The following is a 55887-nucleotide window of genomic DNA, read 5'->3' as shown; positions in this document are numbered from 1 at the left end:
CCAGCCGCAAGCCGAACCCCGACTTCGTGCTGAACCAGCCGCGCTACGCAGGCGCCTCGGTGCTGCTGGCGCGCAAGAACTTCGGCTGCGGCTCGTCGCGCGAACATGCGCCGTGGGCACTCGACCAGTACGGCTTTCGCGCGATCATCGCGCCGAGCTACGCCGACATCTTCTTCAACAACAGCTTCAAGAACGGCCTGCTGCCGATCGTGCTGCCCGAAGCCCAGGTGGCGCAGCTGTTCGACGAGGCGCTGGCCTTTCCGGGCTACACGCTGACCATCGACCTGGAACGCCAGGTGGTGGTGAAGCCGGACGGCGGCGAGCTGGCGTTCGACGTGCAGGCGTTCCGCAAGTACTGCCTGATCAACGGGCTGGACGACATCGGCCTCACGCTGCGCCACAAGGACAAGATCAAGGCGTTCGAAGCCGAGCGCCTGGCGCAGAAGCCGTGGCTCGCGCATACGATGCTCGCCAACGCCTGAGCGCGCGCTTTTTACTCTCTTCAACACACGACAAAAATGAAAATCGCAGTTCTCCCGGGTGACGGCATCGGCACCGAAATCGTGGCGGAAGCCGTCAAGGTGCTCAAGGTGCTCGACCTGAAGTTCGAGATGGAATCTGCGCTGGTCGGCGGCGCGGCCTACGAGGCACACGGCCATCCGCTGCCCGAAGCGACGCTCCAGCTCGCCAAAGACTCGGACGCGGTGCTGTTCGGCGCCGTCGGCGACTGGAAGTACGACAAGCTCGACCGGCCGCTGCGGCCCGAGCAGGCCATCCTGGGGCTGCGCAAGAACCTGGGCCTGTTCGCGAACTTCCGCCCGGCCATCTGCTACGAAGAACTCGTGGATGCGTCGAGCCTGAAGCCCGAGCTGATCGCGGGCCTGGACATCCTGATCATTCGCGAGCTGACCGGTGACATCTACTTCGGCCAGCCGCGCGGCCGCCGCACCGCTGTCGACGGCCACTTCCCGGGCGCCGAAGAGGCCTTCGACACGATGCGCTACTCGCGCCCCGAGGTCGAGCGCATCGCCCGCGTCGCCTTCGAGGCGGCTCGCAAGCGCAGCAAGCGCGTGACCAGCGTGGACAAGAACAACGTGCTGGAAACCTCGCAGCTGTGGAAAGACGTGATGGTCGACATCGCGAAGGAATATCCGGACGTCGAACTCGACCACATGCTGGTCGACAACGCGGCCATGCAACTCGTGAAGGCGCCCAAGAAGTTCGACGTGGTGGTCACCGGCAACATGTTCGGCGACATCCTCTCGGACGAGGCCGCGATGCTCACCGGCTCGATCGGCATGCTGCCCTCGGCGTCGCTCAATGCGAGCAACCAGGGCCTGTACGAGCCCAGCCACGGCAGCGCGCCCGACATTGCCGGCAAAGGGGTTGCCAATCCTTTGGCTACAATCCTGTCCGCTGCCATGATGCTCCGCTTCTCACTCAACCAACCCGAGGCTGCCGACCGAATCGAGTCGGCGGTGAAGCACGTGCTTGCCTCCGGGCTGCGCACGGGCGACATCTGGTCGGAAGGCACGAAGCGCGTCGGCACCCGCGAAATGGGCGACGCGGTCGTAGCAGCAATCACCAAAAAGACGATTACCGGCTAACCGCAGCCCGCTTCGTCACGCCCCTCCCCGGCTCGACGAGTCGGGGGCAAAAAAGACAACTTCTTTCTTTTTTCACAAGGGCAAACTGAAATGGCGAACGCATCCCAACAACCTCTGGTCGGCCTCGTAGGCTGGCGCGGCATGGTCGGCTCGGTCCTGATGGACCGCATGCAGGCCGAAGGCGACTTCGGCCTCATCGAACCGGTCTTCTTCTCGACCTCCAACGCCGGCGGCAAGGCCCCGGCGATGGCCAAGAACGAAACCGCGCTGAAGGATGCGAACGACATCGACGCACTGAAGAAGTGCGACATCGTCATTACCTGCCAGGGCGGCGACTACACCAGCGAGGTGTTCCCCAAGCTGCGCGCCGCCGGCTGGAACGGCCACTGGATCGACGCCGCCTCCACCCTGCGCATGCAGGACGACGCGGTCATCGTGCTGGACCCCGTCAACCTGCCCGTGATCCAGAACGCGCTCACCAACGGCGGCAAGAACTGGATCGGCGGCAACTGCACCGTGAGCTGCATGCTCATGGGCGTGGGCGCCCTCTACAAGGCCGGCCTGGTCGAATGGATGACCAGCATGACCTACCAGGCAGCCTCGGGCGGCGGCGCGCAGCACATGCGTGAGCTGCTGACCCAGTTCGGCACCCTGAACACCGAAGTGCGCGCCCTGCTGGACGACCCGAAGTCGGCCATCCTCGAAATCGACCGCAAGGTGCTGCACAAGCAGCAGAACCTGAGCGCCGCTGAAACGGCAAACTTCGGCGCACCGCTGGGCGGCTCGCTGATCCCCTGGATCGACAAGGACTTGGGCGACGGAATGTCCAAGGAAGAGTGGAAGGCCGGCGCCGAAACCAACAAGATCCTGGGCCAGGGCGCGGGCTTCGGCACCGCCGCCGTGCCGGTCGACGGCTTCTGCGTGCGCATCGGCGCGATGCGCTGCCACAGCCAGGCGCTGACCTTCAAGCTCAAGAAGGATGTGCCGGTCGCCGACATCGAAGCGCTGATCGCCGCCGACAACCCGTGGGCGAAGGTCGTGCCGAACACCCGCGAAGCGACCGTGAAGGACCTGACGCCGGTGGCGGTGACGGGCACCATGAACATTCCGGTCGGCCGCATCCGCAAGCTGGCAATGGGCCCGGAGTATGTCGGCGCCTTCACCATCGGCGACCAGCTGCTGTGGGGTGCCGCAGAACCGCTGCGCCGCATGCTGCGCATCCTGCTCGAAGCCTGATATGGGGTGCTCAGCGCCTTTTGAAACATGAATTGTTGCTAAATGGCAACGCTCCATGTGATCGTAAGTATGCGCGCACTGGGTAGAAAGGGCGCAGTGCCTTGTCAGTGTCCGGTGATGATGCTAACGTCCTCTTACAAATTCTGGGCCTGAGCCGCCCCCTATCAGCATGACAAGACATCTGTTGCCCGCGGCCAGCCCTTCGGCCGTTCACCTGCACCTGCCATCGAGCGGCTGGCGCCTTTCCATCTTGGGCGCGGCGGCCGCCGTGGCCCTGGGAATCGCCAGCGCCGACGCCAGCGCCTTCACGCTGGGTCAGCTGAAGGTGCAATCGGCGCTGGGCGAGCCGTTGCGCGCGGAGATCGACGTGACCGAAATGGCCGCCAACGAGGCGGAAGGTCTGAAGATCAATATCGCGACCGCCGAAGCCTTCAAGAGCGCCGGCGTTCCATACAACGCGGCACTCAGCGACGTCAAGGCGACGCTGCAACGTCGCGCCGGCGGCCAGTACGTGGTGCGCCTGAACGGCAACCGCCCGCTGAACGACCCGTTCATCGATCTGCTGCTGGAAGCCAACGGCTCGTCGGGCCGCATCGTGCGCGACTACACCGTGCTGCTCGATCCGCCGGCCACGCGCCAGGCGGCCACGAGCACGCCGGCCGCGCCCATCGCACCCCAGATTGCCACGCCCGTCGAGCGCGCAGCCCCCGCGCCGCGTGTTCGACGTGAGCGCGCCGCACCGCCGGTTGCGACGGCGCCCTCGGCGCCTGCCGCCGCCCCGGCGGCCGCGCCCGCACCCGTCACCGCAGCCGCACCGGCCCGTGCCGTCGGCGGTGGTGGTGGCGAGCAGGTCACCGTGCAGCGCGGCGACACCGCAAGCAAGATCGCTGGCGCCCACAAGCCGGCCGACGTGTCGCTCGACCAGATGCTGGTGGCACTCCTGCTCGCCAACCCCGACGCATTCGTCGGCGGCAACGTCAACCGCATGCGCGCAGGCGCCGTGCTCGACCTTCCGAGCGCCGCCGAAGCCTCGGCCGTGACGCCTGCCGAAGCGCGCCGCACGGTCACCGCGCAAAGCCGCGACTTCGGGTCGTACCGCCAACGCCTGGCAGAGAACGCACCGACCGCGAACGTTGCGGCTGCCAGCCGCAACGCCTCGGGCAAGCTGCAAGCCAACGTCGAAGACCGCAATGCCGCGGCCAGTGCACCCGACAAGCTCACCATCTCGCAAGGTAACGCCACCACCCGTGCAGCCGACGAAAAAGTCGCACAGGCACGCCAGGCGCAAGACAGCAGCAACCGCGTGGCGGAACTGTCGAAGAACATCGACGACCTGAACAAGCTCAAGGCCGCCACGGGCGCAGGCGCGGGCACGGGCTCGTCGGCGCCTGCCGCGGCGTCGACCCCGTCGGCCGCCCCGGGCATCCCGGTGCCAGCGCCTTCCACCAGCGCGACGACGGCGCCCGCACCCGCCAGCCCGGCACCCGTTGCGGCTGCACCGGCACCCGTTGCGGCCCCTACGGCCGCACCTGCCGCGCCCGCGCCTGAAGCGACAGCCGCTGCGCCTGTGGCCGCTGCTGCCGCGGTCGCCGCGACGCCATCGGTCGCCGACGCCGCTGCCGTGCCCGCAACGGCTGCAGCCAGCGCCGCAGCAGCCGCACCTGTGACACCTGCACCGGCCGCCAAGAAGGTCGTCGCAGCGCCGCCGCCCCCGCCGGAGCCCACTTTCCTCGAGGAACTGCTCGACAACCCGTTGATGCTCGCCGGTGGCGCGCTGATCGCGCTGCTGATCGGCTTCCTGCTGTACCGCGTGCTGGGTCGCCGGCGCGAGGAAATGAGCGAAAGCGTGTTCCTCGAGAGCCGCATCCCCAAGGACTCGTTCTTCGGCGCCAGCGGTGGCGAATCGGTCGACACCAAGAACCGCGGCGACTCCACCGTCTCGTCGCTGTCGTACTCGCCGAGCCAGCTCGATGCGGGCGATGTAGACCCCGTCGCCGAAGCCGACGTCTACTTGGCCTACGGCCGCGACCTGCAGGCCGAGGAAATCCTGCGCGAAGCATTGCGCCTGAACCCGGACCGCACCGCCATTCACCTGAAGCTGCTCGAAATCCACGCCAAGCGCCGCGACGTGCGCGCCTTCGAAAGCCTCGCCACGGAAGTGCACAAGCTGACCGGCGGCGCTGGCTCTGACTGGAACCGCGTGGTCGACATGGGCAAGGACCTCGATCCGGGCAACCCGCTGTACGAATCGGGCGCACCCCGCAGCGGTGGCGCCAGCGCCGCCGAAACGGCCGCCTTCGCAGGTGCGCTCGCCGCAGCGGCCAAGCCGGTCGCCGCACCGCCCGCCACGCCGCCGGCTGCTTCTGCACCGCCCGCGTTCGTGCCGTCGGTCGCCCCGCTGGACTTCGACCTCGACCTGATCGCGCCGCCGCCCCCCGCGCCGGCGCCGGCCCCGCTCCAGAACCACGCACCGGTCGGCGCCAGCCTGCCGAAGTCGGCCTACGCACCCGCGCCGACCACGGCACGTCCCGCCGCCCCGCTGTCGAACGGCCACCTTGAAACGCCTGTCGATCTCGAGAACGATTTCGACACCGCTCCCGGCGCGCTCACTGCCAACACCCTGCCCGGTTCGTTGAGCGACGTGGACAACACCCGCCCTGCCATGCTGCGCAATGCGCTGCCGGCCGACTCGGGCTTCATCGAGTTCGACATGAGCGCACTGGCCGGCCTGCCCGCGGCGCGCTCGGCCGAGACGACGCGGCCCTCGCCGATCGCCCACGACGACGACAACGGCGACGAGAGCCCGCATGCCGTCAAGCTCTCGCTCGCACGCGAACTGCAGGCCATCGGCGACGTCGAAGGCGCCCGTTCGCTGGTCGAGGAAGTCGAAGCCGAAAGCGCCGGCGAGCTCAAGACGCAGGCGCGTCAACTGCTCGCCGAGCTGCGCTGAGCGGTTGTTGCCGTCCCTGTTCCTGAATTCGTGAGGCTGGCGCTCGGCATCCGCTACAACGGCCAGGCGTACGAGGGCTGGCAGAGCCAGCGCTCGGGCCGCACGGTGCAGGACAAGCTCGAAGCGGCCCTCGCCAAATTCACCGCGCAGCCGCCGGGCACCATCAGCACGCTGTGCGCCGGCCGTACCGATGCCGGCGTGCACGGGCTGATGCAGGTGGTGCACTTCGACACCCTCATCGAGCGCGACCCTTTCTCCTGGATGCGCGGCACCAACCGCTTCCTGCCCGATGACATCGCGGTGCAGTGGGCCCAGCCGGTGCCCGACGAATTCCACTGCCGCGCCAGCGCCCTGGCGCGCCGCTACCTCTACGTGCTCTCCCAATCGCCCGTGCGGCCCAGCCTCGATACGGGCCGGGTCGGCTGGTCCATGCATGCGCTCGACGGCGACGCCATGCGCGCAGCCGCCGCGCTGCTTGTCGGCCGGCACGACTTCAGCTCGTTCCGCGCCTCGGCCTGCCAGGCGCGCTCGCCGGTCAAGGACCTGCGCCGCATAGCGATCACGCGCGTCGGCGACGGCGAACGTTGCCGCTGGCATTTCGAGTTCGAGGCCGACGCCTTTCTGCACCACATGATCCGCAACCTGATGGGCTGCCTCGTGCGCATCGGCAGGGGCGACGAAAGCGTCGAGTGGATCGCCGAAGTGCTCGCGGCGCGCAGCCGCAAGGTGGCGGCACCGACCTTTTCGGCGGATGGCCTGTACTTCGTAGGTCCGTTGTACGACGCCAAGTGGGGTCTGCCGGCGGAAGCCACGCTGCAGGCCGGCGGGGCTCCGTATGATGGCCCGCCATGAGCGCGCCCACCTTCCCCCGCACCCGCATCAAGATCTGTGGCCTGACGCGTGAGGCCGACGTCGATGCGGCGGTCGATGCCGGCGCGGATGCCATCGGCTTCGTGCTGTACCCGAAAAGCCCCCGCGCCGTGACGGCCGAACGCGCCGCCGAGCTTGCCGCGCGCCTACCGCCCTTCGTCACGCCCGTGTTGTTGTTCGTGAATGAAGATGCTCCCAAAGTCATAGCATCGCTTTCATGCGTGAAGGGCGCCATCGCCCAATTCCACGGCGACGAGACGCCCGCAGCTTGCGAAGAAGCGAGCGGCCCGGGTCGCTTTCGCTACATGCGCGCCGCCCGCATTCCGATGGGGGCTGCCGGTGTCGGCTTCGACCTCGTAAAATACGCGTCCGATTACTCCCACGCCCAGGCCATCCTGCTCGACGCCCATGTCGAAGGTTATGGCGGTGGCGGCAAGGCTTTCGATTGGTCACTTCTTCCACCCGCCGTCGACGCTCACCTCGTCTTGAGTGGTGGGCTCACACCTGCAAACGTGAGCGATGGCATTCGCATCCTGCGGACGCGCTGCAAGTCGCTGTCCGTTGATGTGAGCTCGGGCGTCGAAATCGACGGTCCCGGGAACAAGGGCCTCAAGGACGCCGGAAAGATCCGGCAGTTCGTCGCAGCAGTCAGAGCAGCCGACGCGTCCTTCTCCAGTTAGCCGCCGCACCCCGATCGTTGGTCGGGCTGCGGCCCACCGATCGAGAACCATGCAAAGCAACTACCAGCAACCCGATGCCACCGGCCACTTCGGCAACTACGGCGGCACCTTCGCGAGCGAAACGCTCACCCACGCCATCAACGAACTGCGCGACGCGTATGCGAAGTTCAAGGACGATCCAGCCTTTCTGGCCGAATTCCACTACGAACTGAAGCACTTCGTAGGGCGCCCCTCGCCGGTCTACCACGCTGCGCGCACCAGCCGCGAGATGGGCGGCGCGCAGATCTACCTGAAGCGCGAAGACCTGAACCACACCGGCGCGCACAAGATCAACAACGTGATCGGCCAGGCGATGCTCGCGCGCCGCATGGGCAAGCCCCGCGTCATTGCCGAGACCGGCGCCGGCCAGCATGGCGTGGCGACCGCCACCATCTGCGCGCGCTACGGCCTCGAATGCGTGGTCTACATGGGCAGCCAGGACGTGAAGCGCCAGAGCCCCAACGTCTACCGCATGAACCTGCTCGGCGCGACCGTGGTGCCGGTGGAATCCGGCAGCAAGACGCTGAAGGACGCGCTGAACGAAGCCATGCGCGACTGGGTCACCAATGTGGAGGACACCTTCTACATCATCGGCACCGTCGCCGGCCCGCACCCCTACCCGACCATGGTGCGCGACTTCCAGAGCGTGATCGGCACCGAGTGCATCGCGCAGATGCCGGCCATGCTCGCGGCCGACGGGATCACGGGCGAGGCGGAAGGAAAGCAGCCCGACGTGGTGGTCGCCTGCGTGGGCGGCGGCAGCAACGCGATGGGCATCTTCCACCCCTACATTCCGTTCGCGGGCACGCGCCTGATCGGCGTGGAGGCGGCGGGCGAGGGCCTGGACAGCGGCAAGCACTCGGCCTCGATCCTGCGGGGCAGCCCCGGCGTGCTCCACGGCAACCGCACCTACCTGCTGCAGAACGAGGACGGCCAGATCACCGAGACCCACAGCATCAGCGCCGGCCTCGACTACCCGGGCGTGGGCCCCGAGCATGCGTACCTGGCCGACATCGGCCGCGCCGAGTACGTCGGCGTCACCGACGTGGAGGCGCTCGAGGCCTTCCACTACCTGTGCCGAACCGAGGGCATCATCCCCGCGCTCGAATCGAGCCATGCCGTGGCCTATGCCATGAAGCTCGCCAAGACCATGCGTCCCGACCAATCGATATTGGTGAACCTCTCGGGGCGCGGCGACAAGGACATCGGCACCGTGGCCGACCTGTCGGGCGTCGATTTCTACGACCGCCCCTCGATGCGCGGCCTGAGCGTGAAGGGAGGCAAGTGATGAGCCGCATTGCCGCAACCTTCGCCGCGCTGAAAAACGACGGCCGCCGCGCCCTCATTCCGTACGTCACCGCCGGCTTCCCCTTCGCCGACATCACGCCCGAGCTGATGCACGGCATGGTCGAGGCCGGTGCCGACGTGATCGAACTGGGTGTGCCCTTCTCCGACCCCATGGCCGACGGCCCCGTGATCCAGAAGGCCGGCGAGGCCGCGCTGGCACTGGGCGTGGGCATGACGCAGGTGCTGGCCATGGTGGCCGCCTTCCGCCAGAAGGACACGGCCACGCCCGTGGTGCTGATGGGCTATGCCAACCCGGTCGAGCGCTACGACCTCGTGCACGGCAAGAAGGCCTTCATCCGCGATGCGGCCGCGGCCGGCGTCGACGGGCTGCTGGTGGTCGACTATCCGCCCGAGGAATGCGAGGCCTTCGCCGCCGAACTGAAGGAAGCCGGCATCGACCTGATCTTCCTGCTGGCCCCAACCAGCACCGACGAGCGCATGGCCCAGGTGGCGCGCATTGCCAGCGGCTACGTGTACTACGTGTCGCTCAAGGGCGTCACCGGCGCCGGCCACCTCGACACCGAGGCGGTCGGCCGCATGATTCCGCGCATTCGCCAGCACGTGAGCATTCCGGTGGGCGTGGGCTTCGGCATCCGCGACGCGCGCACGGCGCAGGCGGTCGGCTCGGCCGCCGATGCGGTCGTGATCGGCACGAAGATCATTCAACTCGTCGAAGACCAGCCGCGCGAACGCGTGGTGCCGGCGGTGCGCGAGTTCCTGGCGGGCATCCGCGAGGCGCTCGATGCGTTGCCCGCGGCTACCGCCAAGAACGCGGCTGGCCGATAATCGCTGTTGCCTCCGGCCCCTGTGCCGCGTCCCGCACGCGGCACAGGGGAGCTAATCGTCGCGAAGGTCCGCCTGTCGCGAGAACCAAGGATTGCCCATGAGCTGGCTTGAAAAACTGCTACCCGCCAAGATCGCACAAACCGACCCGTCCGAGCGCCGCCAGGTGCCCGAGGGCCTGTGGATCAAATGCCCCGCCTGCGAGACCGTTCTGTACAAGACCGACCTCGAGCACAACCAGAACGTCTGCCCCAGCTGCAGCCACCACCACCGCATCGGCGCGCGCGCGCGGCTCGACGCGTTCCTCGACCCCGAGGGCCGCTACGAACTCGGCCAGGAAGTGCTCCCGGTCGATGCGCTGAAGTTCAAGGACAGCCGCAAGTACCCCGAGCGGCTGAAGGAAGCCCTGGAAAACACCGGTGAGACCGACGCGCTGGTCGTGCTGGGCGGCTCGGTCCACAGCATCAACGTGGTCGTGGCCTGCTTCGAGTTCGAATTCATGGGCGGCAGCATGGGCAGCGTGGTCGGCGAGCGCTTCGTGCGCGGCGTGGAGACCGCCATCGAGCAGAAGGTGCCCTTCATCTGCTTCACCGCCACCGGCGGCGCGCGCATGCAGGAAGGCCTGCTCTCGCTGATGCAGATGGCCAAGACCAACGCCGCGCTCACGCGCCTGGCGAAGAAGGGCCTGCCCTACATCAGTGTGCTGACCGACCCGACCATGGGTGGCGTGTCGGCCGGCTTCGCGTTCGTGGGCGACGTGGTGATCGCCGAGCCCAAGGCGCTGATCGGCTTTGCCGGCCCGCGCGTGATCGAGTCGACCGTGCGCGTGACGCTGCCAGAGGGCTTCCAGCGCGCCGAGTTCCTGCAGACCAAGGGCGCCATCGACTTCATCAGCGATCGCCGCGAGCTGCGCAAGACCATCGCCAGCACGCTGGCCATGCTGCTGCGCCAGCCGGCCGACGCGGTCAGCTGAGCGAAACGGGCCACAAGCCAACGCAAAAGGGCCCGGGTGCATCGCACCCGGGCCCTTTTGCTTGTGCGTTCAGCCTCAGAACGTCAGTTGGTAGGCGAACACCAGCAGGTTGCTCAGCACGATCGCAACGATCTGCAGCACGACGATCGCCGCCAGTGGCGACAGGTCGACCCCGCCGATCAGTGGAATGAAGCGGCGAAACGGCCGTACCAGCGGCTCGGCCAGGCGCGATATCAGGTCGAGCAGCATCGGCGAGGCGTTCGGAATCCAGGAGAGCACCGCGTAGACCACCAGCAACGCGGTCAGGCCGGACACGGCCAGCTGCATCAGCCCGACCAGCGACACCAGCGGCAGCGTGGCGATGTGACCCAGGTTGCCGATCAGCAGCCACAGGAGCAGGAACTTCACCATCACCAGCAGCCAGGCAGCGATCAGGCTGGCCAGGTCCCAGCGCTTCACCGACGGCACGATGCGCCGCAGCGGCAGCACGATCCAGTCGCTGATGGCGAAGATGAAGCGCCCCAGCGGGTTGCCGAAAGGCACCCGGTGGTACTGCATGTAGAGGCGCAGCAGGCAGGCGCCGCCGAGCAGGCCGACGATCACGTCGAGGAGGAACGAGGGAATCTGATAGAGCATGAGGCGCAGCCGTGAACGGAATGCGATGATAGCGACGCAAGGCTCTCCGATGACGACTCAACCCCTTTTGCATTCACTGCCATTGTTCCCGCTCGGAACGGTCCTGTTCCCGGGTGGCCTTCTTCCATTGCGCATCTTCGAGGTCCGCTACCTCGACATGGTCGGCAAGTGCCGCAAGGCCGACGCGCCCTTCGGCGTGGTCACCCTCACCAGCGGAGCCGAAGTGCGCAAGGCCGGCGCTGAAGCCGAGCGTTTTGCCGCCGTCGGCACGCTGGCTCGGATTCGCGAGTTCGAGTCGCCGCAGAGCGGCTTGCTGCAGATCGAGTGCGTGGGCACGCAGCGCTTTCGCATCCGCACCACCGAGCTGCAGAAGCACGGCCTGTGGGTCGCCGAGGTCGAGGCCGTGCCCGACGACGTCGCGCTCGAAATCCCCGACGACCTGAAGCACACCGCCACCGCGCTGCGGCGCCTGATCGACACGCTGGAGGAGCGGCGCCACGCACAGGGCGAGTCGGTGCGGCTGCCCATCGAAGCGCCCTACCGGCTCGACGATTGCGGCTGGGTGGCCAACCGCTGGTGCGAGCTGGTGCCGATGCAGGCCGAACTGCGCCAGCGCATGATGGCGCTAGACAGCCCGCTGATGCGGCTGGAGCTGGTCAGCGATCTGCTGGCACGCACGGGCATCACTGAATAGCTTGCTACATTTTTTGTAGCATGTGGCGCAGGATGGACGGGCGCTAGGGGCCGCTTTTATTCAAATTCGATGGGCTAAAATGCCCAGCCCCGCGCACGCTCCCTGTTGCGCGCCATGCGCCACCCGCCTCCCATGTCCGATCACCTGACCCCCCACATCCCCACGCCCGCAGCGGCACCGGCAGCCACCGTGCCCGCCGTCGACGACAACAAGCTCATCGCCGAACGCCGCGAGAAGCTCAAGCTGCTGCGCACCGCGCAGGCCGAGGGCAAGGGCGTCGCGTTCCCCAACGACTTCAAGCCGGGCCACCGCGCCGCCGCGCTCGGCGAAGCACACGCCGCCACCGAGGCCGAAGCGCTCGAGGCGCAGGCCGTTGCCGTCAGCGTGGCGGGCCGCATGATGCTCAAGCGCGTGATGGGCAAGGCCAGCTTCGCGACGCTGCAGGACGCCACGGGCCGCATCCAGCTCTACGTCACGCGCGACGCGGTGGGCGAAGAGGCCTATGCCGAATTCAAGCGCTGGGACCTCGGCGACATCCTCGGTGCCGAAGGCACGCTGATGAAGACAAAGACGGGCGAACTGTCGGTCAAGGTCACGAAGCTGCGACTGCTCACCAAGAGCCTGCGCCCCCTGCCCGGCGACTTCTACGGCATGGCCGACCAGGAGCAGAAGTACCGCCAGCGCTATGTCGACCTGATCACCGACGAGTCGGCCCGCGTGCGCTTCACAGCCCGCAGCAAGGCCGTGAGCGCGCTGCGCGAGTTCATGGTGGCCAACGACTTCCTCGAAGTCGAAACGCCCATGCTGCACCCCATTCCTGGCGGCGCGAACGCCAAGCCCTTCAAGACGCACCACAACGCGCTCGACCAGGAAATGTTCCTGCGCATCGCGCCCGAGCTGTACTTGAAGCGCCTGATCGTCGGCGGCTTCGAGCGGGTGTTCGAAATCAACCGGAGCTACCGCAACGAAGGCATCTCGGTACGGCACAACCCCGAGTTCACGATGATGGAGTTCTACGCGGCCTACTGGAACTACCGCGACCTGATGGACTTCACCGAGACGCTGATCCGCACCATCGCCGACAAGGCCGTGGGCACGCAGCAGCTCACCTACGGCGGCAAGCCCGTCGACCTGACCCAGCCCTTCGAGCGCCTGACGATCCGCGAGGCCATCCTGAAGTACACCGACGCCGGCGAGGGTGTCGACGACAGCACGTGGCTCATCAACGCCCTGCGCAAGATCGGCCTGAGCGAAGAAAAGGACAAGCTCTCGCAGCGCAGCCTGGCCAGCCTGCAGGTGATGTACTTCGAGGAAACCGTGGAAGAGAAGCTCTGGCAGCCGACCTTCATCATGGAACACCCGACCGAGATCTCGCCGCTGGCGCGCGCCAACGACGAGCGCCCCGAGGTCACCGAGCGCTTCGAGCTCTACATCACCGGCCGCGAGTTCGGCAACGGCTTCAGCGAGCTGAACGACGCCGAAGACCAGGCCGCGCGCTTCAACGCGCAGGTGGCCGCCAAGGACAGCGGCGACGACGAAGCCATGTTCTACGACCACGACTTCGTGCGCGCGCTCGAATACGGCATGCCGCCCACTGGTGGCTGCGGCATCGGCATCGACCGTCTGATGATGCTGCTGACCGACTCGCCGAGCATTCGCGACGTGATCCTGTTCCCCGCGCTGCGCAGGGAATCTTGAGCATGCCGTCACCGTCGTCGCTGCCGACGATCGGCATCGACTTCGGCACCTCCAATTCCGCCGTGGCCTGCCGGGTCGACGGCGTGGCCCGCCTGCTGCCCATCGAAGGCGCGGCCACCACGCTGCCCACCGCGATCTTCTTCAACGCCGAAGACCGCACCACGCATTTCGGCCGCGATGCCGTCGCCCAGTACCTGTCGGGCACCGAAGGCCGGCTGATGCGTTCGCTCAAGAGCCTGCTGGGCAGCGCGCTGATGCAGGAGAAGACGGCCGTCTATGACGGCTTGGTGAGCTTCGAGGACATCATCGCGCGCTTCCTGCGCGAACTGGCCGTGCGCGCCGGCCGCGAGCTCGGCCAGTTGCCCGAGCGCGTGGTGATCGGGCGGCCCGTGCACTTCGTGGACGACGACTCGAAGCGCGACGAGCGGGCCGAAGAAAGCCTGCGCATCGCGGCGCGCGCGGCGGGCTTTCGCGAGATCGCCTTCCAGCTCGAACCGATTGCCGCGGCCTTCGACTACGAGCAGCGCATCGTCAAGGAATCGATCGTGCTCATCGTCGACATCGGCGGCGGCACCTCCGACTTCACCGTCGTGCGGGTGGGGCCCGAGCGTGCCGCGCGCGACGACCGCAGCGACGACGTGCTGGCCACCAGCGGCGTGCACATCGGCGGCACCGACTTCGACCAGCGCCTGAACCTCGAGCGCGTGATGCCGCACTTCGGCTTTCGCCACCACGGCCCGCAGGGGCGCGAGGTGCCGAGCAAGGTGTTTTTCGAGCTGTCGTCCTGGCACCTGATCAACTGGCTCTACGCCGCCAAGGCGTTGCGCCAGGCGAAGGACCTGCGCACGAGCTACAGCGACACGCGGCTGCACGACCGGCTGATGGCCGTGCTGGAGGAACGGCACGGGCATCGCATCGCAAGCGCGGTGGAGGCGGCCAAGATCGATGCTTCGGTGAGCGACGCGGAGACCGCCATCGACCTGTCCTGCGCGGAAGCCGGCCTCGTGGCGTCGCTCTCACCCGCCGACATGGCGCAGCAACTGGCCACCCCGCTGGAGCACGTGATCGCCTGCGCGCACGCCTGTGTCAAGCGCGCGGGTTTGCGCAGCGCCGACCTCGACGCCATCTACCTCACCGGTGGTTCGTCCGCGCTGCGGCCCTTCCAGCACGCGCTGCGCAAGAGCTTCGTCGGCGTGAACCTGGTCGAGGGCGACCTGTTCGGCGGCGTGGCCACCGGCCTGGCCTGCGCGGCGCGCACGCAGCGCCGGCCATGAAGTACCTGGCGGGCTATCCGGCGTCCCTGCTGGACCAGGTCCGCCAGCTGGTGGCCGAAGACAAGCTCGCGTCGCTGCTGACCCGGCGCTACCCCGACGGTCCGCACAGCATCCAGACGGACCGCGCGCTCTACGAGTACGTGAGCGAGCTCAAGAGCGAGTTCATGCGCAAGGCCGAGCCGCTGTCCAAGGTGATGTTCGACAACAAGCTGCACGTGATCCGCAACGCGCTGGGCACGCACACCACGGTGTCGCGCGTGCAGGGCGGCAAGCTCAAGGCCAAGCGGGAGATCCGCGTGGCCAGCCTGTTCAAGGGCGTGCCGTTGGCGTGGCTGCGGATGATCGTGGTGCACGAACTGGCGCACATGAAGGAGCGCGACCACGACAAGGCGTTCTATGCACTGTGCTCGCACATGGAGCCGGACTACTCGCAGTTCGAGTTCGATCTGCGGCTGTACCTGACCCACCTGGACACGGGCGGCGAGCGCCTCTGGACTGCAACAAGCTCAGGCATCGAGCCAACTGAACGCCCCCCCCGGCCATAGCCGGGTCGGCGCAGGCGCCTCAGATGTCCATCGTTCGCCTGGCATCGCGATAGGCGCGCGAAGCCACAAGCGACGACCAATCGGTTGCAACATCCCGCGGCAGCAGCGCCTGGCGACGCGCCTCGCTGATCGCGTCCGGCACCCACCGTCCGGCGTGCGCCGCCGCGTCGAAACCATCGAGGAACTCGTCGAGTGCAAGCCCCTCCCCGATGCTCTGGTTGCACAGCATGGTCAGGTCGCAGCCCGCTTCGAGCGCGGCCAGCGCCGCATCGGTATAGCTGAGCAGTTCACCGTCGATGTAGCGCCCGGCCTCCATGCTCAGGTCGTCGCTGAACACCGCGCCGTCGAACGCAAGACGCTGCCGCAGGATCGCCTGGAGCCACTTCGGCGAAAACCCCGCGGGCCGCTTGTCGACCTTCGGATAGATCACATGCGCCGGCATCACCGCGGTGAGCGTGCCGGCGAGCCAGTCGTACGGCCGGGCGTCGTCGGCCAGGATGTCCTTGAGCGCGCGCTTGTCGACCGGAATTTCGACATGCGAGTCGGCGGTGACGAAGCCGTGCCCCGGAAAATGCTTGCCGCAGTTGCGCATGCCCATCTGCAGCATGCCGTGCATGACGCTCTTGGCCAGCAGCGCCACCACGCGCGGGTCGCGGTGAAAGCTGCGGTTGCCGATGACGCTGCTGCCGCCGTAGTCGAGGTCGAGCACGGGCGCAAAGCTGAAGTCGACGCCGCAGGCACGCAACTCGCCGGCCAGCACCTGCCCGGCGGCGGTGGCCGCCTGGGTGGCACGCATGGCGTCGCGCATCCAGAGTTCGCCCAACGCGCGCATCGACGGCAAATGCGTGAAGCCGTCGGTGCGAAAGCGCTGCACGCGCCCGCCTTCATGGTCGACGCAGATCAGCAGGTCGGGCCGGATTGCCTTGATCTCGGCGTTGAGCGCGGTCATCTGCGCGCGGTCCCGCCAGTTGCGGGCGAAATGAATCACGCCGCCGACCCATGGGTTCGCGAGGCGCCGCCGGTCGGCAGCATCGAGTTCCGTGCCCGCCACGTCGATGATCAGCGGCGAATGCAGGGTCTGGGGGCGGTCGAGCCCGGGGGTCATAGCTTCTCCACCACCACGAAGCTCGCGGCGTATTCGGTTTCGTCGGTCACGGTGACGTGGGCGGTGAGCCCCTGCGCCTCGAACCACGCCTTCAGCTCGCCATGCAGCACGATGACGGGCTTGCCGCTGCGCAGGTTGGCGATTTCGCACAGGCGCCAGCTCATCGGCATGCGCATGCCCATGCCGATGGCCTTGCTGAAGGCCTCCTTGGCGGAAAAGCGGGTGGCGAGGTAGCTCAGGCCGCGCTTGGGCCAGCGCGCGCTGCGGGTCTGCCAGACGGCGAATTCGGCGTCGCTCAGCACCTTGCGGGCAAAGCGTTCGCCCTGGCGCTCGAAGGTGGCGGCGATGCGACGCAGATCGCAGATGTCGGTGCCAATGCCGTAGATCATGCGGCGCCGGCTTTCACTGCGCCTCGCTGATGCAACGCAGGTAGTCGCGCGTGGCGGCCGTATAGCCGAGCTCGAGCGCATCGGCCACGAAGGCATGGCCGATCGAGACCTCCTGCACACCGGGCACAGCGCGCAGGAACGCGGTGAGGTTGTCGCGGCTCAGGTCGTGCCCGGCGTTGACGCCCAGGCCCGCGGCCAGCGCCGCGCGCGCCGTTTCGGCATAGCGGGCCAGCACGGCCTGCTCGTTCGGCGTGCCGCGCGAGGCGGCGTAGCCTTCGGTGTAGAGCTCGACGCGGTCGGCGCCCACGGCCTTGGCCGCGGCCATCATCTCGGGAATTGGGTCCATGAACAGGCTCACGCGCACGCCCAGCGCCTTGGCCTCGGCGATCAGCGGGCGCAGGCGCTCGGCGTCCTCGGGGAAGGTCCAGCCGTGGTCGCTGGTCGACTGGGTTTCGCTGTCGGGCACGAAGGTGGCCTGGTGCGGCTTCAGCGCGCGCACGAAGTCCATCAGGTTCTGGAAGGGGTTGCCCTCGATGTTGAACTCGACGGCCGGCCAGTCGGTGGCGAGCAGCGCCGAGAGGTCGCTCACGTCGTGCGCGCGGATGTGGCGCGCGTCGGGGCGCGGGTGCACGGTGATGCCCTGCGCGCCGGCCGCCAGGCAGGCCCGGGCGGCCTTCACCACGCTCGGAATGCCCAGGTGGCGCGTGTTGCGCACCAGGGCGACCTTGTTGAGGTTGACGGACAGTGCGGTGGTGCCAGCATGGCCGGCGTGGCCTGGAGTGCTCATAGTGCTTGCAGATCTCTCATCATTTGCCGCGTGCGCAGCGTGGACACGCCGCAATGGTAGTTGAGCAAGGCGCGCAGCTGGTTGCGCAGGGCGCTGTTGCTGCCGGCGTTCATGACGGCAATTTCACGCAGCGTGGCGGTGAAGGGGGCGCGGTCGTCAAGCACGTCCTGCAGCGCCTGCCAGTCGGCGCCGGCCAGCGCGGGTTCGCCGTCGACCGCCTGGCGCAAGCCGGCCTCGGGCACGAGGCTGTAGCGCGTGGCGGCGTCGAGCGGCTCCAGCGTCAGGGTCTGCACGTCGAGCGACGGCAGCAGGCCCACGCCGCGAAGCAGCAGCAGCTCGAAAGCCCGCAGCGCGGCCGCCTGCGTGGCCGCCTGGGCGCCTGCATGGTCGCCCGCCAGCACCTGCACGACGCCCGCATAGGCGTCGAACAGCGCCTCGTGCGCATCGTCGCGCGCCAGCAGGCGCAGCAGCAATTCGTTGACGTAGTAGCCCGACAGCAGCGCCTCGCCGGTCGGCATGACATGCCCGCCCATCCATTCGGCGCCCTTGAGCGTGCGGATCTCGGCGTCGCCGCCGTAGTTGAGCTGCAAGGGCTGCAGCGGCAGCAGCACCGGGCGGAAGTTGGAACTCGGCCGCTTCGCCCCCTTGGCCACCAGCGCGATGCGCCCGTGGTGGCGGGTGAAGACCTCCAGGATCAGGCTCGACTCGCTCCAGTCGTAGCGATGGAGCACATAGGCCGGTTCGTGCGAAACGCGGTGGGCGGCGGCCACTTCATTCGTAGCCGAAGGAGCGCACGCGGGCTTCGTCGTCCGCCCAGCCGGAGCGCACCTTCACCCACAGCTCGAGGAACACCTTGGCGTCGGCCAGCTTCTCGAGCTCGACACGGGTTTCCATGCCGATGCGCTTGATGCGCTCGCCCTTGTCGCCGATCACCATGGCCTTGTGGCTGTCGCGCTCCACCACGATGGTGGCGGCAATGCGCAGCAGGCGCTTGTGGCCCTTCTTCTGGGGCGGCTCTTCCTCGAACTTGTCGATGATGACAGTCGAGGTGTAGGGAAGTTCGTCGCCGGTCAGGCGGAACAGCTTCTCGCGCACCAGTTCGCCGGCGAGGAACTTCTCGCTGCGGTCGGTGAGTTCGTCCTCGGCATAGAACCAGGGCTGCTCGGGCAGGTACTTCTCGCAGATGCCGAACACGCGCTCGACGTCCTTGGCGTTCTTGGCGGACATCGGCACGAACTCGGCGAAGGCGTGCTTCTCCTGCATGGTCTGCAGCCAGGGCGCGATGTCGCCGCGGCGGTGCACGTTGTCCAGCTTGTTGGCCAACAGCACCGTCGGAATGCCCTTGCCGAGCAGCTTGAGCACGCGTTCGTCGGCCGGCGTGAAGCTGCCCGCCTCGACCACGAAAAGAATCAGGTCCACGTCGCCGACCGCGCCCTGCACGGTCTTGTTGAGCGACTTGTTCAGGGCATTGGCATGCAGGGTCTGAAAGCCCGGCGTGTCGACGAACACGAACTGCGTGGCGCCGCGCGTGCGCATGCCGGTGATGCGGTGACGCGTGGTCTGCGCCTTGCGCGAGGTGATGCTGATCTTCTGGCCGACCAGCGCATTGAGCAGCGTCGACTTGCCCACATTGGGCTTGCCGACGATGGCGATGAGGCCGCAATGTTGAGGGCCGTTTGCGGCTGCATCGCCTGCGGTGTCTTCGGGTCCCGCTACGGGATTAATAGCATCGTTCATTCTGATTTCACGCGGCGCCGCGTGCCTTGATGCGGATCAACATGGCGGCGGCTGCCGCCTGCTCGCCAGCGCGGCGTGACCCGCCGATGCCGCGTTCGCGAAGGCCCAACTCGGACACTTCGCACTCGACATCGAAAGTCTGCTTGTGCGCGGCGCCCAGTGTGGCGGCCACGCGGTACAACGGCAGCTTCATTTTGTGACCCTGCAGCCATTCCTGCAATTCGGTCTTGGGGTCCTTGGCCGCCGCGTCCATGCGCGGGTTGATCTCGACCGCCTCGTAGAGCCGGCGAACCAGCGCCTCGGCGGCTGAGAAGCCGGCGTCGAGGTAGACCGCGCCGATCAGCGCCTCGAGCGCATCGGCGAGGATCGACGGGCGGCTGGGCCCGCCTGAGCGTGCCTCGCCTTCGCCGAGTTTCAGCAGCGGCGACAGCGCCAGCCCGACCGCCAGGCGGTGCAGGGTGTCCTGCTTCACCAGGTTGGCCCGCACGCGCGACAGGTCGCCCTCGGGCAAGGCCGAGAGCCGGATGTAGAGCAGGTGCGACACCGCCAGGTTCAGCACCGAGTCGCCGAGAAACTCGAGGCGCTCGTTGTGGTCGGACGAAAAGCTGCGGTGCGTGAGCGCGAGCTGGAGCAGCCGCGGGTCGGAGAAGGTGTGCTGGAGACGCGCCTGCAGCGCGACGAGGCTGCCGTCCACCTTTTTAAGCGCCGCGTTCAGCGGGACGCGCCCTTGTACTTGAGGGTCAGGTAGGCCGGGCCGAACAGGGGAATCTCGCGCTCGTACGCATACGAAACGACGACCTTGTCGCCGACCTTCTTGATGTCGAGGTCCTTGCCGCTGACCGACTTGAAGTCGTCGATGGCCTGGGCCCGGTCGAAGATGGCGCGCACTTCGGGCACCGTCGTGCCCTCCTTGGCCTTGTTGGCGGCCTTGTCGATCGCCTGCCATTCGATCAGCGTCGGAATGACCTGCGCGACGACAACGCCCACGCACGCGAGCACCACCGCGACGAACACCAACCCGATGAACGAAATGCCGCGCTGCTGCGCAGCCCTGCTGCGAACTGACCGATGTGTTCTCATGCCCTCTTACCCCTCGAACAATGCTGGTGATTGTTTATTGAAACGGACCGATGCGACCCAGATCGCCGAAGTTCATCCAGACAAAGAACGCCCTGCCGACGATGTTGCCGTCCGGCACGAAACCCCAGAAACGCGAGTCGGCCGAATTATCGCGGTTGTCGCCCATCATGAAGTAGCTTCCGGCGGGCACCTTGCAGACCACGCCCTCCACCGAGTAGCGGCAGTTTTCGCGGCCCGGGAAATCACTGGCGCCGGGCACGAAGGATGGTGCGGCGTCATCGTTCAGGATCTTGTGCTGCTTCTCGCCCAGCTTCTCGTCGAACTGCTTGAGCAGGCGCATCGATTCGCTGTCGAGGTAGTCGGCATCGGGCTGCTTGGACACCGGCTGGCCGTTGATGGTGAGCTTCTTGTTCAGGTAGGCCACCTCGTCTCCGGGAAGGCCGACCACGCGCTTGATGTAGTCCATGCTCGGCTTGGGCGGGTAGCGGAACACCACCACGTCGCCGTGCGCCAGCGGCGTGCCGTCGGTGATCTTGGTGTTGATGACCGGCAGGCGCAGGCCGTAGGTGAACTTGTTGACCAGGATCAGGTCGCCGGTCAGCAGCGTGGGCATCATCGAGCCCGACGGGATCTTGAAGGGCTCGTACAGGAACGAGCGCAGCAGGAACACCACCAGGATCACGGGGAACAGCCCGGCTGTCCAGTCGAGCCACCAGGGCTGCATCAGCAGCCGTTCGCTGGCCTTCGCGTCGGCGGTGTCGACCTGCTTGATGCCCTGCTCGGCCAGGCGAGCGTTGCGCTCGGCCAGGGAGGCTTCCAGCCTGGCGGCCGCGTGCAGCCGCTTCGGCAGGAAATAGAAGCGCTCGGCCACCCAGTAGAGGCCGGTGATCACGGTGGCCAGGAACAGCAGCAATGCGAAGTTGCCTTCGATCGCGCCGAAATACCACGAACCGACATAGGCAGCGAAAGCCGCAAGGACCAGGGAGGTGATGAATGCCATTTTTTGATCAGTCTTCGACTTGCAGAATCGCGAGGAAGGCCTCTTGCGGGACCTCGACAGAGCCGATCTGCTTCATTCTTTTCTTGCCCGCCTTCTGCTTCTCGAGCAGCTTCTTCTTGCGGGAGATGTCGCCGCCGTAGCACTTGGCCAGCACGTTCTTGCGAAGCGCCTTGATTGTCTCACGCGCAATGATGGTGACCCCGATGGCCGCCTGGATCGCGACGTCGTACATCTGGCGTGAAATGATCTCGCGCATCTTCGCCACCACGGCCCGGCCGCGGTACTGCGACTGGCTGCGGTGCACGATGATCGACAGCGCATCGACCTTCTCGCCATTCAGCAGGATGTCGACCTTGACCACATCGGACGCGCGGTACTCCTTGAACTCGTAGTCCATCGAGGCGTAGCCGCGGCTCACCGACTTCAGCTTGTCGAAGAAGTCGAGCACGATCTCGCCCAGCGGCATCTCGTAGGTCAGCATGACCTGGCGGCCGTGGTAGGCCATGTTCAGCTGCACGCCGCGCTTCTGGTTGGCCAGCGTCATCACCGAGCCCACGTACTCCTGCGGCATGTAGAGATGCACCGTGACGATGGGCTCGCGGATTTCCGACATCCGGCCGACGTCGGGCATCTTGGACGGGTTCTCGACCATGATCACTTCGCCGTCGTTGCGGACCACCTGGTAGACCACGCTCGGGGCGGTCGTGATGAGGTCCTGGTCGAACTCGCGCTCCAGGCGCTCCTGCACGATTTCCATGTGCAGCAGGCCGAGGAAGCCGCAGCGGAAGCCGAAGCCCAGCGCCTGGCTCACCTCGGGCTCGTAGCGCAGCGAGGAATCGTTGAGCTTGAGCTTTTCGAGCGCGTCGCGCAGCGAGTCGTACTCGCTCGCTTCGGTCGGGTACAGGCCCGCGAACACCTGCGGCTGGATTTCCTTGAAGCCGGGCAGCGCCTCGGTGGCCGTGGCCGCTGCGCCACCGGTGCCGGGCCTGATCAGCGTGACGGTGTCCCCGACCTTGGCCGCCTGCAACTCCTTGATGCCCGCGATGATGTAGCCCACCTCGCCGGCTTCGAGCGAAGGGCGCGGTTCGTTGCCGGGGGTGAACACGCCGATGCTGTCAGCGTTGTACATCGCGCCGGAGGCCATCATCTTGATGCGCTCGCCCTTGACGAGCCGTCCGTCGACCACGCGCACCAGCATGACGACGCCGACGTATGCGTCGAACCAGCTGTCGACGATCATCGCGCGCAGCGGCCCGTCGGGGTTGCCGCGCGGCGCGGGCATGCGGGCAATGATGGCTTCGAGAATCTCGTCGATGCCGACGCCGGTCTTCGCCGAGCAAGGAATCGCGTCGGTCGCGTCGATGCCGATCACGTCTTCGATTTCGGTGCGCGCGTTGTCGAGATCCGCATTCGGCAGATCGATCTTGTTGAGCACCGGCACCACCTCGACGCCGAGGTCGAGCGCGGTGTAGCAGTTGGCGACCGTCTGCGCTTCGACGCCTTGCGATGCGTCGACGACGAGCAGCGCGCCCTCGCATGCAGACAGCGAACGACTCACTTCATACGAGAAGTCGACATGACCCGGCGTATCGATCAGATTGAGGTTGTAGACCTGCCCATCGAGTGCTTTGTAGTGCAGTGCGGCGGTCTGTGCCTTGATGGTTATCCCACGCTCTTTTTCGATGTCCATCGAATCGAGCACCTGCGCTTCCATGTCGCGTTCCGCGAGGCCGCCGCAACGCTGGATCAAACGGTCTGCGAGCGTCGACTTGCCGTGGTCGATGTGCGCAATGATCGAAAAATTTCTGATGTGATTCATCAACGGGAACGTTTAAGTACTTGAATTGGCTCAGCCGCAGAGTGCGACGGGCAAGAAAAAAGGGCGCGTCTTCTGGAGACGCGCCCTGAACCAACAAGCAATGGCAACTGCAGTAGTTGGAACTTCATTGTAGGCAAAAAGGGAGACGCGTACATCCGGGAACAGGGTCCAAAGGGGTCGTTGCAGGTCCACAACATCAAAGATATAAACAGGTTATCAACAGGATCGGTGGAGCACTTGCTGAACAACTTGTGGGCGATCTGTGGAGCACCGGTGGACTGCTGTCTAACATCTCGCATCGTGAAGGTCCGTGCGCTCCTTATGCGCTGACCGACCATCGCGAGCGCCCTATTCTACCGAAATCCGTCCTTAGCCTATATATAAGTTAGTTTTCACTAACAATTACCAGTGCTTTCAGCCCCCAAGATTTTTTTCACGGACTGCCGCAGAACGTCGTAAACACCTCAAAAAAACGGCCCCAAACCCGACTGCGGGGTGGGGCCACTTGACGCGAGCGCCAGATCAGCGTGCGGGCCTGATCAGAGCGTACTGCGCCCAATCGCCTCGTCGGAACAGCACGCTGAGCGCCTTGCTCTTGTCCGCCTTGCCGACCACGGACTCGAAGTCCCGCGCGTTCGATACCTCGGCGTTGCCCACGGCCAGGATGATGTCGCCCTCGCGCAGACCGGCACGCGCTGCGGCTTCACTGGCGGCGTCGACCTTCACACCGCCCTTGATCTTGAGCTCCTTCTTCTGCGCATCGGTCAGGTCGCTCACAGCCAGGCCCAGCGACTTCGCTGCGGCAGACGCCGGCGGCTTGGGTGCAGGCTCGTCGCGATCGCTCGCGCGCTTGGCAGGCTTGTCGGCTTCTATCTCGGCGATGGTCACGCTCAGGTCGCGCGAGGCGCCGCGTCGGAACACCGTGAGCGTGCTCTTGGTGCCCGGCTTGGTGTTGCCCACCAGGCGCGGCAGGTCGCTCGGCTTCTCGATGGCCTTGCCGTCGAACTTGGTGATCACGTCGCCCGGCTCCACGCCGGCCTTCTCGCCCGGCGAACCCGCTTCGACACCGCGCACCAGCGCGCCCTGTGCCTTGCCCAGGCCGATGGCTTCGGCCACATCCTTGGTGACCTGGTCGATCTGCACGCCGATGCGCCCGCGCGAAACACGTCCCGAGGTGCGCAACTGGTCGCTCACGCGAATCGCCTCGTCGATCGGGATCGAAAACGAGATGCCCATGAAGCCACCCGAGCGCGAATAGATCTGGCTGTTGATGCCCACCACCTCGCCGCGCATGTTGATCAACGGCCCGCCAGAATTGCCGGGATTGATGGCCACGTCGGTCTGGATGAACGGCAGGTACTCGCCCGTGTCGCGCTGCTTGGCGCTCACGATACCGGCCGTGACGGTGTTCTCGAGGCCGAACGGCGAACCGATGGCCATCACCCACTCGCCGACGCGCAGCTTGGAGATGTCACCGACCTTCACGGCAGGCAGGCCCGTGGCCTCGATCTTCACCACCGCCACGTCGGTGCGCTTGTCGGCACCGACGATCTTGGCCTTGAACTCGCGCTTGTCCGGCAGCGTGACCATCACCTCGGAGGCGTCTTCCACGACGTGCGCATTGGTCATCACGTAACCATCCGCCGTCAGGATAAAACCGGAACCGACACCGCGCGGGCGCTCCTCTTCCTGCGGCTGGGCAGGCTTGTTCGGCCTCGGGCCCGAACGTGGCTGGCCCGGCTGCCCCGGCTGACTCGGAATAGGCTGTCCGAAGAAGCGGCGGAAGAACTCTTGCATTTCCTCGTCCATCTCGCCGTTGCCGCCGCGCTGCGCGACCTTCTCCACAGTGCGGATGTTGACTACGGACGGGCCGACCTGATCGACCAGGTCGGTGAAATCGGGCAGCGTGCGCGTCTGCGCCTGGGCCGACTCCACCGGCAGGAAACTCGCGCTCGCTGTCAGCGCGAGTGCGACAGCCAGCAGGCCGGAACGAAGCTTGTGTCCCTCGACTTTGAAGATCATCGGTTTTCTTTCAAAAGAACAGAGCGGCTGGAAACAATGTTTGTGAGTCTGCGCTGCGTGCTTGGTTCAGCGCAATCGGCGATGGATGCTCAATGGGCGATTGTCCGCAACCCTGCCGCCATCAACGCGTGCGCGCAAGACTCTGCGCGAATGCGTTGAGCGTCTGCTGCGGCACTTCGCCGACGGCCGTCAGCCACCAGTCGCTGGCCGGCTCGGGCAGGCGCCGACGGATGGCATTCGTCGCGCCGATCGTCAACACGCCGTCGCGCGGGGCGCGCGCCGCGTCGTACCGCTCGATGAAAAGCGACACCGAGGCCAGGCCATCGGAGAAGGTCCACTGGACGGTGGTCGCATCCTGCTTGGGCTTGTCGCTGCTGTCGCCGGCCGCCGTCGGTCGGCGGAAGAAGCTGCGGGGCTTGAAACCCGCCACGGGCGCCTTGAGCATCCAGCCCTCGTCCTGTGCATTGCTGCGCTCGAGCTCCAGCTTTTCGACGCGGTAGCCCGAGGTGTTGGCCATCATCTGCGAGAGCGCCTGCGCCTTGACGGGTGCGTCGAGCTGCAGCTCGGAGAATGCCGACTGCTCCACCACGCGTGAATCGCTGTCGAGGGTCTGCAGCTTCACCACGAGACCCGAACGGCGCTCGCTCCAGATGCGATAGCCGAAACGCAGCCCGTCGTGCGGTACGAGCTGCACAACGTCGGCGTCGAAGCCGGCCACGCGATCCTTGCCGACGGCACGCACGTCGTAGAAGTCGCCGATCGACAGATCGGGCTTGTCCGGCAGATTGGGGAACAGATCGAGGTTCTCGCGCTTCTCGACCTTGACGACCTTCGCTTCCGGCAGGAAGGTCATGACGCTGCGATTGCGCCGGAAGGTAGAGCGCTGCGGCCCCGACAGGGCCTCGATGCGCTCGATCTGGTGCTCGCCGTCACGCACATGCCAGATGCGCGCGCTCGAGAGGTCACCGCCCGGCGCCGACACCACGAAGGTGCCGATGTAGTTGCGCTGGCGAGCGCCCGCATGCATGCGCTGCAGCCATTCGGTGACGCTCATTGCCGGTGGTTCGTCGGTCTGGGTCGTTGCCGCAGGGCTCTTCGCATTAACGGCACCCGAGCGGGTTTGCGCGGTCGAGGTCTGCGCCAGGCACAAGGCAGCAAACACGAGCACGCAGGCACGTGCGGAGATCGGCATCTGAACGGTCATTGCGGGCGGCTGCGGGCGCGCGCGGTCAGCGCGTCGGCCCCTCGAAGGTCGCGTTGCGCAGGAAACCGGAAGGCATCTGCGATGCGCCGCCGGCTTGCTGATGCGCCTCGAGCAACTGGTCCAGCCGCGGATCGCGCAGCATGACCTGCGGGTTGCCGTTGCCGACGATCACGCGGGTCGGAGTGAGTGTGTTGGCAGCAGGCTGGTCGCTCCCGAAGGCCGCCGCAGCCAGCACCGAATTCACCGCCGGTTGCTGTTGTTGCTGCACCGACGCCACCTGGGCACCGGCTTGCGGCACGGCGGCACCGTTGCCGACCAGCGTCCAGCTGATGGCGGCCACAGCCATCAGCGACGCGGCGCCAGCCACCAGTTTCCAGCGGAACACCGGTTCGTTCGCCGCTTCCGCCCTGCGCTGAACCGGCAGCGCCAGCGGCGCGACAACCGGCACCGCCGCGGGCACGGACACCACAGGCTCCGCCGCCAGCCGCTGCTGGAAACGCGCGAGAAACGCCGAGCTGTCGCTGCACGGCGCGTGGGAACCCGAGCGCAGCACGTCGCCCGCCACGTGGTACGCCTGCCATGCCGCGCGCGCCTCGCCACCGGCACAGACCGATTCGATCGCCTGCGCGAACGCCTCGCCCTGCAAATGACCATCCGCAAGTGCGGACACCTGTTCACGAACCGTCATCGTCTGATTCATTTCATTCACCTGCTTGCTTACCAACGCTTGCCGGACTGGTTGTCCAACATCGGTTTGACCCTGGCCGAAATGGCCTCACGCGCGCGGAAAATACGCGAACGCACCGTGCCGATCGGACAATCCATGACCTCGGCGATCTCTTCGTAACTCATGCCCTCGATTTCACGCAGCGTCACCGCTTGCCGCAATTCGGCAGGCAGGGCGTCCATGGCAGCCTCGACGGCGCTGGCGATTTCATTCGCCGCCAGGATGGATTCAGGGGTTTCGTCGGTGGTTGGTTCGTTTCCAGGACGGTAAGTTTCATCGTCGTCATCAGAAGACGGCCTCAATGCCGCTTCGGAGACAGTCGGATCGCGCTTCATGTCCACGAGCGCCTTCTTGGCGGTGTTCACGGCGATCCGATAAAGCCAGGTGTAGAACTGCGCATCGCCGCGGAACTGGTGCAGCGCGCGGTAGGCCCGAATGAAGGTTTCCTGGGCGATGTCTTCGACCAGGTCGACATCGCGCACCATCCGCCCGATCAGGCGCTCGATGCGGCTCTGGTACTTGATCACCAGCAGTTCGAACGCCTTCTGATCACCTGCGACAGTGCGCTGAACCAGTTGAAAGTCGACCTCGCCCGGGCGAGGCGCCCCTTCGGGCGCCTCGGTCAGGCCGGAATCCGGCGGCACGGGCGGCGGAGAAGTGGTCATCGACAAAAGTTCAGGGCGCGTCGGCAGGGGCCGTCGCGCGCCAGGTGTCGCCCGCAGGCGCGGCGGACGGGGGGCGCGAATATACCGCACGGCGTACATCGCGCCAGCGCTCGGGCAAGGCGCGCTGTTCGGCCCAGACCCAACGGCGCGCACGCCCCGGCTCGCTGAGCCGAAGCAGCATCAAGGACTGGAAATCGAGCGCCACCAGCACCCGAGCGGCATGCACGCCCCTGGACGCATGAGCCCCCGTCAGCGACCAGTGCAGCCCGTCGAAATGCAGCACGCCCACGCCATCACGCCGCAAACCGAAGCCCGCCGCAACGCCGGAGAAAACGACACTGAAAACGAGCAGCAGCTGGCGCCATCCGCTGCTATCGATCAGATAGCAGGACGCGCCCGCGCAGCAAGCGCCCAGGGCCCAAAGGACAAGGAGAATCCGGGTGGCGCCCCGCGAGCGCCCCACCGGATAAGTCACCGACGGTGCGCTGTGCATGAAAAAGCAATGCTCAAGCGCGCTTGAACACCAGCGTGCCGTTGGTGCCGCCGAAGCCGAAGTTGTTCTTGACCGCGACATCGATCTTCAGATCGCGCGCCTCGTTGGCGCAGTAGTCGAGATCGCACTCCGGATCCTGGTTGAAGATGTTGATGGTCGGCGGGCTCTTCTGTTCGTGCAGCGCAAGCACCGTGAACACCGATTCAATGCCGCCCGCGCCGCCCAGCAGGTGGCCGGTCATGGACTTGGTCGAATTCACGACGAGCTTCTTCGCGTGATCGCCGAACGCCAGCTTGACCGCATTGGTCTCGTTGAGGTCGCCGATCTGCGTGGAAGTGCCATGCGCGTTGAGGTACTGAACCTCGTCGGCATTGACGCCGGCGTTGGACAGCGCCATGGCCATCGAACGGCGGGGACCGTCGACGTCAGGCGCAGTCATGTGATAAGCATCGCCGGTCAGGCCGAAGCCCGCGACTTCCGCGTAGATCTTGGCGCCGCGCGCCTTGGCGTGTTCGTACTCCTCGAGCACTAGCACGCCGGCGCCCTCGCCAAGCACGAAACCGTCGCGGTCCTTGTCCCAGGGACGCGAAGCCGTGGCGGGATCGTCGTTGCGGGTGCTCAACGCGCGAGGCGCGGTGAAGCCGCCGATGCCGAGCGGAGAGATGGTCGACTCGGCACCGCCAGCGATCATGACGTCGGCGTCGCCGTACTCGATCATGCGAGCCGACGTGCCGATGGCATGAAGGCCCGTGGTGCAGGCAGTGACGACCGCGATGTTCGGGCCCTTGAAGCCGTACTTGATCGAGACGTGGCCGGAGATCATGTTGATGATCGACGCCGGCACGAAGAACGGCGACACGCGGCGCGGGCCGCGAGCAACCAGTTCGCCGTGCGTCTGTTCGATCATCGGCAGACCGCCGATGCCCGAGCCGATGTTGCAACCGATGCGCACGGCTTTTTCATAGGGCAGCGCTTCGCCGGTAGGCAGTCCGCTGTCCTGCACCGCCTGGATGGCGGCGGCGAGACCCAGATGAATGAAGCGGTCCATGTGACGCGCTTCTTTCTCCGAGATGTATTGGGTAATGTCGAAACCCTTTACCTCACCTGCGAACTTGCAGGCGAAGGCGCTTGCATCGAACGCGGTGATGTTCGCAATGCCCGACTTCCCGGCCAACAGGTTGGCCCAGGATTCGGTTGCGGTGTTTCCGACAGGAGCGATGCAACCGAGCCCGGTCACGACGACGCGGCGTTTGGTCATGCCGGCAAACCTTTCTGGAAGCGCTGAACAGTTGCCTGTCGGCGCGAGCGGTTTAAAGAAAAGCCGCCGGCCGCAGTTGCAGTGTGGTCAGCTGGCCTGTCAGGCCTTTTGATTCTTGGTGGCGTAGTCGACGGCGTTTTGCACCGTGGTGATCTTCTCGGCATCTTCGTCGGGGATCTCGATGCCGAACTCGTCTTCGAGTGCCATCACGAGTTCGACCGTGTCGAGCGAGTCAGCGCCGAGGTCGGCCACGAAGGCCTTTTCATTCGTCACTTGAGACTCTTCCACGCCGAGTTGCTCGGCGATGATTTTCTTGACACGTGCTTCGATATCGCTCATTTGGTTCCCTCTGAGGGTTGTAGGTAATCTGTGGATTTTAGCCGGGCGCATTGTGGCATTTGCCGTGCACCCGGTGCGGGAAAAGATTGCGCCTTGCGGCTACATGTGCATGCCGCCGTTGACGTGCAGCTCCTGCCCCGTGACGTAGGACGCCTGGGGCGATGCGAGATAGGCCACTGCGTGCGCGATGTCCGCCGGCTTGCCGAGGTGCCCCAGCGGGATCTGCTGGAGCAGCGCCTGTTGCTGGGCTTCGGGAAGGCTGGCCGTCATGTCCGTCTCGATGAAGCCGGGTGCGACGCAGTTGACCGTGATGTTGCGGCTGCCGAGCTCGCGGGCCAGCGCACGGGTCATGCCCGCGACACCGGCCTTGGCGGCGGCGTAATTGGCCTGCCCGGCATTGCCGGATGCACCGACAACGCTGGTGATGCTGATGATGCGGCCATAGCGCTGCTTCATCATCGGACGGATCACGGCGCGCGAAAGGCAAAAGACCGCCTTGAGGTTGGTGTCGAGCACCGAATCCCAGTCGCTGTCCTTCATGCGCATGGCGAGGGTGTCGCGCGTGATGCCGGCGTTGTTGACCAGCACGTGGATTGCGCCGTAGGCCTTCACGATCTCGTCGATCAGGGCTTCGACGGCGGCGCCGTCATTCACGTCGAGCGCACGGCCGCGTCCGTCGAAGGCACTGAGCGCCGATGTGATCTTGGCGGCGCCATCGTCAGTGGTGCCGGTGCCCACGACCTTGAGGCCGCGTTGGGCCAGTTCCAGCGCAATGGCCGCACCGATCCCGCGCGTTGCGCCGGTGACCAGGGCGACTTGCCCTTCGAATTTGGGAATGCTCATAAAGAAAAAAGTGTCGAGGCCTTGGCGCCGTTCAGCCGGCGAGCGATTGTCGGGTGTCCGCGAGCGTGGCCGGGTCGTACACCGACGCGGACTCCAGATCGGGGGCGATGCGCTTCACCATGCCGGCCAGCACCTTGCCGGGGCCGCACTCGATGATGGAGGCTACACCGCGCAGTTTCAAGGCCTGCACGCTCTCGACCCAACGAACCGGGCCGGCCGCCTGGCGCACCAGGGCGTCGCGGATGCGATCCGCATCGGTCTCGACAGCGACGTCGATGTTGTTCAGCACGGGAATCCGAGGCGCGGCCAGCGCGATCGAGGCCAATTTTTCGTGCAGCGCTTGCGCCGCGGGCTTCATGAGGCTCGAATGGAAAGGCGCCGACACCGGCAACAACAGCGCTCGCTTGGCACCATTGGACTTGAGCAGTTCGCAGGCCTTGTCGACCGCAGCCTTGCTGCCGGCGATCACGGTTTGCATCGGGTCGTTGAAATTCACGGCCTCGACAATTTCGGCGCTGCCGGCACCAAAGCTTGCCGTGGCTTCGGCGCACCCCGCCACCACCTTGCCCGACTCCATGCCGAGCACCGCCGCCATCGCGCCGACACCCACAGGCACAGCCTGTTGCATCGCTTGCGCGCGGAAACGCACGAGCGGCGCCGCCTGCGAGAGCGTCAGCACGCCCGAAGCCACCAGCGCCGAGTACTCGCCGAGCGAATGACCGGCCACGACAGAAGGCGTCGCCCCGCCTTCGGCGAGCCAGGCGCGCCACGCGGCAATGCCTGCCACCAGCATCACGGGCTGGGTGTTGGTCGTGAGCGCCAGCTCTTCCTTGGGGCCGTTCTTGATCAGCGCGCCGATGTCTTCATCCAGCGCATCGGAGGCTTCACGCAGCGTTTCGGCCACGGCGGGGTGATCGCCCCAGGCGTCGAGCATGCCGACCGCTTGCGAGCCTTGACCCGGAAAGACAAAAGCAAAGGATTTCATTTTGGATGTGTCGTCTGGAATGCAGCAGCCCCTTTCGGGCCGCCGCAACACACTACAGATTCAGGAGCACTGCGCCCCAGGTGAAGCCGCCGCCCACGCCTTCGAGCATGAGGGTTTCGCCTTTCTTCACCTTGCCGGAACGCACGGCTTCGTCGAGCGCCAGCGGAATCGAGGCGGCCGAGGTGTTGCCATGCTCGTTGACCGTGACGATCAGCTTTTCGCGCGGCAGCTTGAGCTTCTTGGCCGTGCCTTCCATGATGCGGATGTTGGCCTGGTGAGGAATGAGCCAGTCGATGTCGGCCTCCGTCTTTCCAGCCTTCGCCAGCGTGGCACGCGCCGCTTCTTCGAGCACGCGAACCGCGAGCTTGAAGACGGCCTGGCCGTCCATGTGCAGCAGCGGCGTGCCCAGCACGTTGCCGCCGGACACATGGCCCGGCACACAAAGAATGCCGACGTGCTTGCCGTCCGCATGCAGGTCGCTGGCCAGGATGCCGGGCTGCTCGCTGGCTTCAAGCACCACCGCACCCGCGCCGTCACCGAACAGCACGCAGGTCGTGCGGTCGTTGAAGTCGAGGATGCGGGAGAACACTTCGGCGCCGACCACAAGCGCACAGCGCGCGGTGCCGGTGCGGATCATCGCGTCGGCGACGGTCAACGCATAGACAAAACCGCTGCAGACCGCCTGGACGTCGAACGCCGGGCACCCCGCGATACCGAGCTTGTGCTGAAGAATGGCGGCCGACGACGGAAACACCATGTCGGGCGTCGAGGTCGCGACGATGATCAGGTCGATGTCACTGGCCTTGCGGCCAGCGGACTCCAGGGCATGCCTGGCAGCCTCGAAGCCGAGATCGCTGCTGGTGACGTCCGGCGCGGCGAAATGCCGTGCGTGGATGCCAGTGCGCTCGATGATCCACTGATCGGAGGTCTCGATGCCGCGCGTTGCCAATTCCTTGGCGAGGTCGTCGTTGGTCACGCGGCGTGGGGGCAGATAGCTGCCGGTGCCGGTAATGCGTGAATAAGGAGTCATCAAACGTGAAGGGCCGTCGCGTCGACCGGCGCCGCCGGTTCCTGCCGCGCGAGCAAAGGCGCGGCGTGGGCGATGCGGGCCCGCACGCGATCGAGCAGGTTGTTGCGAGCGGCATCATAAGCGCGATCCAGCGCGTGCCCAAAAGCCACTTCATCCGCAGAACCATGGCTCTTGAACACCAGGCCGCGCAACCCCAACAGTGCCGCGCCGTTGTATCGACGATGATCCAAGCGGCTTTTAAAGGCTTTTAGCACCGGATAAGCCACGATCGCAGCCGCTTTGGTGAAGATATTTCGCGAAAACTCGACGCGAATGAATTCACCAATCATCGAAGCAACGCCTTCGCTGGCCTTCAGCGCCACATTTCCAACGAAGCCGTCGCAGACGACGATATCGGTCGTTCCCTTGAAGATGTCATTGCCTTCCACGTTGCCGAAGAAGTTGAGATCCTTGGAGTTGGCGGCCGTACGCAGCAGTTGACTTGCTTTTTTGATTGTTTCACTGCCCTTGATCGCCTCTTCACCAATATTGAGCAAACCGACCGAAGGCGACTCGTTGCCCGTCAAAGCCGAGACCAACGCCGAGCCGAGCACGGCAAACTGAAGCAGGTCTTCTGCGTCGCAATCGACGTTCGCACCCAGGTCGAGCACGGTCGTCGCCCCACCCTTGGCGTTGGGGAGCTGCGGGGCAATCGCGGGGCGATCGATGCCGTCGAGCGTCTTGAGCAGGTAGCGCGCGATCGCCATGAGCGCACCGGTGTTGCCGGCCGAGATGGCGGCTTGAGCAGCGCCATCCTTGACCTGCTGGATCGCGACGCGCATCGAAGAGTCTTTCTTCTTGCGCAGCGCAATCTCGATCGGGTCGTCCATGCCCACCACTTCGCTTGCAGCGACGATGCGGGCACGCGGATGCGCGGCAAAGCCCGCCAGTGCGGCCGGCGCACCGACCAGCAACAGCGAGGCCTCGCTATGCCGCTCGAGAAACGCGCGGCAGGCCGCGAGCGTGACGCGCGGCCCATGGTCGCCCCCCATGCAATCCACGGCGAGCGTGATTGCGGAAGGCGCAGCAGTGATTTCGGGGGAAGAAGGCGTAGCCATCAAAACAAAGGCCCGACGCTACGGCAGAAGTAGCTTCGGGCCTTGGCCTTGGGATGCGAGATCAGGCTTCGGACTTGTTCTTGAGCACCTGACGGCCACGGTAGAAACCGTTGGGGCTGATGTGGTGACGCAGGTGCGTTTCGCCGGTGGTCGGTTCCACGGCGATGCCGGGCACGACCAGCGCATTGTGGGAACGGTGCATGCCGCGCTTGGAAGGCGACTTCTTGTTTTGCTGGACGGCCATGATGGCTCCTGGACTGTGATGTGAGTGAAAGGATGCGGGCTCAAGCGGTGGCAATGCAGCGACATGTATGGAATGTCCTTGTCTGCATTGCTGCTCACGGCGGCGCGCGCGAAGCCCATGATTATAGCCCAGCCTGAGCGAAAGGGCTACTTGCCCTCTTTCGAACCATCTTCGGGCCTGCGCGCGCGCAATCCGTCGAGCACGGCAAAGGGGTTCGGCTTGGCTTCTTCGGCGGCCCTGAAGTCCTCGTCGCTGGACGACAGCTGGACCGGGACCGGGCAGACGTCATGAACAGGCATGACGGGTAGTTCCATCAGCAGCTCGTCCTCGATCAGCGTGTGGAGGTCGAAATCCCGGCTCAGCACGAGCAAATCTTCATCGGAATCATCGTCTTCCGCCTCCGCAGTGGCCTCGTCCGCCACGAAACGGAACCAGCGGTCCGCGAAGATCTCGGTGTCGACCGGTGACAGGCAACGCTGGCAGACCAGCGGCACCACAGCTTCGGCCTCCAGGTGCATCCAGGCCACGGGCTTGCCGTCCGCGCCGGGGCGCTCTTCCCCGCTGGCCGTCCAGTGGACCACGGCATCGGGCGCCGGAGCCGCCAGTTCAGCGACCAGGCGTGCATAGTTGGGAACCGGGTCGGCGGCTTCCAGGGTGGCTGCGGCGGCGGTGAAACCGGGCACATTGAGCCGTTCGGGGGCAAATTCTCTCTTCATCCGCGCCAGTCTATCGCGCCTGCCGCCTCACTGGTTCGGGACAAGCCAGAGGGGCCAGGCGGGCTCACGCACAATCGTGGCCATGCAACGCACTGTGATCCTCGCCTCGACCTCGCGCTATCGTCGCGAACTGCTGACCCGACTGCGACTGCCCTTCGACGTGCAGTCGCCGGAAGTCGACGAAACACCCCTGCCCGGCGAAACGCCGCACGACCTGGCCGTGCGTCTGGCGCTGGAAAAGGCCAACGCCGTGGCCGCCCGCTTTCCGCAAGCCGTGGTCATCGGCTCCGACCAGGTGGCCGACCTGGCCGGCGAGGCGCTCGGCAAACCCGGCGACCATGCCCGCGCCACCGCCCAACTGCGCCGGATGCGCGGCCAGACGCTGGTCTTCCAGACGGCCGTGGCCGTCGTGTGCCATGCCACAGGCTTTGTACAGCGCGACATCGCTCCCGTGCGCGTGGTGTTCCGCGACTTGACCGACGCCGCCATCGAACACTATTTGCAAGCCGAGCAACCCTACGACTGCGCCGGCAGCGCCAAGAGCGAAGGCCTCGGCATCGCGCTGTTGAGCGCCATCGACAGCGACGACCCGACCGCGCTGGTCGGCCTGCCGTTGATCCGCACCTGCCGGATGCTGCGCGCCGCGGGAGTCGACCTGCTGTGACACAAGCCAAAGGAAAGCTCTACCTCGTGCCCGCGCCGCTCGATTTCGGCTGCGACGTCCAAGCCCCGCTGCAGGACGCCCTGCCGCTGGGCACGCTGCAGACCGCCGCCGGCATCACGCATTGGATCTGCGAGAACGCGAAGTCCGCGCGCGCCTATCTGAAGCGCATCGACGCCGTCGCGCCGCTGGCCGCACCCCTGCAGGCGCAGACCATCCAGGAACTGCCGCGCGAAGTGCACAAGAAAGGCGACCACGCTGGCCAGTTCGACGCCCGCCCCTTGATGGCCGCCGCGCTCGAAGGCCACGACATCGGCCTGCTCAGCGAAGCCGGCATGCCGGCGGTGGCCGACCCCGGCTCTTCGGTGGCACGTGCCGCGCATGAACTGGGCATCGAGGTGGTGCCGCTGACCGGCCCGGTCTCGCTGCTGCTGGCGCTGGCCGCCAGCGGACTGAACGGCCAGAACTTCGCTTTCGTCGGCTACTTGCCGCAGGACGCGGTCGAGCGCCAGACGCGCATCCGCGAGCTCGAGGCGCTTGCGCTCAAGTCGGGCCAGACGCAGCTGTTCATCGAAACCCCCTATCGCAACGCGGCGCTGCTCCAAGCGCTCGTGCAGACCTTGCAGCACAACACCCGGCTCGCGGTGGCGCGCGGACTGACGCTCTCGAGCGCCCACGTGCGCAGCGAGACCGTGAAATCCTGGCGCGCCAAGCCGCAAGGCACCACGGACGAGCGCCTGCCCGCCGTGTTCGCGATCGGCCGCTGAACATGCTGGCCGTCACCGCAACCACGCGCTGGGCGTCGCGCGCGCAGTTCTTTTCCGCCGGCTTCATCTTCGCAACCTGGGGCGTGCACGTGCCCACGGTCAAGGCGCACTACGGCATCGACGAGGCGCAACTCGGCCTGGCGATGCTCGCGGCTGGCGCAGGCGCGATGATCGGCCTGACCAGCGCGGGCCGCTGGCTCGGCCGCTACGGGCCACGCCGCGTGGCCGGCCTGTGCGGCTGCATCTACGCACTGCTGCTGGCCGGCCTGATCGCGATGCCCGGCTACGCCGCCCTGCTCGGCCTGCTGGCCGCCTTCGGACTCGTGACCAGCGTGTTCGACGTGTCGATCAACACCGAGGCGGCGCAGCTCGAACTGCACGGTGGCACCCCGCTGATGAGCGGAATGCACGGCATGTTCAGCCTGGGCGGCATGGCCGGCGCGGCGAGCGGCAGCGCGGCGCTCGCCGCCGGGCTCGGCGCGCAGGCGCACCTGCTGATCGTCTCCGCGGTGATGGTGCTGGTGGTGGCCGTCGCCTCGACGCGCATGCTGCCCCGGCCCGCCACCAGCGGCGCCACCGAAGCCAACCATGGCTTCCTGGTACCGCACGGCGTGCTCGCCGTGCTGGGCGTGCTCGCCGCGCTGGGGCTCATCGCCGAAGGCGCCATCTACGACTGGAGCGTGCTCTACATGCAGCAGGAAGTCGGCAGCCCGCAGCAGCAGGCCGCGCTGGCCTACGCGAGCTTCTCGGCGGCGATGGCGGCGGCGCGCTTCGGCGGCGACGCCATGCGCGCGCGCTTCGCACCGACCTCGCTGCTGCTCGGCAGCGGCCTGCTGGCGGCTGCGGCCATGACGCTGGTGCTGAACACCGACCTGCCCTGGCTGGCGCTGGTCGGCTTCGCGGGCGTGGGCGTGGGTTTCGCGAACGTGGTGCCCATCCTGTTCTCCGCCTCGGCGAAAGTGCCGGGCGTGGCGCCGGCGCGTGGCATTGCTTCCGTGTCGGCCGTGGCCTATGTGGGCTTCATGGCAGGCCCGGCGGTGATCGGGCTGCTGGCGCGGGCGACCTCGTTGACCGCCGCGCTCTATGTGGTCGTGGTCTTCGCCGCGGCGCTGGCAGCCTCCGCGCGCTACACCGCCAGCGGCGAAGACAAGTAAGCGATCAGCGCAGCGCGGGCGCGGTGTGCATCAGGCGCACCGTGGTTTCGGCCATGGCGGCGCCGAACTTCTTGGCCAGCTTCTCGGCCACGTTGTCGCGCCGCGTGTAGTCGATCACCTCTTCGGCCTTGATCACTTCGCGGGCCACGTAGTCGACATTGCCCAGTTGGTCGGCCAGGCCGTATTCAACCGCTTGCTCGCCGCTCCAGAACAGGCCGCTGAACAGGCCGGGCGTGTCCAGCTTCAGGCGGTCGCCGCGGCCGGTCTTCACCACGTTGATGAACTGCGCGTGGATCTGGTTGAGCATCGTCTGCGCATGGGCACGCTGTGCGTCGCTCATGGGGCTGAACGGGTCGAGGAATCCCTTGTTCTCGCCGGCCGTCAGCAGGCGGCGCTCGACGCCGACCTTTTCCATCACGCCGGTGAAGCCGAAGCCATCCATCAGCACGCCGATGCTGCCGACGATGCTGGCCTTGTCGACGAAGATCTTGTCGGCGGAAGCGGCAATGTAATAGGCCGCCGAGGCGCAGGTTTCTTCGACCACCGCGTAGACCGGCTTCTTGTACTTGGCCTTCAGGCGCTTGATTTCATCGTTGATGATGCCGGCCTGCACCGGGCTGCCGCCGGGCGAGTTGATCAGCAGGATCACGCCCTTGGCGCCCTCGTCCTCGAAGGCCGTCTTCATGGCGGCCACCACGAACTCGGCGCTCGCGTCCCCGCCATTGGCGATTTCGCCCTTGATCTCGACGACAGCCGTGTGGGCCGTGGTCTTGGCCGTGCTCGGCGCGCTGCGCGACAGCGCGAGCCAGGCCAGGAAGATGAAGAAGGCGAGCCAGGACACCCGCACGAAGGTCTTCCAGCGGCGCGAGGCCTTCTGTTCGTTCAGTGCGGCGAAAGCCAGCTTTTCGAGCGTGGCGCGCTCCCAGCCGGGACGTTGCGTGGGATCTTTGGCCATGTTCTTGGGGGGCACCGGCTCAAATGGTTCGAACCCTTCGGGTTCTGTTCGGGTCGGGTCGGTCATGTCAGAAGCTCAGGGGGTGGAGGTTCCAGTCAGTATGCCAGTGCACCACGCCGTCATGCTCGCTCAAGGCGATCTTCACAAGCCCCCCGCGGCAAGGGCCGCCCGCGCATTCGCCGGTGTCGGGCCTGTAGACCGCGCCATGCGTGGCGCACAGCAGCCATTGCCCCGTGTCGTCGAAGAAGCGGTCGGGCTGGAAGTCCATCTCCATCGCGACATGGCTGCACCGGTTGAGAAACGCATGCGGCTGCCCCTCGAAACGCACCGCGAAGGCGCGGCAGGTTTCGCCGCCGCGGACCACATCGAAAGGCACGGCCCGGCCGCCTTCGACCAGGTCCGCGGCATTGCACAGCGGAATGCGTTCTTCGCTCATGACGCAATTCTCAGGCGTTGTCGAGGAGCCACGCCTGGAGGTCGGCAATCGAGTGCGCGACATGCAGCGGCTTGAATTCGTCGAAGCTGGCTGGCTCATGCGCACCGTAGCTCACGCCCACGCCGGCGGCGCCAGCGTTCTGTGCGAGCTGCAGGTCGTGCGTGGTGTCGCCGATCATCAGCGTGCGTTCCGCGGTCACGTCGAGTTCTTCCATCAGCTCCAGCAGCATGCGCGGATGCGGCTTGCCGAAGGTTTCGTCGGCGGTGCGCGAGGCCTCGAAGCGGTCGCGCAGCGCCACCGACTTGAGCGCTTCATTGAGCCCGCGGCGCGACTTGCCCGTGGCCACCGCCAGCTTGTGACCACGTGCGCGCAAGGCATCGAGCATCTGCAGCACGCCGTCGAACAGCACGAGGTCGTCCTGGTGCTGCAGGTAGTGGTAGCGGTAGCGCGCGCCGAGCTCAGGGTATTTTTCCTTCGGCACATCGGGCGCCGCGCGCGCGAGCGCCTCGGCCAGGCCCAGGCCGATGACCCAGGCGGCGTCGTTCTCGCTCGGTTTGGCGCCGCCGACGTCGACCACCGCGGCCTGGATGCAGCGCACGATCAGGCGCGTGGAGTCGTAGAGGGTGCCGTCCCAGTCGAAGGCGATCAGGTCGAAGCGAAGAGGTCTGGAAGATTCAGTCATGGGCCGTGGAAGTGGGGTGTTGGGCCAGCGCCTCGAGGGCGGCGGGCGGCATCAGCGCGAGGAGTTCGGGCGGCAGGTCGGCCTGCAGTGCCACGCGCTCGCCGCTGGCGGGATGGTTGAACTGCAGTCGCCAGGCGTGCAGGAACATGCGTTTGAGCCCGAGCTTTTGCAGCGCGCGCTGCCGCTCGAACTCACCGTACTTGTCGTCGCCGGCAATCGGATGGCCGGCCGACGCGAGGTGAACGCGGATCTGGTGCGTGCGGCCGGTCTTGATGGTGACCGCCAGCAGCGACAGCGGGCCGGCATCGCCCGGCAGCGTGAGCCGCGCCAGCACCCGCACCAGCGTGACGGCGCGCATGGCGTCCGGGTGGTCCTTGGCGACCACGCGCACGCGGCGCTCGCCGGCGCCCGCACCGGAACCGTCGGGCAGCAAATACTTGGCGAGCGGCGCGTCGAGCACCTTCTTGTTGGCGGGCCAGGCGCCCTCGACCAGCGCCAGGTAGGTCTTGCCGGTCTCGCGCTCGCGAAACTGCTCCTGCAACGCGACCAGCGCGCTGCGCTTCTTGGCGACCAGCAGGATGCCGGAGGTTTCACGGTCCAGCCGGTGCACCAGTTCCAGAAACCTGGCGCCAGGGCGTGCGGTGCGCAGTTGCTCGATCACGCCGAAGCTCACGCCGCTGCCGCCATGCACGGCCACGCCGGCCGGCTTGTCGAGGGCCAGCACGGCATCGTCTTCCAGCAAAACGGGGAACTCGCGCGCCGGCGCGGGCGGGGTGGCGCCCTCTTCCGCGCGCGCCGAAATCCGGATCGGCGGCAGCCGCAGCACGTCGCCGGCCTCGATGCGGGTGTCGGCCTGCACCCGGCCCTTGTTAATGCGCACCTCGCCCGACCGGATGATCCGGTAGACGTGTGTCTTCGGCACGCCTTTCAGATGGCGGAACAGGAAGTTGTCGAGCCGCTGCCCGGCGGATTCGGCGTCGACCGTGAGGAACTTGATGGCCGAAGCGGGCGCTGCGGCGTCATCCGGGGCTTTTCGGTCTGCGGGATTTGGAGCAGCCGTGGGGCCCTGCTTCGCACCTATAATGTTTTTCACCAGCGCGGTCATGTAAGTGCTTGATTAGACAGAAGTTTAGTCCACTGCCATCAAACACCCAGGACCACGCTGTGAGGTCGATGCCGCTTCGGCGCCCAGCTGCAAACCCCGCGCAATTGCGCAAAGTGGCAGAGCAGGCGCCCAAGTCAAGCCGACACCCACGAAACACCGATACGGAATACCCAGCCTGCAGCTGATCCAGCTGCAGGCGGATCGAAGCGAGTCCCTTGTTGTGTTGATGCTGCTGATTCAAATTTGCCTGCGCTGGCCCGCCTGGTTTCGACCAGCGGCCTCAGGCATTGAACTATCGGTAGCGCGCGCCACCCTTGCGCAACCGGCTATCAAAAAGATAGCTACTCAACACCGAACCTGGCTCGCGCCCATCCACGCGCCCCCACCCCGGCTGTCTTCTTGAGTTAACGCTCGAGAGGCCTGCTCGCGCCTGGCGCGGCAGTGACAGCATCCGGGGCCCAAGCGGCAATTCCCTGGTTTCGCGGGCGTCGTCCGTGCATCGTTGGCCCTTCACGGGCCGGTAGAACGATACATATAAGGACAACGCATCATGAAGCGGATGCTGATCAATGCCACGCAAGCTGAAGAGCGGCGCCTGGCCATCGTCGACGGGCAGAAACTGCTCGACTACGAAATCGAAATCGAAGGGCGCGAACAGCGCAAGGGCAACATCTACAAAGCGGTCGTGACCCGCGTCGAGCCTTCGCTCGAAGCCTGTTTCGTCGACTACGGCGAAGACCGCCACGGCTTCCTGCCGTTCAAGGAAATCTCCAAGCAGTACTTCGCCGAAGGCGTGTCGGCCAGCCAGGCCCGCATCCAGGACGCGATCCGCGAAGGCCAGGAGCTCACCGTCCAGGTCGAAAAGGAAGAACGCGGCAACAAGGGCGCGGCTCTCACCACGTTCATCTCGCTGGCCGGCCGCTATGTGGTGCTGATGCCCAACAACCCTCGCGGCGGCGGCGTTTCGCGCCGCATCGAGGGCGAAGACCGGGCCGACCTCAAGGAGGCGATGGACCAGCTCGAATACCCGAAGGGCATGAGCATCATCGCGCGCACCGCCGGCATCGGCCGCTCGGCGCCCGAACTCCAGTGGGACCTGAATTACCTGCTCAAGCTCTGGGGCGCCATCGACGGCGCGGGCAAGGGCGGCAAGGGCGCCTTCCTGATCTACCAGGAATCGTCGCTCGTCATCCGTGCCATTCGTGACTACTTCAATCACGACATCGGCGACATCCTGATCGACACCGACGACATCTACGAACAGGCGCAGCAGTTCATGGCGCACGTCATGCCCGAGCATGCCGCCCGCGTGAAGCGCTACCGCGACGACGCGGCGCTGTTCAGCCGCTTCCAGATCGAGCACCAGATCGAGTCGGCCTACGCCCGCACCGTGCAGCTGCCCTCGGGCGGCGCCATCGTGATCGACCACACCGAAGCACTGGTCTCGGTCGACGTGAACTCGGCCCGCGCCATCAAGGGCGGCGACATCGAGGAAACCGCGACCCGCACCAACCTCGAAGCCGCCGACGAAGTGGCCCGCCAGATGCGCCTGCGCGACCTGGGCGGCCTGATCGTCATCGACTTCATCGACATGGACGAGTCGAAGAACCGCCGCGAAGTCGAAAGCCGCCTGCGCGACGCGCTGCGCCAGGACCGCGCCCGCGTGCAGTTCGGCTCGATCAGCAAGTTCGGCCTGATGGAAATGAGCCGCCAGCGCCTGAAGCCGGCGCTGAGCGAAGGTTCGTCGATCCCCTGCCCCCGTTGCGGCGGCTCGGGCCACATCCGCGACACCGAATCGAGCGCGCTGCAGATCCTGCGCATCATTCAGGAAGAGTGCCTGAAGGACAACACGGCCGCCGTGCACGTCCAGGTGCCGGTCGAGGTGGCCTCGTTCCTGCTGAACGAAAAGCGCCCCGAAATCGCCAAGATCGAGCTCAAGCAGCGCGTCACCGTGCTGATGGTGCCCAACAAGACGCTCGAAACGCCGAACTACAAGCTCGAGCGCCTGAAGCACGACGATCCTCGCCTCGACCACATCGAAGCCAGCTACAAGATGGCCGACGAGATCGAAGACCCGACGGCCGTCACGCGCCGCTCGCAGGAGCCCACCAACAAGCAGACGCCGGTCATCAAGGGCGTGCTGCCCGACGCACCCGCGCCCGTGGTGCCGCCCAAGCCGGAAGCCGTGCGCGCGCCTGTCGCAGCCGCACCCGCACCGGTCGTCGCGCCGCCCGTGGTGAGCGCACCGGTGCCGGCACAGACCGGCTTCATGGGCTGGATCAAGAGCCTGTTCGGCGGCACGCCGGCACCTGCCCCGGCACCCGCGCCGGCGGTGATTCCGGTCGAGCCGCCCAAGCCCCGCCGCGACGGTCGCCCGGGCCGCGATGGCGAAGCACGCGGCGCACGTGACGGCGAACAGCGCCGTGGCGGACGCGGCGAAGGCCGCGGCGGCGAGAGCCGCGGCGGTGAAGGTCGTGGCGAGAACGGCGCACGTTCGGGCGGTCGTGACGGCGAACGCCGTGGCGGACGCGGCGGCGAGCGCCGTGAAGGACGCGAAGGCCGTGAGGGTCGCGAAGGCCGCACCGCCGAACTGCGCGCCGACGGCACCAGCGCGCCGCGTGAACAACGCGAGCCACGCGAGCCACGCGAGCAGCGCGAACCCCGCGAGCCGCGTGAGGCGCGCGCACCGCGTGAATCGCGCGAAGGCGAGCAACGCCGCGGTGGTCGCGGCGAGCGCCGCGAAGGCGAAGGCCGTGAAGGCCGCAACCTGCCGGCGGAAGCACTCGACGGCAACGTGAACCCCGAAGCCCAGCAACTGGCTCCCGGCGCAGGCGAAGAAGGCAACGTGACCGAGCGCGCACCCCGTGCCCGCCGTGAACGTGGCGAGCGCGGCGACCGCGCAGAACGTGGCGGCGAACGCAACGGCGACAGCAGTGCGCCGCGCGAACGCAGCGCCGAAGCCGGCGAAGGCGCCGCGCAGGGCGAACGTGCGCCGCGCAACGGCCGCGACGAGCCGCGCGCACCGCGTGGCGACCGCAACGACGGCCGCCGCGAACGCCGCGACGAGGCACCGCAAGCCGAAGCCGACGCCCGTGGCGCCGAAGCCGCGGCAGCCGATGTCGATCAAGGCAACGACGCCGCCAACGGCAACAACGACCAGGCACCGCGCCGCGACGGCGACGAGCGCCGCGGCCGTTCGCGTGACCGTTACGGCCGTGACCGCCGCGAGCGTGGTCCGCGCGACGAGAGCGAAGCCGCCGCGGCCAACGCACCGGTCGCGGAAGGCGTGCTCGGCGTCATCGCGGCGGAAGCCGTCGAAACGCAGCAAGCACCCGCCGCCCGCCAGGAGCCCGTGCAGCAGGTGTCGGAACGTTCCGAAGCGGCTGCCGTCGCAGCGCCGCAAGAGCGCGAACCCGCACCGCAGCAGCCTCGCGCCGAACGCCCTGCACCCGCACCGGTGCAAGCGCCTGTTGCAGCGCCGATCGCGGTCGAAAGCGCCAAGGCACCTGCCGCCGCGCCCGCAGCCGCTCCCTCGGTCGCCAATGGCCGTGCGCTGCCGAAGGTCCAGTCCTTCGAACTGCCGCTGGGCGAACTCGCACAGATCGCGGAGAGCTCGGGCCTGCAATGGGTCAACTCGGACGCCGAGCGCATCGCTCAGGCGCGCGCCGCGATTGCCGCCGAGCCCAAGCCGGTGCATGTGCCGCGCGAACGTCCGCCCGTGGTGACGCTCGACGAAGGCCCGCTGGTGCTGGTGGAAACCCGCCGCGACCTCGGCGCGATGTCGCTGCCGTTCGAGCAACCCGCCGCCGGCGCGGAGCAGCAACGCACGCTCTGAGCAGCACACGCTCGCCACTGAAAAACGGCGCCACTCGGCGCCGTTTTTTTATGCCTTGCCGTGGGCCGGCAGGTCCGGCATTTCCAGGATCAGCTGGCCGAAGCGGCAGGCGCATTCGGTCTTGCCGGCTTCGCTCCAGATCAGCGAGAAATCCACGCTCGGCAAGCTCGGCAGGCCATGGCGGCCGTCGACGATCTTCATCCAGGGCTCCACCTCCTCGCGCGTGAGCACCGTCACGGCCAGCCCCGCCAGCACGGCGGCGCGAATGCCGTGCTGGCTGGCCGAAGTGAAGACCACATGCCAGTCTGCTGCGGCGGCGTCCAGCGCCGCAGCCGCCACCTCCCGGTGGACGCAGGGCTTCGGAAAAAAGGCCAGCGGCAGCGATGCACCGGCAGGCACCTCGAAAGTCCCGGCCGCTGCCCACACCAGCTGCGTGCGCCGAATTCGCGTGCCTTCCGTGCAACCGGGCGGCGACATCACCACCGCCAGGTCGAGCTCGCCCGTGCGGATCATCGCGCGCAGGTCGAGGTGCATGCTCACGCTCACCTCCATGCGCGTGGCAGGGAATGCGCGGGCGAACTGCGAGAGCAGGGGCGCGAGCCGGTCGCCCATGAAGTTGTCAGGTACGCCGAAGCGCACCACGCCCGAGATCGGCGACGGCTGAAAGCGCAGCGTCATGGCGTCGAGCGTGTCGAGGATCTGCCGCGCATAGCGAAGAAAGTCTTCGCCGTCCTCGGTCACGGTCAGGCGGCGCGTCGTGCGATGCAGCAGCGGCCGGCCCACCTGCGCCTCGAGCTTGCGGATCTGGTGGCTGATGGCGGACTGCGTCAGGTGCAGCTTCTCCGCAGCGCGCGTGAAGCCACCGGTTTCCTTGACGGCCACGAAGGCGCGCAGAAGCGAGGGGTCGAAGTCCATGGCCATAGATAAATGATGTTTCCTAATGAATTCTAGGAAATCAAATCATTTCCATCATGAAGAGGGTTTCCACAGAATCGCCCGAAACCGATTCTGAAAGCCCTTCCCATGTCTTTGTCCCTCGCCGGCAAGAGCCGCATCGCGCTCGCCGCGATCTGCCTCATCGCCCTGATGTTCGGCCTGGAAATCTCCAGCGTGCCGGTCATTCTTCCCACGCTCGAAACCGCATTGCACGCCGACTTCAGCGACATGCAGTGGGTCATGAACGCCTACACCGTCGCCTGCACCACGGTGCTGATGGCCGCCGGCACGCTGGCCGACCGCTACGGCCGCAAGCGCGTGCTGGTCGCGTCCGTGGCGCTGTTCGGCCTGACCTCGCTGGCCTGCGGGCTGGCTCAGAGCACGCAGGTGCTGATCGCCAGCCGCTTCCTGCAGGGCCTGGCGGGCGGCACCATGCTGATCTGCCAGCTCGCCGTGCTTTCGCACCGGTTCCCCGGTGGCACGGCGCGCAGCCGGGCCTTCGCCATCTGGGGCGTTGTCTTCGGCATGGGGCTGGGGTTCGGGCCGATCGTCGGCGGCGCGATCGCGGCGCTGACCGATTGGCCCTGGGTGTTCCTGGTCCACCTGCCGCTGGCGGCGGTCGCACTGGCCCTGGTGCTGGGCAGCGTGAAGGAGTCCAGCGACCCCGACGCGCAGAAGCTCGACCTCGCCGGCATGGTCACGCTGTCGCTCGCGGTGCTGGGCCTCACGTACTTCATCACCCAGGGCCCGGCACTCGGCTTTGCCAGCCCGACGTCCATCGGCGTGCTGGTCGCGTCGGCTGCGAGCTTCGCCCTCTTCGTGTGGGTAGAGAAGACCCACCCGCACCCGATGTTCGATTTCTCGGTCTTTCGCATCCGCAACTTCTCGGGCTCGCTCGTCGGCTCCATCGGCATGAACTTCAGCTTCTGGCCGTTCATGATCTACCTGCCGATCTACTTCCAGGGCGCGCTCGGCTACGACGCGGTCACGACGGGCGCCGCGCTGCTGGCCTACACGCTGCCCACGCTCGTGCTGCCGCCGCTGGCGGAGCGGCTGTCGCTGCGCTATCGGCCCGGCGTGGTGATTCCCCTGGGCCTGTTCGTCATCGGGCTCGGCTTCATGGCCATGCGCCACGGCGCCGGCATGGCCAGCGCGAGTTGGATGACGCTGCTGCCCGGCTGCCTGCTGGCCGGCATCGGGCTGGGCCTGACCAACACGCCCGTGACCAACACCACCACCGGCTCGGTGCCGGGTGCGCGCGCGGGCATGGCCTCGGGCATGGACATGAGTGCGCGGCTGATCACGCTGGCCGTCAACATCGCGCTGATGGGCTTCGTCCTGCTCGAAGGCATTCATGCACATCTGCGCGGCGCGTTGTCCACGTCGTTCGATGCACAGCAACTGCAGTCGCTGGCGCAGAAGATTGCGGCGGGCAACTTCGCCGCGCTCGCCGAAGCTCTTCCGGCGCTGTCGCAGGCGGACCCGTCCGGCGCCATCGTGCATGCGGCGCTGGCGCACAGCTTCGGGTGGGTGATGCTCTACGGGGGTGTCGGCGTCTGGGTGCTGGCCGGCCTCAGCTGGTGGATCTTCGGCAGCGGCAAGCCGTCGGTGACGCAGCCATCGCAGCCATCGGGCGAAAAGACCCGAGGGCCCGCCGCGTGCCCCTGAAGCCGATCAGCTGTGCTCGACCTGCGCCGCGCGCTTCCAGGCCTCGGCGGCCTGCGCGGTGTCGTCGCGGTCTTCGGCCAACTGGGCCAGTGCCAGCCAGGCGCGGCGGTAGAGCTCGGTGTCCTGCAGGCCCAGGCCGGCTTGCGTCAGCAACTGCTGGGCCTTGCCCCACAGCTGGCGCTTCATGCACGCCATGCCCGCGAGGTACTGCAGGTTGGGGTCGCGCGGGTTGTTGCGTTGCGCGCTCTCGATGCGGGCGAGCCAGTCGGCGTCCACCGAATCGAGCCCCGCCTCGAGCGCGCGTGCCAGCTTCACGCGCAGGGCGTCGCCCAGGCCGCGCGGGTTGGCCACCATGCGCTCCCATGCCGGCAGCAGCCAGCCGCGCGCCAGCGCGAGGTCGCCACGCAGCGCGACCATGCGTTGCGCGGCATGGATCGCCACCTCAGGCATCCCGCGCTCGTTGGCGTCGAGCTCGGTCCAGGCACGCTGCAGCTGCGCCGGGTCGTGCGCGCCCGACAGCAGCTCGGTTGCGAGGCCGCGCACGATGCTTTGTGCGGCAGCTTCAGAGAACGCACGGTGCTTGGCCAGCAGGCGCGCGGTTTCGAGGGCTTCGAGCGTGCGCCGGTCCTGGCGCGCCGCCTTGAGCCGCAGCCGCAAGGCCAGCGTGCGGCGCTGCGCGCCCTGCGGCAGTTCTTCCAGCCTTGCCAGCGCCGCGGCGGCGTCGCGGTCTTCGAGCGCCCAGCGGGCGGCGCGCAACTGCACGCCCTCGCGCGTCTCGGGGCTGACGAGCACGGCGCGGTCGGCGCTTTCGTTCAGGGCCTGCTGCAGATGGGCGTCGCGCGCCGGCTTGTCCTGCAGGGCCTGCGCACTCTCGGCCGCCAGCAGGTGCGACAGCACCCGCACCTGCTGCGCCTGCGGCAGGCTGGCGCCGAGCGCGGCCAGGGTCTTTTCCTGCGTGAGCGCGGCTTGCGCCGCCTTGCGTGCGCGCGAGAAGCGGCCCGAAACGAGCTGCACCATCGCATCGAGCAATGCCGCGTGCAGCGTGCGCTCCTTCTGCTGCAGCCGCCATTGGCGGGCCTGCTTGGGCAGCGAGAACAACGCCGCCAGCGCGCGCAGCGCCGTGTGCAGCAGCACGAAGGCCACCAGCAGGATCACCAGCACCAGGTTCAGCGACAGATCGACGCGCCAGGGCGGCCAGAACACGGTGATCGTGCCCTGGTTGTTGCCTGCGAACAGGGCGACTGCCGCGGCGACGGCGAACAGGGCGAGGAGCCAGATTGCTGCGCGCATTCGTGGTCAGCGTCCTGCGGCGGCGGTGGTCAGCGCGGCGAGCGTATCTTCGATGCGCACCGCCTCGGTTGTCTTCACCTGCGCCTGCAGCTGCTGCAGCAGCGTGGCGGCGGCCTGGGTGCGGCGCGATGCGGGGTCGAAATAGCGGTTGAGCGATGCCGTCACCTGCGCAAGTTCGCTGCGCGTGGCGTCCATCTGCCGCGACAGCAGCGACAGCCGCGCATTGAGCAGCTTGAGCTTGAGGTTCTCGCGCAGGAAGTACGACTGCTCGGGCGCCAGCAGGATGGCCTCGGGGCTCTGGATGCGGCCCACGCGCACCAGCGAGCGAGCCTCGCCGCGGATGGTCAGCAACACGCGGCGCCACCAGGGCGCATCGGCGGGAATGGGCTCGGCCTGCCAGGCATTGGTGCCGGTGCCACGCACGGCCACCGCGTTGAGCGTGGGCAGGTCGTCCACGCCGCGCATGAGTTCGTCGAGCTTTTGCAGCGCCTCGGCGTTGTCGGTGCTGGCGCTGCTGCGCAGGCGGTCGGCGTCGCGCTGCATGGCGCGCTGCAGCGGCGCCAGCCGGGGCTGGGCGGCGCGCGAGATGCGCACATCGCCGGCTTTCAGCGCGGCCAGCAGCGGCTCGACGCTGCCCGTGACCTGCGCCTGCTGCAATGCCAGGCGCACGGCCGACTCGATGTCGACCACCAGGTTCTCGTCGCGCGAACGCGAGAGGCTTTGAATGAGTTCCTCGAGCTGCGAGCGCTGCAGCGCGACTTCGGCCACGCGCGTCTCGACCAGCGCCACGCGGGCCGAGGCGTCGCGCACCGTGTCGCTGGCCTGGCGTGCCAGCGTGCGGGCTTCCATCGACTGGGCCAGGGCATCGGCGCTCTGGCGCGCCAACTGCTCCTTCATGCCGCTGACCCGCTGCCACAGCGCGATGGCCATCAGCAGGGCCACCAAGGCCACGAGTGCGATCACGCCGAGCCCGAGGCGCGACAGCAGCAAGGCGGCGGCGGCCTTGGCGGCCGGGGTCTGGTGCGGTGCCACGGTGGCCGCTACCGGCGCGTTGGCGGCGGTGGCGGAAGAAGAAAGATCGTCTGACGGGGACGCGGCGCTCATGCGAGGGATTCTATCGACGCGACCAGTGCATCCTGCAGCGGTGTGCATACACGCAACGCCCCGAAACCCGCGGCCCGCGCGGCTTCGCCGATGCGTGCGTGGGTGGCGACGGCGCTGGCGGCATGCCAGTCGGTGCCGGGCATCGCGCGCTGCAGATTGCCGATGGCCTCGGAGCTGCTGAACAGCCAGATCGCACGGCCTTCGGCGCCGTCGACGGCGAGCCGGCGTTGCGCGTCGTCCAGCAACGGCGGCAGCCGGCGGTAGGCGACCACGGTGTCGCGCAGGCCGCCCGCGGCCTCGATTTCGTTCGCGAGCCAGTCTCGCCCGGTCGGGCGCCCGGCTTCGTCGCCGCCACGCACGATCAGCACGCGCACGCCCGCCGACACCTGGGCCTGCACACGCTCCCATAGCGCCTCGGAGTCGAAGCGCGTGGCCTCGGGCGGCGGTGCGTCGACGGATTCGGGTGGCACGCCGGCGCGAAGCAAGGCACGCGTGGTGCCCGGGCCCGTGGCCCAGAAGCGGCGGCCCGCCAATGAAACAGCAGCGTCCCTGTGCTGGAAGAAATGCTCGACGGCGGTGGCGCTCACGAACATCAGCGCCGCATGGCCGGCGAGATGGCGCCATGCACTGCGCAAGGGCTCGGCATCCGCAACGGGCGCGATCGCGATGAGCGGCAAGGCCACCGCATCCACCCCAGCCGCGCGCAGGTCGCTGACCCATTGCTGAGCCTCGCGTGCCGGCCGCGTGACGATGACGGGGCGGGCGGTCATGCGATGACCACGGCGGTTCAGCGCGCCCCGGCGTCGCGCAGCAGCACGGCGGCGCGCTCGCCGAGCGCATCGGCCTGGGCGAAGTCGCCGGCCGGTGACAGCGCGTGCACCCTCACCAGCGGTGCGACGCCTTCGGGGTCGCCCCAGGCCGCATCGATGCGCAGCGCGCCATCTGGCTGCCAGCGTGCGTGCGCCGCGAGCGGCATCGAGCAGCTGCCGCCCATCGCGCGGCTCACCGCGCGCTCGGCCGAGGTGGACAGCCAGTCGCCCTGGTGGGCCAGCGAGCGCAGCAGTTCGATGAGCTCGGTGCGGTCCGCGCGCACCTCGACGCCCAATGCACCCTGCCCCGCGGCCGGCAGCATGGTGTCGGGGTCGAAGGCCACGCGGATGCGGCTCTCCAGGCCCAGCCGCTTGAGCCCGGCCGCGGCCAGCACGATGGCGTCGTACTGCCCCTCGTCGAGTTTGCGCAGCCGGGTGTCGAGGTTGCCGCGCAGCGGTTCGATGCGCAGGTCGGGCCGCAGCGCGCGCAACAGCACCACGCGGCGCAGGCTGGAGGTGCCGACCACCGCGCCCTGCGGCAGTTCGTCGATGCCGGCATAGCGGTTGGAGACCAGCGCGTCGCGCGGGTCTTCGCGTTCCAGCACACAGGCCAGCGCGAAGCCTTCGGGCAGGTCCATCGGCACGTCCTTGAGCGAATGGACCGCGATGTCGGCGCGCCCTTCTTCGAGCGCGAGTTCCAGTTCTTTCACGAACAGCCCCTTGCCGCCCACCTTGCTGAGCGAGCGGTCGAGGATCTGGTCGCCGGTGGTCGTCAGGCCCAGCAGGCTGACCGTGTGGCCTCGTTCTTGCAAAAGCGCCTGCACGTGTTCGGCCTGCCAAAGGGCCAGCCGGCTTTCGCGCGTGGCAATCACGATATTGCTCAAGACCGTTCCCGAAAAGTACATGTTTCCAAACCGTTGGAATGCTAGCATGTTGCGCCGCAGCAACGCAGACGGCGCATCCATTCAAGAAGTCCAGGACAAACATCGAATGAAAGCCAGCAAGACCCCTGCCCCCCCCAAGCGCCGCCAGGCCGAAGACCAGCCACTGATCGACGACATCCGGCTGTTGGGCCGGATCCTCGGCGATGTGATCCGGGAGCAGGAGGGCGACGAGACCTATGCGCTGGTCGAAAAGATCCGCACGCTGTCGGTGGCGTTCCGACGCGATGCAGACCATGCCGCCGACCGTGCGCTGAAGAACCTGCTCAAGGGCCTGAGCGCTGCGGAAACGGTGCGCGTGATCCGCGCCTTCACCTACTTCAGCCACCTGGCCAACCTGGCGGAAGACCGCCACCTGATCCGCCGCCGCACCGAGGCCGAACGCGCCGGTGAAAACGCCGACGGCGACCTGCAGACCGCGCTGGCACGCATCCGCAAGGCGGGCGTGAAGCCCGACGACATCGTCGCCTCGCTGGCCCGCAGCTACGTGTCGCCCGTGCTCACCGCGCACCCGACCGAAGTGCAGCGCAAGAGCATCCTGGACGCCGAACGCGTCATCGCGCAACTGCTGACCGTGCGCGACGAGATCCGGCTGCGCCAGGGCGCCTATGCCGGCGGAAAGGACGCACTCACCCCGATCGAATTCGCCGACAACGAAACGCAGATGCGCACGCGCGTCACGCAGATCTGGCAGACGCGCCTTTTGCGCTTCTCCAAGCTCACCGTGGCCGACGAGATCGAGAACGCGCTGAGCTACTACGAAGCCACCTTCCTGCGCGAGATCCCGCGCGTGTACGCCGACCTCGAGAAGGCCCTTGCGCAAGGCGGCCACACGCCGTCGGTCGCGCCCTTCCTGCGCATGGGCCAGTGGATCGGCGGCGACCGCGACGGCAACCCCAACGTCACCGCCGAAACGCTCGAATACGCGCTGGGCCGCCAGTGCGAACTGGCGCTGCGCCACTACCTCACCGAAGTGCACTACCTGGGCGGCGAGCTGTCGCTCTCGGCCACGCTGGTCGACGTGTCGGTCGAGATGCAGGCGCTGGCCGAGCGCTCGCCCGACACCAGCGAGCACCGCAAGGACGAGCCCTACCGCCGCGCGCTCACCGGCGTGTATTCGCGCCTCGCCGCCACGCTGCGCGAGCTCACCGGCGGCGAGGCCGCGCGCCATGCCGTCGCGCCCCAGAACCCGTACGCCAGGGCCGAAGACTTCCTGGCCGACCTGCGCACCGTGGCCGAGTCGCTCGAGGAAAAGCACGGCAACGTGCTCGCCGCGCCGCGCCTGCTGCCGCTGATCCGCGCGGTCGAAGTGTTCGGCTTCCACCTGGCCACGGTCGACCTGCGCCAGAGCTCCGACAAGCACGAAGCCGTGATCGCCGAGCTGCTGGCCACCGCGCGCATCGAACCCTCGTACGCATCGCTGGCCGAAGACGCCAAGCAGACGCTGCTGCTGCGGCTGCTCGACGACGCCCGCCCGCTGCGCGTGCCCGACGCCGACTACTCCCCGCTCGCCAAGAGCGAGCTCGCCATCTTCGCCGCCGCGCGCGCCTCGCGTGCGCGCTACGGCGCCGCGGCCATCCGCCACTACATCATCAGCCACACCGAAACGGTGAGCGACCTGCTCGAGGCCCTGCTGCTGCAGAAGGAAGTGGGCCTGCTGCGCGGCGCGATGGACAGCAACGCGACCTGCGACCTCATCGTGGTGCCGCTGTTCGAGACCATCGAAGACCTGCGCAATGCCGCGCCCATCGTGCGCGCCTTCTATGCGCTGCCGAACATCCAGGCGCTCATCGAACGCTCGGGCGGCGAGCAGGACGTGATGCTCGGCTACAGCGACAGCAACAAGGACGGCGGCATCTTCACCAGCAACTGGGAGCTGTACCGCGCGGGCATCGCGCTGGTGGCGCTGTTCGACGAGCTCAACAAGAAAAAGGCCAATCCGATTCGCCTGCGCATGTTCCATGGCCGCGGCGGCACCGTGGGACGCGGCGGCGGCCCGAGCTACCAGGCCATCCTGGCGCAGCCGCCCGGCACGGTGCGCGGGCAGATCCGCCTGACCGAGCAGGGCGAGGTCATCGGCTCCAAGTACGCCAACCGCGAGATCGGCCGGCGCAACCTCGAGACGCTGGTGGCCGCCACGCTCGAAGCCACGCTGCTGCCGCAGGGCAAGTCGGCGCCGGCCGCGTTCCTGTCGGCCGCGGGCGAGCTGTCGACCGCGAGCATGGCCGCGTACCGCAAGCTGGTGTACGAGACACCGGGCTTCGGCGACTACTTCTTCGGCTCCACGCCGATCCGCGAGATCGCCGAGCTCAACATCGGCTCGCGCCCCGCGTCGCGCAACCCCAGCCACAAGATCGACGACCTGCGCGCCGTGCCGTGGAGCTTCAGCTGGGGCCAGTGCCGACTGACCATTCCGGGCTGGTTCGGCTTCGGCTCGGGCGTGGAGCAGTTCCTGGCCGCCGCAGGCACCGCCGCGGGCAAGAAGGAACGCGTGGCGCTGCTGCAGCGCATGTACGAGCAGTGGCCCTTCTTTCGCACGCTGCTGTCGAACATGGACATGGTGCTGGCCAAGAGCGACCTCGCGCTGGCCTCGCGCTATGCCGAGCTGGTGACCGACCGCAAGCTGCGCCAGAAGGTGTTCTCGATGATCGACGCCGAATGGCACCGCACGTCGGACGCGCTCACGCTCATCACCGGCGCCAAGCAGCGTCTGGAAGGCAATGCCGAGATGCAGCGCTCGGTGCGCCACCGCTTTCCGTACATCGACCCGCTGCACCACCTGCAGGTCGAACTGATGCGCCGCTACCGCGCGGGCGACGGCGGCGAGCGGCTGCAGCGCGGCATCCATATTTCCATCAACGGGGTGGCCGCGGGGCTTCGCAACACAGGTTGACCTGCGTCAACTCCAGCCGCTAAAGGACGCCTTGTGCGTCCTTTCCTACATGTTCTGTCCGCAATGAGGAACCCGTAAGGTCAATTAAAAGGGTACGGTCGGACACGTTCACCACAGTTCTCGCAATCGCGCGGCAGCTCGAAGTTGTTACAAGGAGCCCGTTGCCATGCCAGTCCCGCAGTCACTGACCCATTCGCAGATCGATTTCGTCGGTAACGACGTCGAGGCCCTCGCCTCGCACATGCGCCACTGCGCGCGCGCCCACGGGCGATGGTTCTCGCTGCGAAGCCACATGCAACGGGTGCGCGCACTTGCGGCGGGCCGCATCGTCACGATGGCCTGCGTGGCCATGGTGCTGGGCATCGGCCTGTTCGCCATCGCTTGAGCGCCGCAGCCGCCGTCGACCGCCTCCAGGGGCTGAGTTCTTACGCCCGGGCGCTGCTTCTGGGTCCCCATGACCCCGTAGCCCCTCCGGTTCGCGCCGAATTGTTCGGCATCCAACGCTTCGAGCAGCACGGGCACAGCCTCGCCCGTGCCCAGGTGGTCGAGAAAGACGACACGCACCACGCACGCGAAGGCGCGCCCTTCTTCCCGCGGGTGGACGAGAACCTCGAGTCGCTGCGCAACGCCTTCGACTACATCGCGCTGATCTCGCTCAGCGGGCGCTATGTGTCGCCCGCGGGCGAGTGGCTGCTCGACAACTTCCACCTGGTGGAGGCACAGCTCCAGCAGATTCACGACGGTGTGCCGCGCAGCTACTACGCGCGCCTGCCCAAGCTGGTGGCGCCGCCGCTGGCGGGCCTGCCGCGCGTGTACGGCATTGCCTGGGCCTACGTGGCCCACACCGACAGCGTGCTCAACAAGACGCTGTTCACCGCCTTCCTGAACGCCTACCAGGACGTCGACGAGCTCACGCTGGGCGAACTGTGGGCCCTGCCCACCACCCTGCGCGCGGTGCTGCTGGAAAACCTGCGCCGCGTGGCAGAGAGCATTGCCGAGAACAAGGTGGCGCGCGAAATCGCGCACGCCGCCTGGGACGCCGCGCCGCACCTGTCGTCGCAGGACCTCGACGTGCTCTACCGCGCGCTGCAGAGCCACGGCCTGCAGGGCAGCTACCTCACGCAGCTGTGGCAGCGCCTGCCCGTGGAGCACGGCGGCGACATGCCCGCGCTGGTGCGCTGGACCGAGCAGCACTGTCCCAACGGCCCGGCGCTGATCGGCGACGCGCAGAACGCGCAGGCCGCGGCCAACCTCACGGTCGGCAACATCATCACCACGCTGCGCATGATCGGCCAGGTCGAATGGAGCGACCTGATCGAGCCCGTGAGCCGCTCGCTGCGCGTGCTGCGCGAACTGCCCAGCTTCGCCAACGAGAGCGAACTCACGCGCCAGCAGATCACGCACGCCATGGAGCAGGTGGCGCGCACCAGCGAACGGCCCGAGCGCGAAGTGGCGCAGGCCGTGGTGCAACTGGCCTCCGGCGCGCCCGCCGACGAAGCCGGCGCCGAAACCGACCGCCCCGACGGCACCGCCGGCTACTACCTCTTCGGCCAGGGCCGCACCGCGCTCGTCGCGGCGCTGCAGGCCAGGCAGAGCGCGGTCCGTGCGGGCCGCACCGTGCGCGCGACGCCCGTGCGCCAGGTCCGCAGCCACCGCGGCTGGCGCCTGCCGGTCTACATCGGCTCCGTGGCGCTGGGCACCGCGCTGCTGCTGGCCGCCGTGGTGCACGGCCTGCCGCACCGCGGCGACTGGACCACCGTGCTGGCGATGGCCCTGCTG

General features: G+C 67.2%; 53 protein-coding genes (2 of these 53 running past the window's edge). 21 read left to right on the top strand and 32 right to left on the bottom strand.

Annotated elements, in window-relative coordinates; all coding sequences use genetic code 11:
* From leuD to accD, 9 genes are all read left to right on the top strand, one after another.
* Positions 1 to 482, top strand: partial view of a 3-isopropylmalate dehydratase small subunit gene (leuD, locus tag AC0IYU_RS11490; RefSeq protein ID WP_472116617.1) — the 3' portion only. It extends 175 nt beyond the left edge of the window; the window shows 482 of its 657 coding nt (coding positions 176-657); its start codon lies beyond the left edge, outside the window; the stop codon is at positions 480 to 482.
* A gap of 36 nt (positions 483 to 518) precedes the next feature.
* Complete coding sequence (gene leuB / locus AC0IYU_RS11485) at positions 519 to 1607, top strand: 3-isopropylmalate dehydrogenase (RefSeq protein WP_472116614.1); 1089 nt, start codon at positions 519 to 521, stop codon at positions 1605 to 1607.
* A 90-nt stretch (positions 1608 to 1697) separates the two neighbouring features.
* Positions 1698 to 2843, top strand: a complete 1146-nt coding sequence (asd, locus tag AC0IYU_RS11480; protein WP_435435281.1) for an aspartate-semialdehyde dehydrogenase — start codon at positions 1698 to 1700, stop codon at positions 2841 to 2843.
* A gap of 169 nt (positions 2844 to 3012) precedes the next feature.
* Entirely contained in the window at positions 3013 to 5793 is a 2781-nt protein-coding gene (locus tag AC0IYU_RS11475; protein ID WP_472116611.1) for a FimV/HubP family polar landmark protein, read from the top strand.
* A gap of 30 nt (positions 5794 to 5823) precedes the next feature.
* Positions 5824 to 6645, top strand: coding sequence for a tRNA pseudouridine(38-40) synthase TruA (gene truA / locus AC0IYU_RS11470; RefSeq protein WP_472116608.1), 822 nt, complete (start codon positions 5824 to 5826; stop codon positions 6643 to 6645).
* Entirely contained in the window at positions 6642 to 7343 is a 702-nt protein-coding gene (locus AC0IYU_RS11465) for a phosphoribosylanthranilate isomerase (protein WP_472116605.1), read from the top strand. Before truA ends, AC0IYU_RS11465 begins: the two co-directional genes overlap by 4 nt.
* 49 nt (positions 7344 to 7392) lie before the next feature.
* Positions 7393 to 8670, top strand: coding sequence for a tryptophan synthase subunit beta (gene trpB / locus AC0IYU_RS11460; RefSeq protein WP_435435277.1), 1278 nt, complete (start codon positions 7393 to 7395; stop codon positions 8668 to 8670).
* Complete coding sequence (trpA, locus tag AC0IYU_RS11455) at positions 8670 to 9515, top strand: tryptophan synthase subunit alpha (RefSeq protein WP_435435276.1); 846 nt, start codon at positions 8670 to 8672, stop codon at positions 9513 to 9515. Before trpB ends, trpA begins: the two co-directional genes overlap by 1 nt.
* 97 nt (positions 9516 to 9612) lie before the next feature.
* A complete protein-coding gene (accD, locus tag AC0IYU_RS11450) occupies positions 9613 to 10485 on the top strand; it encodes an acetyl-CoA carboxylase, carboxyltransferase subunit beta (RefSeq protein ID WP_435435275.1) in 873 nt (290 codons plus the stop codon).
* A 75-nt stretch (positions 10486 to 10560) separates the two neighbouring features.
* Here the strand turns inward: accD and AC0IYU_RS11445 are convergent, their stop codons facing one another.
* Positions 10561 to 11121 (bottom strand): YggT family protein, encoded by a 561-nt coding sequence (locus AC0IYU_RS11445; protein WP_435435274.1) that lies wholly within the window; start codon positions 11119 to 11121, stop codon positions 10561 to 10563.
* Positions 11122 to 11170: 49 nt separating this feature from the next.
* On the opposite strand from AC0IYU_RS11445, the gene AC0IYU_RS11440 reads away from it, so the two are divergent.
* The 4 genes from AC0IYU_RS11440 to AC0IYU_RS11425 all read left to right on the top strand — a co-directional run bounded on the left by AC0IYU_RS11440 (position 11171) and on the right by AC0IYU_RS11425 (position 15332).
* Positions 11171 to 11815, top strand: a complete 645-nt coding sequence (locus AC0IYU_RS11440) for an LON peptidase substrate-binding domain-containing protein (RefSeq protein ID WP_472116602.1) — start codon at positions 11171 to 11173, stop codon at positions 11813 to 11815.
* A 132-nt stretch (positions 11816 to 11947) separates the two neighbouring features.
* Positions 11948 to 13513, top strand: coding sequence for a lysine--tRNA ligase (gene lysS / locus AC0IYU_RS11435; RefSeq protein WP_435493721.1), 1566 nt, complete (start codon positions 11948 to 11950; stop codon positions 13511 to 13513).
* A 2-nt stretch (positions 13514 to 13515) separates the two neighbouring features.
* Entirely contained in the window at positions 13516 to 14787 is a 1272-nt protein-coding gene (locus AC0IYU_RS11430) for an Hsp70 family protein (protein WP_472116599.1), read from the top strand.
* A complete protein-coding gene (locus tag AC0IYU_RS11425; protein WP_472116596.1) occupies positions 14784 to 15332 on the top strand; it encodes a M48 metallopeptidase family protein in 549 nt (182 codons plus the stop codon). Before AC0IYU_RS11430 ends, AC0IYU_RS11425 begins: the two co-directional genes overlap by 4 nt.
* A 19-nt stretch (positions 15333 to 15351) precedes the next feature.
* Here AC0IYU_RS11425 and nagZ read toward each other — a convergent pair whose 3' ends face one another.
* The 22 genes from nagZ to AC0IYU_RS11315 form a co-directional block, all read right to left on the bottom strand.
* Positions 15352 to 16437, bottom strand: a complete 1086-nt coding sequence (nagZ, locus tag AC0IYU_RS11420; protein WP_472116593.1) for a beta-N-acetylhexosaminidase — start codon at positions 16435 to 16437, stop codon at positions 15352 to 15354.
* Entirely contained in the window at positions 16434 to 16826 is a 393-nt protein-coding gene (gene acpS, locus AC0IYU_RS11415) for a holo-ACP synthase (protein WP_435435268.1), read from the bottom strand. Before acpS ends, nagZ begins: the two co-directional genes overlap by 4 nt.
* A 13-nt stretch (positions 16827 to 16839) precedes the next feature.
* The gene (locus AC0IYU_RS11410) at positions 16840 to 17613 is read right to left on the bottom strand and encodes a pyridoxine 5'-phosphate synthase (RefSeq protein WP_472116590.1); all 774 of its coding nucleotides are present in this window, start codon (positions 17611 to 17613) and stop codon (positions 16840 to 16842) included.
* Positions 17610 to 18383: a DNA repair protein RecO gene (recO, locus tag AC0IYU_RS11405; RefSeq protein ID WP_435483062.1), complete on the bottom strand. Its 774-nt coding sequence runs from the start codon at positions 18381 to 18383 to the stop codon at positions 17610 to 17612. The genes AC0IYU_RS11410 and recO overlap by 4 nt, the downstream gene beginning before the upstream one ends.
* Position 18384: 1 nt before the next feature.
* Positions 18385 to 19350, bottom strand: a complete 966-nt coding sequence (gene era / locus AC0IYU_RS11400) for a GTPase Era (protein ID WP_472116587.1) — start codon at positions 19348 to 19350, stop codon at positions 18385 to 18387.
* 7 nt (positions 19351 to 19357) lie between these two features.
* The gene (gene rnc, locus AC0IYU_RS11395; RefSeq protein ID WP_472116584.1) at positions 19358 to 20044 is read right to left on the bottom strand and encodes a ribonuclease III; all 687 of its coding nucleotides are present in this window, start codon (positions 20042 to 20044) and stop codon (positions 19358 to 19360) included.
* Between the two features lie 17 nt (positions 20045 to 20061).
* Positions 20062 to 20430 carry a DUF4845 domain-containing protein gene (locus AC0IYU_RS11390; RefSeq protein WP_435435263.1) on the bottom strand — a complete coding sequence of 123 codons (369 nt, stop codon included), beginning with the start codon at positions 20428 to 20430 and terminating at the stop codon, positions 20062 to 20064.
* Between the two features lie 34 nt (positions 20431 to 20464).
* On the bottom strand, positions 20465 to 21430 hold the full coding sequence (lepB, locus tag AC0IYU_RS11385; RefSeq protein WP_472116581.1) for a signal peptidase I: 966 nt from the start codon (positions 21428 to 21430) through the stop codon (positions 20465 to 20467).
* A 7-nt stretch (positions 21431 to 21437) separates the two neighbouring features.
* A complete protein-coding gene (gene lepA, locus AC0IYU_RS11380; RefSeq protein ID WP_435435261.1) occupies positions 21438 to 23249 on the bottom strand; it encodes a translation elongation factor 4 in 1812 nt (603 codons plus the stop codon).
* A 522-nt stretch (positions 23250 to 23771) separates the two neighbouring features.
* Positions 23772 to 25271, bottom strand: a complete 1500-nt coding sequence (locus AC0IYU_RS11375) for a DegQ family serine endoprotease (RefSeq protein WP_472116578.1) — start codon at positions 25269 to 25271, stop codon at positions 23772 to 23774.
* 121 nt (positions 25272 to 25392) lie between these two features.
* Entirely contained in the window at positions 25393 to 26475 is a 1083-nt protein-coding gene (locus AC0IYU_RS11370; RefSeq protein ID WP_472116576.1) for a MucB/RseB C-terminal domain-containing protein, read from the bottom strand.
* Between the two features lie 25 nt (positions 26476 to 26500).
* Complete coding sequence (locus tag AC0IYU_RS11365; protein ID WP_472116573.1) at positions 26501 to 27175, bottom strand: sigma-E factor negative regulatory protein; 675 nt, start codon at positions 27173 to 27175, stop codon at positions 26501 to 26503.
* Positions 27176 to 27192: 17 nt separating this feature from the next.
* Positions 27193 to 27867, bottom strand: a complete 675-nt coding sequence (gene rpoE, locus AC0IYU_RS11360) for an RNA polymerase sigma factor RpoE (protein WP_472116571.1) — start codon at positions 27865 to 27867, stop codon at positions 27193 to 27195.
* Between the two features lie 10 nt (positions 27868 to 27877).
* Positions 27878 to 28360, bottom strand: a complete 483-nt coding sequence (locus AC0IYU_RS11355; protein ID WP_435435256.1) for a hypothetical protein — start codon at positions 28358 to 28360, stop codon at positions 27878 to 27880.
* 13 nt (positions 28361 to 28373) lie between these two features.
* Complete coding sequence (gene fabF, locus AC0IYU_RS11350) at positions 28374 to 29618, bottom strand: beta-ketoacyl-ACP synthase II (RefSeq protein ID WP_435435255.1); 1245 nt, start codon at positions 29616 to 29618, stop codon at positions 28374 to 28376.
* Positions 29619 to 29717: 99 nt separating this feature from the next.
* Positions 29718 to 29957, bottom strand: a complete 240-nt coding sequence (acpP, locus tag AC0IYU_RS11345; RefSeq protein ID WP_007830471.1) for an acyl carrier protein — start codon at positions 29955 to 29957, stop codon at positions 29718 to 29720.
* Between the two features lie 99 nt (positions 29958 to 30056).
* Positions 30057 to 30800 carry a 3-oxoacyl-ACP reductase FabG gene (gene fabG, locus AC0IYU_RS11340; RefSeq protein WP_435483052.1) on the bottom strand — a complete coding sequence of 248 codons (744 nt, stop codon included), beginning with the start codon at positions 30798 to 30800 and terminating at the stop codon, positions 30057 to 30059.
* Between the two features lie 31 nt (positions 30801 to 30831).
* On the bottom strand, positions 30832 to 31785 hold the full coding sequence (fabD, locus tag AC0IYU_RS11335; RefSeq protein WP_472116569.1) for an ACP S-malonyltransferase: 954 nt from the start codon (positions 31783 to 31785) through the stop codon (positions 30832 to 30834).
* Between the two features lie 52 nt (positions 31786 to 31837).
* Positions 31838 to 32815 (bottom strand): beta-ketoacyl-ACP synthase III, encoded by a 978-nt coding sequence (locus tag AC0IYU_RS11330; RefSeq protein ID WP_472116566.1) that lies wholly within the window; start codon positions 32813 to 32815, stop codon positions 31838 to 31840.
* Positions 32815 to 33912 (bottom strand): phosphate acyltransferase PlsX, encoded by a 1098-nt coding sequence (gene plsX / locus AC0IYU_RS11325; RefSeq protein WP_472116563.1) that lies wholly within the window; start codon positions 33910 to 33912, stop codon positions 32815 to 32817. Before plsX ends, AC0IYU_RS11330 begins: the two co-directional genes overlap by 1 nt.
* A gap of 61 nt (positions 33913 to 33973) precedes the next feature.
* Positions 33974 to 34156 carry a 50S ribosomal protein L32 gene (gene rpmF, locus AC0IYU_RS11320; protein WP_007830466.1) on the bottom strand — a complete coding sequence of 61 codons (183 nt, stop codon included), beginning with the start codon at positions 34154 to 34156 and terminating at the stop codon, positions 33974 to 33976.
* Positions 34157 to 34302: 146 nt separating this feature from the next.
* The gene (locus AC0IYU_RS11315) at positions 34303 to 34872 is read right to left on the bottom strand and encodes a YceD family protein (protein WP_472116560.1); all 570 of its coding nucleotides are present in this window, start codon (positions 34870 to 34872) and stop codon (positions 34303 to 34305) included.
* An 82-nt stretch (positions 34873 to 34954) separates the two neighbouring features.
* On the opposite strand from AC0IYU_RS11315, the gene AC0IYU_RS11310 reads away from it, so the two are divergent.
* Genes AC0IYU_RS11310 through AC0IYU_RS11300 form a run of 3 tightly spaced genes read left to right on the top strand, consistent with a single transcriptional unit; the run spans position 34955 to position 37454 of the window.
* Positions 34955 to 35536, top strand: coding sequence for a Maf family nucleotide pyrophosphatase (locus AC0IYU_RS11310; protein ID WP_472116557.1), 582 nt, complete (start codon positions 34955 to 34957; stop codon positions 35534 to 35536).
* Entirely contained in the window at positions 35533 to 36300 is a 768-nt protein-coding gene (locus AC0IYU_RS11305; protein ID WP_472116554.1) for an SAM-dependent methyltransferase, read from the top strand. Before AC0IYU_RS11310 ends, AC0IYU_RS11305 begins: the two co-directional genes overlap by 4 nt.
* A 2-nt stretch (positions 36301 to 36302) precedes the next feature.
* Complete coding sequence (locus AC0IYU_RS11300) at positions 36303 to 37454, top strand: MFS transporter (protein ID WP_472116551.1); 1152 nt, start codon at positions 36303 to 36305, stop codon at positions 37452 to 37454.
* Between the two features lie 4 nt (positions 37455 to 37458).
* Here AC0IYU_RS11300 and AC0IYU_RS11295 read toward each other — a convergent pair whose 3' ends face one another.
* From AC0IYU_RS11295 to AC0IYU_RS11280, 4 genes are read right to left on the bottom strand one after another with little or no spacing between them, the layout of a single operon-like run.
* A complete protein-coding gene (locus AC0IYU_RS11295; RefSeq protein ID WP_435435246.1) occupies positions 37459 to 38475 on the bottom strand; it encodes a S49 family peptidase in 1017 nt (338 codons plus the stop codon).
* Position 38476: 1 nt separating this feature from the next.
* Positions 38477 to 38845, bottom strand: a complete 369-nt coding sequence (locus AC0IYU_RS11290; protein WP_472116549.1) for a Rieske (2Fe-2S) protein — start codon at positions 38843 to 38845, stop codon at positions 38477 to 38479.
* Between the two features lie 10 nt (positions 38846 to 38855).
* Positions 38856 to 39527 (bottom strand): HAD family hydrolase, encoded by a 672-nt coding sequence (locus AC0IYU_RS11285; protein WP_472116546.1) that lies wholly within the window; start codon positions 39525 to 39527, stop codon positions 38856 to 38858.
* Positions 39520 to 40620: an RluA family pseudouridine synthase gene (locus AC0IYU_RS11280; RefSeq protein WP_472116544.1), complete on the bottom strand. Its 1101-nt coding sequence runs from the start codon at positions 40618 to 40620 to the stop codon at positions 39520 to 39522. The genes AC0IYU_RS11285 and AC0IYU_RS11280 overlap by 8 nt, the downstream gene beginning before the upstream one ends.
* A gap of 562 nt (positions 40621 to 41182) precedes the next feature.
* On the opposite strand from AC0IYU_RS11280, the gene AC0IYU_RS11275 reads away from it, so the two are divergent.
* Positions 41183 to 44467, top strand: a complete 3285-nt coding sequence (locus tag AC0IYU_RS11275) for an Rne/Rng family ribonuclease (protein WP_472116542.1) — start codon at positions 41183 to 41185, stop codon at positions 44465 to 44467.
* Positions 44468 to 44515: 48 nt separating this feature from the next.
* Here the strand turns inward: AC0IYU_RS11275 and AC0IYU_RS11270 are convergent, their stop codons facing one another.
* The gene (locus tag AC0IYU_RS11270; RefSeq protein ID WP_435483039.1) at positions 44516 to 45382 is read right to left on the bottom strand and encodes a LysR family transcriptional regulator; all 867 of its coding nucleotides are present in this window, start codon (positions 45380 to 45382) and stop codon (positions 44516 to 44518) included.
* Between the two features lie 108 nt (positions 45383 to 45490).
* Between AC0IYU_RS11270 and AC0IYU_RS11265 the strand changes: the two genes are divergently transcribed.
* Positions 45491 to 47071, top strand: coding sequence for an MFS transporter (locus tag AC0IYU_RS11265; protein WP_472116539.1), 1581 nt, complete (start codon positions 45491 to 45493; stop codon positions 47069 to 47071).
* A gap of 6 nt (positions 47072 to 47077) precedes the next feature.
* On the opposite strand, the gene AC0IYU_RS11260 is transcribed toward AC0IYU_RS11265, so the two are convergent.
* The 4 genes from AC0IYU_RS11260 to hemC are packed head-to-tail and all read right to left on the bottom strand — an operon-like array spanning position 47078 to position 51179.
* Positions 47078 to 48361 carry a heme biosynthesis HemY N-terminal domain-containing protein gene (locus AC0IYU_RS11260; RefSeq protein ID WP_472116536.1) on the bottom strand — a complete coding sequence of 428 codons (1284 nt, stop codon included), beginning with the start codon at positions 48359 to 48361 and terminating at the stop codon, positions 47078 to 47080.
* A gap of 6 nt (positions 48362 to 48367) precedes the next feature.
* Entirely contained in the window at positions 48368 to 49465 is a 1098-nt protein-coding gene (locus AC0IYU_RS11255) for a uroporphyrinogen-III C-methyltransferase (protein WP_472116533.1), read from the bottom strand.
* Positions 49462 to 50235, bottom strand: coding sequence for a uroporphyrinogen-III synthase (locus AC0IYU_RS11250; RefSeq protein WP_472116530.1), 774 nt, complete (start codon positions 50233 to 50235; stop codon positions 49462 to 49464). Before AC0IYU_RS11250 ends, AC0IYU_RS11255 begins: the two co-directional genes overlap by 4 nt.
* 17 nt (positions 50236 to 50252) lie before the next feature.
* Positions 50253 to 51179 carry a hydroxymethylbilane synthase gene (gene hemC, locus AC0IYU_RS11245; protein ID WP_472116527.1) on the bottom strand — a complete coding sequence of 309 codons (927 nt, stop codon included), beginning with the start codon at positions 51177 to 51179 and terminating at the stop codon, positions 50253 to 50255.
* Between the two features lie 85 nt (positions 51180 to 51264).
* On the opposite strand from hemC, the gene ppc reads away from it, so the two are divergent.
* The 3 genes from ppc to AC0IYU_RS11230 form a co-directional block, all read left to right on the top strand.
* On the top strand, positions 51265 to 54108 hold the full coding sequence (gene ppc, locus AC0IYU_RS11240) for a phosphoenolpyruvate carboxylase (RefSeq protein WP_472116524.1): 2844 nt from the start codon (positions 51265 to 51267) through the stop codon (positions 54106 to 54108).
* A gap of 166 nt (positions 54109 to 54274) precedes the next feature.
* The gene (locus AC0IYU_RS11235; RefSeq protein WP_435435236.1) at positions 54275 to 54493 is read left to right on the top strand and encodes a hypothetical protein; all 219 of its coding nucleotides are present in this window, start codon (positions 54275 to 54277) and stop codon (positions 54491 to 54493) included.
* Positions 54490 to 55887, top strand: partial view of a glycoside hydrolase family 94 protein gene (locus tag AC0IYU_RS11230; RefSeq protein ID WP_472116521.1) — the beginning only. Its footprint extends 6825 nt past the window's final position; only the first 1398 of its 8223 coding nucleotides appear in the window; the start codon lies at positions 54490 to 54492; its stop codon lies off the right edge, out of view. The genes AC0IYU_RS11235 and AC0IYU_RS11230 overlap by 4 nt, the downstream gene beginning before the upstream one ends.

The sequence above is a fragment of the Variovorax sp. AC103 genome (genome assembly GCF_979254005.1).
This window is presented reverse-complemented; position numbering and strand designations above follow the sequence as displayed.

Excerpts from the sequence above, each read along its gene's own strand:
- AC0IYU_RS11235 (WP_435435236.1), top strand. The coding sequence starts at position 54,275 with ATGCCAGTCCCGCAGTCACTGACCCATTCGCAGATCGATTTCGTCGGT.
- AC0IYU_RS11410 (WP_472116590.1), bottom strand. The coding sequence starts at position 17,613 with ATGAGCACTCCAGGCCACGCCGGCCATGCTGGCACCACCGCACTGTCC.
- AC0IYU_RS11300 (WP_472116551.1), top strand. The coding sequence starts at position 36,303 with ATGCTGGCCGTCACCGCAACCACGCGCTGGGCGTCGCGCGCGCAGTTC.
- AC0IYU_RS11250 (WP_472116530.1), bottom strand. The coding sequence starts at position 50,235 with ATGACCGCCCGCCCCGTCATCGTCACGCGGCCGGCACGCGAGGCTCAG.
- accD (WP_435435275.1), top strand. The coding sequence starts at position 9,613 with ATGAGCTGGCTTGAAAAACTGCTACCCGCCAAGATCGCACAAACCGAC.
- AC0IYU_RS11270 (WP_435483039.1), bottom strand. The coding sequence starts at position 45,382 with ATGGACTTCGACCCCTCGCTTCTGCGCGCCTTCGTGGCCGTCAAGGAA.
- AC0IYU_RS11315 (WP_472116560.1), bottom strand. The coding sequence starts at position 34,872 with ATGAAGAGAGAATTTGCCCCCGAACGGCTCAATGTGCCCGGTTTCACC.
- AC0IYU_RS11425 (WP_472116596.1), top strand. The coding sequence starts at position 14,784 with ATGAAGTACCTGGCGGGCTATCCGGCGTCCCTGCTGGACCAGGTCCGC.
- acpS (WP_435435268.1), bottom strand. The coding sequence starts at position 16,826 with ATGATCTACGGCATTGGCACCGACATCTGCGATCTGCGTCGCATCGCC.
- AC0IYU_RS11440 (WP_472116602.1), top strand. The coding sequence starts at position 11,171 with ATGACGACTCAACCCCTTTTGCATTCACTGCCATTGTTCCCGCTCGGA.
- AC0IYU_RS11295 (WP_435435246.1), bottom strand. The coding sequence starts at position 38,475 with ATGACCGACCCGACCCGAACAGAACCCGAAGGGTTCGAACCATTTGAG.
- trpA (WP_435435276.1), top strand. The coding sequence starts at position 8,670 with ATGAGCCGCATTGCCGCAACCTTCGCCGCGCTGAAAAACGACGGCCGC.
- asd (WP_435435281.1), top strand. The coding sequence starts at position 1,698 with ATGGCGAACGCATCCCAACAACCTCTGGTCGGCCTCGTAGGCTGGCGC.
- rpmF (WP_007830466.1), bottom strand. The coding sequence starts at position 34,156 with ATGGCCGTCCAGCAAAACAAGAAGTCGCCTTCCAAGCGCGGCATGCAC.
- AC0IYU_RS11330 (WP_472116566.1), bottom strand. The coding sequence starts at position 32,815 with ATGACTCCTTATTCACGCATTACCGGCACCGGCAGCTATCTGCCCCCA.
- era (WP_472116587.1), bottom strand. The coding sequence starts at position 19,350 with ATGAACGATGCTATTAATCCCGTAGCGGGACCCGAAGACACCGCAGGC.
- AC0IYU_RS11355 (WP_435435256.1), bottom strand. The coding sequence starts at position 28,360 with ATGCACAGCGCACCGTCGGTGACTTATCCGGTGGGGCGCTCGCGGGGC.
- AC0IYU_RS11260 (WP_472116536.1), bottom strand. The coding sequence starts at position 48,361 with ATGCGCGCAGCAATCTGGCTCCTCGCCCTGTTCGCCGTCGCCGCGGCA.
- AC0IYU_RS11290 (WP_472116549.1), bottom strand. The coding sequence starts at position 38,845 with ATGAGCGAAGAACGCATTCCGCTGTGCAATGCCGCGGACCTGGTCGAA.
- fabG (WP_435483052.1), bottom strand. The coding sequence starts at position 30,800 with ATGAGCATTCCCAAATTCGAAGGGCAAGTCGCCCTGGTCACCGGCGCA.
- nagZ (WP_472116593.1), bottom strand. The coding sequence starts at position 16,437 with ATGACCCCCGGGCTCGACCGCCCCCAGACCCTGCATTCGCCGCTGATC.
- AC0IYU_RS11310 (WP_472116557.1), top strand. The coding sequence starts at position 34,955 with ATGCAACGCACTGTGATCCTCGCCTCGACCTCGCGCTATCGTCGCGAA.
- AC0IYU_RS11430 (WP_472116599.1), top strand. The coding sequence starts at position 13,516 with ATGCCGTCACCGTCGTCGCTGCCGACGATCGGCATCGACTTCGGCACC.
- rpoE (WP_472116571.1), bottom strand. The coding sequence starts at position 27,867 with ATGACCACTTCTCCGCCGCCCGTGCCGCCGGATTCCGGCCTGACCGAG.
- plsX (WP_472116563.1), bottom strand. The coding sequence starts at position 33,912 with ATGGCTACGCCTTCTTCCCCCGAAATCACTGCTGCGCCTTCCGCAATC.
- AC0IYU_RS11275 (WP_472116542.1), top strand. The coding sequence starts at position 41,183 with ATGAAGCGGATGCTGATCAATGCCACGCAAGCTGAAGAGCGGCGCCTG.
- lysS (WP_435493721.1), top strand. The coding sequence starts at position 11,948 with ATGTCCGATCACCTGACCCCCCACATCCCCACGCCCGCAGCGGCACCG.
- fabF (WP_435435255.1), bottom strand. The coding sequence starts at position 29,618 with ATGACCAAACGCCGCGTCGTCGTGACCGGGCTCGGTTGCATCGCTCCT.
- trpB (WP_435435277.1), top strand. The coding sequence starts at position 7,393 with ATGCAAAGCAACTACCAGCAACCCGATGCCACCGGCCACTTCGGCAAC.
- AC0IYU_RS11285 (WP_472116546.1), bottom strand. The coding sequence starts at position 39,527 with ATGACTGAATCTTCCAGACCTCTTCGCTTCGACCTGATCGCCTTCGAC.
- leuB (WP_472116614.1), top strand. The coding sequence starts at position 519 with ATGAAAATCGCAGTTCTCCCGGGTGACGGCATCGGCACCGAAATCGTG.
- AC0IYU_RS11365 (WP_472116573.1), bottom strand. The coding sequence starts at position 27,175 with ATGAATCAGACGATGACGGTTCGTGAACAGGTGTCCGCACTTGCGGAT.
- AC0IYU_RS11465 (WP_472116605.1), top strand. The coding sequence starts at position 6,642 with ATGAGCGCGCCCACCTTCCCCCGCACCCGCATCAAGATCTGTGGCCTG.
- AC0IYU_RS11445 (WP_435435274.1), bottom strand. The coding sequence starts at position 11,121 with ATGCTCTATCAGATTCCCTCGTTCCTCCTCGACGTGATCGTCGGCCTG.
- AC0IYU_RS11475 (WP_472116611.1), top strand. The coding sequence starts at position 3,013 with ATGACAAGACATCTGTTGCCCGCGGCCAGCCCTTCGGCCGTTCACCTG.
- lepA (WP_435435261.1), bottom strand. The coding sequence starts at position 23,249 with ATGAATCACATCAGAAATTTTTCGATCATTGCGCACATCGACCACGGC.
- fabD (WP_472116569.1), bottom strand. The coding sequence starts at position 31,785 with ATGAAATCCTTTGCTTTTGTCTTTCCGGGTCAAGGCTCGCAAGCGGTC.
- AC0IYU_RS11265 (WP_472116539.1), top strand. The coding sequence starts at position 45,491 with ATGTCTTTGTCCCTCGCCGGCAAGAGCCGCATCGCGCTCGCCGCGATC.
- AC0IYU_RS11370 (WP_472116576.1), bottom strand. The coding sequence starts at position 26,475 with ATGACCGTTCAGATGCCGATCTCCGCACGTGCCTGCGTGCTCGTGTTT.
- AC0IYU_RS11255 (WP_472116533.1), bottom strand. The coding sequence starts at position 49,465 with ATGAGCGCCGCGTCCCCGTCAGACGATCTTTCTTCTTCCGCCACCGCC.
- AC0IYU_RS11375 (WP_472116578.1), bottom strand. The coding sequence starts at position 25,271 with ATGATCTTCAAAGTCGAGGGACACAAGCTTCGTTCCGGCCTGCTGGCT.
- acpP (WP_007830471.1), bottom strand. The coding sequence starts at position 29,957 with ATGAGCGATATCGAAGCACGTGTCAAGAAAATCATCGCCGAGCAACTC.
- lepB (WP_472116581.1), bottom strand. The coding sequence starts at position 21,430 with ATGGCATTCATCACCTCCCTGGTCCTTGCGGCTTTCGCTGCCTATGTC.
- AC0IYU_RS11390 (WP_435435263.1), bottom strand. The coding sequence starts at position 20,430 with ATGAGAACACATCGGTCAGTTCGCAGCAGGGCTGCGCAGCAGCGCGGC.
- ppc (WP_472116524.1), top strand. The coding sequence starts at position 51,265 with ATGAAAGCCAGCAAGACCCCTGCCCCCCCCAAGCGCCGCCAGGCCGAA.
- hemC (WP_472116527.1), bottom strand. The coding sequence starts at position 51,179 with ATGTACTTTTCGGGAACGGTCTTGAGCAATATCGTGATTGCCACGCGC.